Here is a 57,671-nt window from a genome sequence, read left to right as displayed (position 1 = left end):
AGGTTCAAACCTTCAAGCTGGATTTAATCGTTCTGGATTTGATGATTCCGGGCATGTCCGGGGAAGAACTGTGCAGGCAGATCCGTTCTATTTCTAATGTCCCTCTGATTATGCTGACTTCCAAGGCTCATGAAAGCGATACCATAAACGGGTTGAACCTGGGGGCTGATGATTACATTACGAAGCCGTTCCGGATGAAGGAAGTAATCGCCCGGATTAATGCGCTTCAACGCAGAATCAATTCGCTTTCCCCAACACCAAACCGCTTTATGAAATTTAATAACCGCCGTCTGATCGTAAATTTTGAAGCCAAGGATGTCTATGTGGAAGGCAGGCCAGCCAATTTGACATGTACGGAATTTAAAATTTTTAATCTGTTGGTTAAGAATCCGGGGAAAATATACAGCCGCCATGATTTGTCTTATGAAGTGCACGGCTACCGGTTTATCGGGGACGGCAGGACCATGGACGCCCATATCAAGAACATTCGCCGCAAAATAGAGCCGGATCCCAAAAATCCCCAATACATAGTTACGAAGATCGGATCGGGCTATAAGTTCAATTATCAACCGGATGAAGATGTTGGATGAAGGGGAGGGGCCGGTTTATTCGAACCCGATGGGCGGCATTCGCGGCAGTATGGCTGACCTCGGCATTCGTTCTTGCAGGATTGTATGCTGTTCTGTCCCAACAAGGGAAATCCCTCTTGGAACGATATAAGGAGCAGTATTACTCTGAACAAGCCTACAGAATGGCTTCCGTCGTCCGGACCTACTTAACCGAGGCCCCAACACCGGCTTCAATCCGGGAGAAGCTGGAGAGCACCTCCAGGTTGTTTTCAACCGCAGTTCGCTGCTACGGGCCCGATCAGGAAACGATTCTCTACGAATACAGCGGGAATCTCTCGGATTTCTCCATTCCGTCCGAAAGGTTGTATGAGGTACAGATTCCAGTGATAGTTAATGGCGGGGTGCAGGGATATATAAATGCTTATTTCGATAAGGCCGATGAATATCAGATCGCCTCACTTGCCAATTGGAAGCAGGATTCCGAGAGGAAGATGCAGCTTGCCTTCGCCGTTGCCCTGCTTGCCTCACTGCTGTTGAGCATCGTGATTTCCGGCAGACTGTCTGCTCCGTTACGCAATGGAAGCAGGCAGGTACAGCCGATTCTCAAAGGGGATCGGGACAAGAGGTTGATTCCGGAAGGAACAAGCGAGCTCAGGGAACTGTATCGGACGATCAATGTTCTTATGGAGGATGTCAATCAACAGGAAATTTGGCGCAAGCGAATGCTGGTTGATTTGACACATGAGCTGAGGACGCCGCTGACTTCGGTTTTATCGCGGCTTGAAGCCATTCTGGACGGGGTATATCCGAAGACGGAGGAACACCTGCAGAGCATGTACGACGAAATTGACAGGCTGTCCCGGCTGGTTGACAATATGGAAAAATTGTCCGAAGCGGAAACCGCCAGGTTCAAGCTGAACATTCAACGGGTGCAAATGACGAAGATCGTAAAAGGAATTCATGATGCTTACTTATTCCTCGCCAAGGAAAAAAATATGAAATTTTTGTTTCATCATCCCAATACGCCTTGTATCGCGGAGGTGGACCCGGACCGGATCATTCAAATCCTGTCCAATATTATCTCTAACGCCATCAAATACACTCCTGACGGAGGCACCGTTGAGGTTGGCCTGTCCTCCAACGAATCGGAAACGCTGATTTATTGCTCCGACAATGGAATTGGAATTTCCGAAGAGGATTTGCCGCATATTTTCAAAAGGTTTTTCCGCGCGGATCCGTCCCGCTCCCGGGATATCGGGGGCTTGGGAGTAGGCCTCAGCATCGTTAAGGCATTGGTGGAAGCTCATGGGGGAACCATTGAGGTCAAAAGTCAAGTAGGCAGAGGATCGACGTTTCTGGTCCGTATCCCCCATGTCATACAGCGAATGCCATAATCATTTTACCGAATAACGGCATCCGAACGGAGGGTATACATGATTTTTGTAAGGGCTTTCGACACATTGCGCCGTAATCCGTCGTTGCTGCTTTATCCTGCGTTAATGGATTCGGCCGGGCTTGCCGCCGGCTGGCTCGCCGTTGGATTTATCGGCACCTCCCAAATATCGGTCAAGCTCATTCTCGATATGGGTCTTCCTTCGCTTGGCCATCTGATCAATGTTCCTATAATTATGAACTCGCCTGATTTTCTTAGTCGTCATGGCGGGGGGCCGGTTATAGGACTCGTCACTCTGTTGTTTCTCTTATTGACGGCACTGATGCAGGGAGGCTACATTGCATCTCTTGATAAAGCGCTGCGGGGTGAGCGGAGGAGTTTCCGGCAATTTCTCAAAGACGGGAGAAGGGCCTGGGTCCGCTTTATTTTGTTTTATATCATCGTAGCTCTGGCGAAGACCGCTGCAACGACTTTGCTCGTTCTTATTTTCGGAGCGGTCGGTTTGTTTGCGTCCCTCGTTTTATTTCTCGCCCTGCGCATCCGGTACATTTATTTGGAGCTGGCAATGGTGGTTGATCATTTGAATATCGATACAGGCATGAGAAGAAGCCGTTTCTATTGGAAGGAAGCGCCTGCGGCTACGGCTGCGGTCGTCGGCATTTATTATGCTGTATCTGCACTGTTCAGCTTACTGCTGCATGCTTTTTGGCACCCCCTTGTTTTATGGGCAGGTGTTTGGCTGTATGCTTTCGTTATGACGGCTGTTCAATTATCCTTCATGCTGATTATTCACCGCGTCCGGGAGGATGAGTGAAGGAAGTCGCCGGTTGTAGGTCACGTTTGACACTTCGCATCCTTTTTTGGCTTCCCTTTCGAAGCGGTATGACTTTTGGAACCTCGCTGCCCATGGATTATGGGGGGTGAGGTTTTTTTGGCGCCAATAGATAATAAATCAAACTCCCTCAAACGTATGCTAGCCAGCCCCTTGATATTACTTCCTCCAGTGGTGTTCCTACTCAAACATTTATCCCTTCGTCACGCGGCTTTGGACTATTATCCCCTTGACTCAGACGAGTCCTATGACCCGGTTTCCCCTCGGTAGGACCCCACCAACATCGCAGCAGTCAGGTCGACATAAACCGGGTCTCCTGAAACTCTTCCGGGAGTCCTCCGCCAACCGGCCGCAGACCGGGCAAAGCCTTCGGGAAAAAAATAGTGAATGATGCGGATCAAGCTTTTCTAGGTACTGAGCGGAAGGGATAACAGTCAGAAGGGACGGAGAAGGAGATATCGGCATCATTATGAAGGAACGGCCAGGTATGAAGGAACTGAGCAGAAGGGATAACAGTCAGAAAGAGGCTGTATATTAATGAGGTACAACCAAGATCATGTGAGAAACTACGAAATAGGGTCACCCAGGTCCGTTACGTTTTTGCTGTTGGACTTCACTAGTGCAACATCCTGTTGAGCGCCTTTTCCACAATGAATCGACAGCTTCAGAAAGGATGCCGGTGTCATTCCAAAATCATGCACTGTTTAAGGAGTTTTCTCTGTCCATTCGGACCTCTCTTCCCAAGAAACGAGGGGGGTCAAGCCGATGGAAATTCACACCGTCTTCACACCATTTTGGATAAAATCTATTTACATCCTTTTTGCCCTGCTATTTTGTAGATAATCGAGCATTAAGACCGTGGAACGGAAAGAAAGCTAAACTTGATTGCTTTAGCTAATGGAGTGGGCTTGATCATCCTTATTAACCATCATGGAATGATGAATTTAAGGAGGACGTCAATGAACAGAGTTCGAAAATCAGGCGGATTTCCTGCTTTGCTGGCCGTTGGTTTGTTGTCGGTTATCGTTTCTGGCTGCACTGCCAATACAGGGATGGAGGGATCTGCCGATGAATCGGATATCTCAACCCCTCCCGCAAACATGGGGACATCCGATGAAGGTCCCCAGGAGGAAGTTACGATCCGGGTTCTGTACCCTTGGGGCCAAGGGGCTTTCGATGAACGATTTAAGGACATTGACGAGAAACTGCCCGATATTAGACTGGAGCTCATTGATTCCCGGGCCGAGCTGGAGCCGCTGCAGGAACTGAACGCCAAAAAAATAGTACCGGATCTCATTTTTGCCAATTGGGGCATCGAGCCGCTCATGGAGCTCGAAATGATTGAGCCGTTGGACGCTCTGGCGGAACAATACGAATTCGATCTGGATAGGCTTGATCCGTCGATTATTGCGTTGTACCGGGCCTGGGATAAGGAAGGAAGGCTGATCGGAATGCCGACGTCGGCGGATAATTATGCTTTATTTTACAACAAGGAAGTATTCGACCTCTTCGGGGTTTCCTATCCGACAGATGATATGACATGGAACGATGTACTCGATCTGGCCAAACGGCTGACAGCGGTGAAGGACGGAATCCAATACCGGGGGCTGGAAATGGGACCGGGCTTTACAGGCACGGAAGCGCTTGTCCCGCTTATGCAGTTGACGGTAAACTTGACGGATCCCGAGACGGGAGAGGTGCTCATATCGCAAGAGCCTGCCGTTCATAAATATATGGAATTAATGAAAGCGTTTTATAATATTCCGGGCCTGTATAACAGTGATCCGGAAGCCCGCAAGGATTATGAATTCACCAAGAACACGGTGGCCATGATTGTTTCCTGGCCGGGATATTTGCGCTGGGGAATCGGAGATCCGGACAAAGCCCGGTCGATCGATATTGCTCCGCTCCCGGTATGGCCGGAGCTCCCGGACATTGCGCCGACTCATTTTTCCCACCCCCTTATCCTTAATAAATATAGCGAAAACAAGGAGGCTGCCTTCCAGGTGCTGATGGAAGTCGTATCTGCGGATCATCAGACGGTGCTGGCTGAAATCGCGGATGGGTTGACGGTGCTTAATCAGCCGGAAATCAATGAGCGTTATGGGGCCAATTATGAAATCTTCGACGGCAAAAATTTAAGCGCCTTCGTGGCCCGTACACCAGCGCTTCCCCCATCCAGAGTCAGTCCGTGGGATAAATACGTCGATATCGTCGGCCATCTGGCGGAGTTTGCCGAATCCGACATGAACATCCCCGAATTCCTGCGGGTAGTCCAGGAGAAGGCCGAAATGAGGATAGCCGAAGAAAAGTCCAGAAGAGAATGACCCTGCACGAAGCAGAAAGACATATGAAATCGGCAAGGTGAGAAACGAAACCGAGGTACAGGGAGGTTTACCATTGGCCAGAATTTTGTTTAACCACGTTTACAAACGGTATGGAAAATACAAAGAAGTCGCTGTGAAGGACTTTAATCTGGAAGTGGAGGATCAGGAATTTCTTGTGTTCGTCGGCCCTTCCGGCTGCGGGAAATCGACGACGCTGAGAATGCTTGCCGGTCTGGAGGATATCTCCGAAGGGGAGATCTACATCGGGGACACCATCGTCAATAACTATCCGCCCAAAGATCGCGACATCTCCATGGTTTTCCAAAATTACGCCCTCTATCCGAATATGAGTGTCTATGAAAATATCGCTTTCGGTCTCAGGCTGCGCAAACAGCCGAAGCACGAAATCGATCTGGCGGTCAAACGGGCGGCCCGTGTGCTGGAGATCGAAAACTATCTGGATCGCAAACCCCGGGAGCTATCGGGGGGACAAAGGCAGCGGGTCGCCCTGGGCCGTGCCATCGTCCGGACCCCTCAGGCTTTCCTGATGGATGAGCCGCTGTCCAATCTCGACGCACGGCTCAGGGTGCAGATGCGTTCGGAAATCATAAGTCTGCACCGCAAAATCGGAGTCACGATGATTTATGTCACTCACGATCAGGTAGAAGCGATGACGATGGGGGACCGGGTGGTGGTGATGAACCGGGGGGTCATTCAGCAGGTCGATACCCCCGAGCAGGTCTATAACAAGCCGGTCAATATGTTTGTGGCCAATTTTATCGGCAATCCTCCCATGAATTTTATAGACGGGCGGATCAGGGAGGAAGCGGGAAAGCTTGATTTCCATACGAACCGGTTCAAGTTGCGGCTTACAGAGAAGCAGGCGTATCACCTACGCAAGGAAAATTTGGTGGATATGACCGTTGTCCTTGGAATTCGTGCGGAGAACATAAGCTTTGACGAGATCGTCATGGAAGCCTTCCCTGATTCCGTACTTACGGGTATTCTGCAGTTCAACGAATTTTTGGGCTCCGACCGCTATTACCATATGGATATTGGTACTGAGCAAACGCTGGTCGTACGGGCGCATCCGAGACATCATTACGATGACGGAACGAAGGTGACCGTGGCGCTGGACATGAATAAAGCTTTGTTTTTTCATAAAACGACCGGGGTGCTGTTAACAGATTGACCTTGGAGGTCTGGTGAAAGAAGGTACGATGCGAATCATTTTATCACCCCATTATAGCGCGGAAGGAGGATACCGATGGCTTACACAAATAAAGGGAACAGATCCCGGTTTACCGCTGTGATGCTGATCGGCGCCATGCTGACCGGTTTATTCGCTGCGCCGCACAGCGGTCTGGCGGCATCGGCGCCGTCCGCCGCCAAGTCAGCTGTCATTTCCGGTGACGAATCCTCCTTGGAATCCGGCCCCTTCTATTACGAGATTCGCCAGGAATGGCAGGAGCAGGGCTGGGCGGAAGGGAAGGAGGGGGCTTATGTTCCGGCGAACCGGCTTGCGGCAAGCTCCGAGCAAGCAGAGGTGCGGATAGGGGCTTATAAGGGCGAGAACGATGTTCTTGTATGGAAGAATGTCAAGGGCTGGATCGAATATGAGGTCGAGGCAGAGCAGGACGGGCTGTATGAGCTCGCTTTGGATTATTATCCGCTGCCGGAGGAGGACGGGGGCAACCGGCAAGCCGTTATCTTGTCCGTGCGGATTAACGGGGAGCACCCTTTCAGGGAAGCAAGGTCGATTCAGTTCGAGAGACAATTCCGCGATCTGGAGCCGAAATTTGACAAAGAAGACAACCAGCTCCGATCACTGGTCGAAGAGCTGGGGGAATGGAGGAACCAGCCGTTCCGCGATTCGGAAGGCGCTTATTCACAGCCTCTTCTGTGGCCGCTGAAGAAAGGAACAAACCGAATTCGTCTGGAAGCCGTCAGACAGCCGCTGGCCATTAAGGCGCTGCACGTAAACCCGCCCCAATCGATTCGGGATTATGCCGAGGTCAGATCGGAATATCCGGAGGAGTCTTCTGAGGAAGCCCGGCTGATCGAGGTCGAAGCGGAGCATTTTTATTCTAAAAATTCTACGTCCATTCAGGTCCAGTATGATCGCGATCCGCTCACGACCCCATATTCCATCTATAAAGTAAGGTTCAATACAATCGGCGGGGGGAGCTGGTATCGCAGCAGACAGGCCGTTACCTGGGAGCTGGACGTGCCGGAGGACGGAAGATACAAGCTCGCCATGCGCGTTAAGCAAAATTTTCATAAAAATCTGTCCGTATTCCGCAGCATTTCTATTGACGGGGAAATTCCATTTCAGGAAATGAAGCATTACGGGTTTCCCTATGCGACCTCCTGGCAGGGCGTTACGCTGGCGGATAAGGAAGGGGAGCCTTACGAATTTTATTTGACGAAAGGGACTCACACACTTTCAATGGAAGTCAATTACGAGCCGTTCATCCCTCTGTTGGTCGTTATTGACGGCATGGCGAGCGAATGGAGAGACATTTCGCTCGATCTGAGAACCGCTACCGGCAACCGGGTAGACGAATTCCGGGTTTGGGACGTGGAGAAGGAGCTTCCCGGCTTGGTGGACCGTTTGAAGAAGCTGCATGAGCAGTACAATTGGCTTGCGGAACAAATGATCGCAATTAACGGGATGACCGATACCGTCTCCCAGTCCTTCGAATCGAGCGCCAAGGACATCGAAGATTTATTGAAGAATCCGAATGAAATTCCATATCGCCAGATTAATATCGGAACGATGCAGGAGAAGCTGGAAACGCAGCGCACGGCTTTATTAGAGGCTCCGCTGCAGGTGGATAGAATTTATGCCGCCTCCGTGCAGGCGGAATTCCCGAAATTGACGGCCGGCTTCTTCCAGAAGCTGTGGGGGGCTATAGTCTCCTTGTTCGCTTCCTTTACCGACAGCAACAAGCTGAATGAGCAGAAGGACGAGGAGCTGAACGTCTGGATGCTGTGGGGTCGGGATTATGTTGACGAGCTTCAGCAGTTGGCGGACGAGCGATTTACGCCTGAGCATGGGATCAAGGTCAACGTCAATCTGATCCAGTCGAAGGATCTGCTCATTTTGGCCAAGGCGGGAGGGATTCTGCCGGACATTGCCCTCGGTATTCCCGGAGATATGCCCTTCGAGATGGCGCTGCGCAACGCTGCGCTCGATCTGTCGGAATTGCCCGGCGCCGGGCCGTTTCTCGACAAGTTCCATCCGGGTGCGATGCTTCCGTATTACTACAACGGCGGATATTACGGTGTCCCGGAAACGATTAATTTCAAGGTGATGTTCTACCGGAAGGATATTTTGGAGCGCTTGAAGCTGAAGGTGCCGGATACGTGGGAGGAAGTATATGATATGGTGCCTACCTTGCTGCAGAATCAAGCGAATTTCTACGTCGATCCGAATGATTTTTCCTATATTTTCTATCAGAACGGGGTCGAGATGTATACTCCGGATGGTTTGAATACCGGGCTGGATACGCCGGAGGCCTTCGATTCCTTCAAGCAGTGGACCGATTTATTTAACGTCCATGGAATGGAACGTCAGGTGCAGAGCTTCTATAACCAGTTCCGGAAAGGCTTCATGCCGATCGGGATAGCTGATTTCAATCAATACATGCAGCTTCTTGTCGCCGCTCCCGAGCTTCTCAATGTATGGGGAATCGCTCCGGTGCCCGGCACGAAACAGCCGGACGGGTCCATCGTACGCTGGTCCGGGGGCACTAGCCTGCAGACGACAAGTGCCATGCTGTTCCGGGATACGCCCAAGGAAAAGCAGGAACTCGCTTGGAAATTCCTGCAGTGGTATATGTCGGATGACATACAGACGGAATACGGCCTGAATCTCGAGCAGTATCGCGGGGAGGCGTTCCGCTGGAATTCGGCCAACATTAACGCGTTCGTTCATATGCCTTGGCGGCCGGAGGATTTGCAGGTCATTCTGGAGCAGTGGCGATGGCTGAAGGATATTCCGAATGTACCCGGGGGTTACATGACGACAAGAGAGCTGAGCTTCGCCTGGAATCGGGCCACAATAGACGATGAGAACCCGCGGATATCGCTGGAGAAGGCCGTCAAGCAGATCAAGAGGGAATTGATCCGCAAGCAGCAGGAATTCCGCTTGGTTGATGAGCAGGAGAATGTGCTCAGAACGCTGGAGCTTCCGCAAGTGACGGAACCGTGGAAAGGGGTGGATCCGTTTGTCGAGTAACCTTCATGCCCCGGTCCGGCAGCACAGGCTTCAGGCTGGACAGAAGAGGAGCCAGCAAACCTTGTCCGGCAAATTTAAGCATCTTCTCTCGGAAATGTACAAATACAGGCTGTCCTATTTGTTCATTGCGCCATTCGTTCTGGCTTTTACCATATTCATTCTTATTCCGGTTATTGCAGGAGTGCTGTTAAGCTTTACCTATTTCAACGCGATTGAGTTTCCAAGCTGGGTTGGGTGGAACAACTATCAAAACATTTTCTCCCAAGATATCGTTTTTCTGCAGCATGTATTGCCCAATTCGTTCAAATTCGCATTGTTCGTAGGGCCCATAGGCTATGTTTTGTCCTTCATTCTGGCCTGGCTCATCTCGCAGCTCCCGAACGCCGTCCGCATCTGGTACGCCCTGGCTATGTATGCGCCGTCGCTAACGGCCGGGGTAGCCATGGCGGTCGTCTGGCAGGTGATGTTTACTGGTGACCGGACCGGATATATCAACAGTTTTTTGCTGCGCTGGGGTTTCATTGACGAACCGATTTATTTCGTTCTGGATGCGGATTACCTGCTGAATATTATGATTATCGTCTCCATTTGGTCCAGTATGGGGATCGGTTTCCTGGCCCAACTGGCCGGAATTCTCAACGTAGACCGCACCCTGTACGAGGCCGGACGCATTGACGGCATATCCAGCCGCCTGCAGGAAATCTGGTATATCACGATTCCGATGATGAAGCCGCAGATGCTCTTCGCCGCGGTTATGGCCATTGTCCATACGTTAAATTCCGGCGGAATAGGAACCGATCTGTCCGGCAGCAACCCAACCCCGAATTATGCGGGACAATTGATGGCGAATCATATTCAGGACTACGGATTTATCCGTTTCGAGCTGGGTTATGCAAGCGCTATATCGATCATTCTTCTGTTGATGATGTTTATTCTGAGCCGGTTCTTCTGGTACTTGTTCGGCACGGAGGAAGGAGGAGAGAAGGAATGAGGCAAAAATGGAAGGCCGTAATCCGCGTGCTGCGGCGGATTGACCGTACGCAATATTTTCTGTTCGTCCTGTTGACTCTGCTATCCGCGTTCATGCTGCTGCCGTTGGTCTATATTTTTAATCATGCCTTCAAGCCGCTTCACGAGCTGTTTCTGTTTCCGCCGACATTCATCGTCAGGGAGCCGACGACACAGAATTTCATCGAGCTGCTCAATTTGACGCAGAGCACGTTCGTTCCGGTTTCCCGCTATATCTTCAACAGCGTGGTCGTAACGATCCTGGCCACGATCGGCATGGTAGTGGTAGGCGCACTGTGCGCTTATCCATTGGCAAAGCATAAATTCCCGGGCTCCAAGCTCGTCTTCGGCACGATTATCGTCTCACTGCTGTTCGTTACGGATACGATCGCGATTCCCCGTTATGTCGTCGTTCAGAGCCTGGGCATCATGAACACATACTGGGGTCACGTTCTGCCGATGCTTGCGCTGCCCGTAGGGGTTTTCCTGCTCAAGCAGTTTATGGAACAGCTGCCGGACGAATTGCTGGATGCGGCCAAAATCGATGGAGCGTCCGAATGGGGAATCTTCACCCGTATCGTCCTCCCGGTCGTCAGTCCGGCCATCGCGACGATTACGATTCTGGCATTCCAATCGGCGTGGGGGAATGCCGAAACCTCCATCTTCTTCATGCAGGAGGAGTCCATGAAGACCTTGCCGTTCTATATGTCCACCCTAACGGCAAACCTGGCGAATACAGTGGCCAGGCAAGGGGCGGCCGCTGCCGGAGTGCTGATCATGTTCCTGCCGTCCCTGATCATCTTTCTAATTGCCCAACGCAAGGTCATCACTACGATGGCTCACTCGGGGATCAAGTAAAGGAGGGGGTAAGATGGAGGCATCCAAACCGCGTAAACGGCTGGCAGGGATATTGATCTTGGTGCTCCTGCTTGCAGTGATATGGCCGATTGCCGCCCATGCGGAAGTTCCCTTCTCCACCTTCACAAGAGACAGCTTCGGGAGGGTCGTCTACACTCAGCCTGCGTACGCCCCGATAGGGACTATCGGACAGGATATTTATATTGAGGATGACAACGGCAATAAGGTGTATTCTCCGCTCAAAGCGCCAAAGGATTTATTCGTGGACCGGAATGACCATATCTATGTGGCGGACACCGATAACAACCGGATCGTTCATTTCGACGAACATGGTGAGGTGGTTCGTGTCCTGACGGTTCCCGAGAGTCCTTTGAACAAACCCCAAGGCTTGTTCATTAACGAGGCCGGAGATATTTATGTAGCAGATAGCGGAAACCAGCGTGTGGCCAGGCTGAATCGGGAAGGGGAATTCGTTCAGGAATTCAAACGCCCCAAGTCGCGGTTTATCAATGATTCGTTCGTCTATGAGCCGATCAACATGGTGGTCGATAAACGGGGATTCGTCTATGTCATCTCGCAGGGAAGCTATCAGGGGATTGTGCAGTTCGACCCGGAGGGAGAATTCTTCGGCTTCTTCGGGACGAATTCAACGGAAGTATCCGTTATGGACCGGATCCGCAGAATGTTCTACACGAAGGAGCAGCTCAGCCGCCAGGTCAGACTTCTCCCTACGACGATCCGCAATATTGACATTGATGAGCAGGGATTCATCTATTCCGTATCCGGCTCGAAAACCGAGCAGGTCAAAAAACTGAATATACGGGGAGATAACCTGTGGAAGGAGCTGAGCTTCACCGAGCGCTCCCGCTATTTCCGCAAAGGGGATAGCTACCCCGAGGCACAGCTTGCCGACGTCGCCGTGGATGCCAACGGAAATCTGACGGTGATCGATAAGGCCATGAATATCGTCGCCCAGTACGATCCGAGCGGCAAGCTGCTGTTTTACTGGTCGGGACCGGTAGCGGCGGGAATTCCGCTGGTCGGTATCAATCAGAGCCCCGTGGCGGTCGATACCAACTCGAGCAATGAGATGTTCATTCTGGACGATTCCCTCAACTTGATTCAGGTGTTCAAACCGACGGAATTCGGAGCGGCCGTCCATACCGCTTACAAGCTGACCCAGGAAGGCAAATATGCGGAAAGCGAAGCCTACTGGAATCAAGTGGTGCGCCTTAACGCTTTGTTCACTCCCGCTTATGAAGGGCTGGCTCTTTCAGCCTTCCACAAGGAGGATTACAAGACCGCATTGGAGATGTATCGTTTGGCCGGTAATGCGGAGGGTTATTCCGATGCTTTCTGGCAGCTTAGGCTGCAGTGGTTTCAGCATAACTTTTCTATTCTCGCCAATTCAGTGCTGGCTGTCGGCGTTGCCGGCGTCGCCGGGGGCCGGCTGAAGAAGAAATTCGGCTGGCGTTTACTGCCAAGGACCAGGCCGAGATGGATGGAGCACATCTGGCTGAAGCAGTTAGGTCACGCCTTCTATATTTTGCGGCATCCGCTGGACGGCTTCAGCGATCTCCGATATTTGAACAGGGGCGGCTATATAAGCGCTATTGCACTGCTGGCACTGGTCATTATGATGCTGCTGGCCAAAGTAAATTTGACGAGCTTCAGCTTTAATCCGGTTCCGGCCAATGAGCTCAGGGGAGCGCCCATCATTGTTACGTTTGCCGTCCTGCTGCTGACCTGGATGATCTGCCACTACTTGATAGGCTCGATCTCCCAGGGGGAGGCCCGCTTTAAAGACGTGTTCGTAGGGAGCGCTTATGCCCTGTTCCCCATCGTGCTGCTGGGGGTGCCGCTGGCGCTCATATCCAATATCATGACGCTGAGCGAAAATTCCATATACAGCTTTTTCGAATGGCTGATGATTGGCTGGAGCGGGCTGCTTTTCTTCTGGAAGATCCAGTCTCTGCAAAATTACAGCGTGGGCGAGACGATCGTAAATATTCTGTTAACCATTGTGGCGATGATCGCTCTCTGGGTTCTTATTTTCATCATTCTCGGTCTATCCTCGGAATTTGTGGACTTCATCTATACGCTGTACCAGGAGGTGTCGATGTGATCCGGTTTATGAAAGCGAAACGAAATCTGACTGCCCTGGCCGTGGCCATCGTCCTCTCCTGTATGCCCGTCCTTATGGTCTTTGCCGGTCAAGCACCGGTTCAGGCCAAGGAAGACAAAGCAGCGGAGAATGGGAGCCAGGAGGCGTCCAATGAGGGTCAGAAGCCGGCTCCCGGCAAGGAGGAGGAAGCCAAGCCGGCCGCAGCTAATCCTAACGTGAAGGAGCCGGATTTCCCTAAGGAATCGGCTATGCAAATCGTGGCGGACAATGGGCGGTATCAATTGAAGGCAGATCCTAAATCGGGCCATTTCATCGTCTTCAGCAAACAATCGGAACAGGTCTGGAGATCATATCCCGATCCGCAATACTGGAGCAGTCAGGAAAACTCCAAAGCCTGGAGAGTGCATCTGAAATCCCCCTTCATGTTCCGCTTCGTCGAGTTTAAGGTACGGAGGGATTTGTTGAAGGAATCCAACTATTACGAGCAATCCGGTAAAATTTCCTCCTTCGAACGAATAAACGATGGATTTAAAATCACCTATGAGATGCCGAATCTCGGCTTCGTCATCCCGGTACAGGTCCGGCTTAAAGACGATTATGTGGAAACAACCGTCCTGGAGGAAGGGCTTAAGGATGTGAAGGAGGCACAGAAGGAGGAGGCTAAGCCCAATACTAAGGCAAATGCCAAGTCGAACGCCAAGAAAGACCCCGAAGCGAGATTGGTTTCGCTGCGCCTGTTTCCATTTTTCGGCGCTCAAGCATCGGATGGGGAGAACGGTTTCCTGTTAATTCCAGATGGCTCCGGAGCGCTGATTGATTTCAAGAAGGACCGCGCGAATACAACCAGCTTTTATAACGAAAGAATTTATGGCGAGGATTGGGCTTATAGCAGCGGAACCACCTTCTCCAACCGTCTTCCCGTGCGAATGCCCGTATTCGGGATCAAAGACGGGGACAAAGGATTTGTCGCCGTGGCCCATCAGGGAGCGGAGTATGCAAGCGTGCTGGCGGCTCCATCCAAATCCTTCAGCCAGTACAATTGGACGACGGTAGAGCAAATTTATCGGTTTAAACATTTTCAACCGTCCAATACAAGAAGAACCGCCGGCTTCTATACCTATAGCAAGGAATTGACGGCAGGAGACCGCTCGGTCCGCTACTATCTTCTCGAGGAGCAGCCGGATTATGCGCGAATGGCCGGCCGGTATCGTCAATACCTGATGGAAGAGGTCGGCTATGAGCGGCTCCCTGCGTCGGAGGAAGGTGTCCGGCTGCAGCTTCACCTGCTTGGAGGCGATACAGCCAAAGGATTCCTCTGGGATTCCTATCTCCCTTTGACAACAACGGACGAAGCGGAGGAGATCGTACGGCAGCTTCATTATTTGGGAGTGGAGGATATGTCCGTCGTCTATCTCGGGTGGCAAAAGGGAGGATACAGCAAAGCCGGAGGGCATTTCCCGGTCGACCGGAGATTGGGCGGAAACGGCGGGATGAAGCGGCTGGCTGATTTTGTCCGCTCCAAAGGCTTCTCCCTCTTTCTGGATGCCCGTTCCTACACCTTCAATAATACGGGCAGGGATGGCTTCCGCGGCAGCCGGGACGGTCTGCGCGATCAGGGATCGTCCGTTATCCGCTTCCGTTCGTGGAACCGGGAGGACGAGACGACCTTCGTCAGCCCCCGCTTCATGGAGGAGGTGGTCCTCCGGGATATGCAGAAGGTGAAAGAACTGGGTGTGGATGGCCTACTATTCGGAGACGGCATCGGTGATATCCTTAATACCGATTACAACGATAGATATTCCCTGACCCGGACCGAGTCGCTGGAATTGCAGAGGCGTCTGCTGCAGACAGCGCAAGAGGAGCTGGGACGTATCCAGCTAGCGGAAGGCAACGTATACGCAGGCAAATTTGCAGAGCATTGGGACGGTCTGTCCAATGACTATTCTTATGATTTGTTCGTCGACCGGACGGTGCCTTTCGCACAGATCGCCCTGCATGGACTGGTCAGCTATTCATTCGAATATGCCAATCTGAGCGGCAACTATACGGAAAACTATCTTCGCGGAATCGAGTATGGGGCGGAGCCGTCCTTCGTCGTCACTTCCTCCCCTTCCCAGGAGCTGTTGAAATCGAAGTCGCTAAACCGGTATTACAGCACCTACTACAAAGATTGGCTGGAGCAGATAGTTACCCAATATCAGCTATACAATGATGCTTTGAGCGAGGTTAGAACCGAGTTCATTACGGATCATCGGGCCTTGGCCAAAGGGGTGATGGAAACGACGTACGCGAACGGACATCGGGTGGTCGTCAATTACAATGCTTATCCTTACTCAAACGAAGGCCTGGTCGTTCAGGCGAATGATTTTGCCGTGATTCGGGGAGGGCAGTAATATGGGGAAAAAGAAGAGATTGAACGCCCGTTTCATGCGGAATCTGGAAGGCACCTTGTTTATCGCCCCATGGCTGATCGGATTCATCGTGTTCTTGGGGTTTCCGCTTGTATTTTCTTTATATATGAGTTTTCACAGCGTCAAAATTTTGCCGACCCGGATGAGCTACGAGTTCGTCGGATTAAAGTACTACCGGGAAATTTTGTTCGGCAGCTCGGCCTTCTACGACGAATTGATTCCGTTTTTCCAGGAAGTGGTCATCATGATCCCGGTTATTCTAATCTTCTCGCTTCTCATTGCCATCTTGTTAAATCAGAAGCTGAGAGGCCGCTTCCTGTTCCGGGGCATATTTTTCCTGCCGGTGATCTTTACGACCGGTTATGTGCTGACGGAGTTCGTCAACCAGGGGGAAGGAAGCCTCGGTTTCCTGGAACGGTTCGCTCTCGGAAGTTATCTCGATGCTTTCCTGGGAGACAGCTCCTGGGCCAAACCGGTTAAGGAAGTGTTGAACCGCTTTGTGCTCGTCCTCTGGTATTCCGGGGTGCAGATTCTAATCTTCCTGGCCGGTCGTCAGACCATCTCGGCATCTGCCTACGAATCCGCGAGAATCGATGGGGCTTCCCCGTGGGAAGTGTTCTGGAAAATTACAATCCCGGCGATGTCACCGTTCATTCTGCTCAATCTGATCTACACCGTCGTCGATATGTTTACCTTTCCGTTCAATCCGATTATCTCGTTAATCGGCAAGGGAAATTACGGATACAACAGCAGCCTGGCCTGGATTTATTTTCTTGTGATCATCATCTTTCTCTCGCTGGTGCTGTGGATTTACAGCAGGCTAAACCGGAACCAAAGAGCGTCGCGGGCATAAGGAGGGGTGCGAAATGAATACGATCCTGATGAAGCTGAAGAGGAGGATCACCTTCAAGGACCCGGTCCGTCAGTTGAAGTATATGACGCTCGGACGGGAAATTAACGAAGGGCTTGTTTTCAAGCTGTTTCTATATACCATTTTCATTTGCACATCTTATATTTACCTACATCCCATTATGAAGATGGTTGTCAAAATGGTCATGGACGCCAAGGACTTGATCGATCCGACGGTGACATGGATTCCGTCATCGCTCTATTGGGGGCATCTGCAGACGGCGTGGAAGGTGCTCAAATACGGCAATTCCTTCACAATCAGCCTCGTCGTGGCACTTGTGGCCTCGGTGTTTCACTGCATTTCATGCGGCTTTGCCGGCTACGCCTTGGCAAGGCTTGAATTTCCGTTCAAAAAATTGGTGTTCTTCCTGCTGCTGCTCGCTTTCATCATACCTCCTCAAGTCGTGGTGCTGCCTACGATTATTGCCTACTCGCAGCTGGGGCTGGACGGCTCGCTGGCGGCGCTGGTCATCCCGGCGCTGTTCGGCTTTGGCGTCAAAGGCGCTCTGTTCGTCATCATTTACCGGCAGTTTTTTATGACGCAGCCCAAGGAGCTGGAGGAAGCGGCCAAGATTGACGGGGCGAGCGCGTTCAAATTTTATGTCCGGGTCATGTTTCCGCTGGCGAAACCGGCCATTCTGGTCGTGTTTCTGTTCTCCTTCGTATGGACATGGAACGACACCTACATGCCGAGAATGTTCCTGAGCGAAGCGAAGAATGTGCCGCTCGCCGTGCAGATGTCCCGTCTGGATGTAGGTATAAACCAGTTCATGCAGGCGGCGGATATGCCGTTGTACATGTCGGAGGCGATCAAGATGGCGGCCAGCTTCCTGACCATTCTGCCGCCGCTTCTTATCTACTTCTTGGCTCAGCGCTATTTCGTGGAGAGTGTGGAAAGAACGGGGCTGGTGGAGTAAGCCCGGCCCTAAGTTTTCCAATTTAACGGTTCTGAACGACCTCCTGCAGTACCTGGATAAAAGCTTCCGCTGCCTTGGATAAGTAGCGCCCGTGCCGATAGGCGATGACCAGCGTTCTTGTAGGCCGGCCGTCCAGAGGGAGATAGACGGGGGCATGCGGCTCCCCTTGTACCCTCGCTACCATCTTGGGAACGAAGGCGACCCCCATACCGGCGGCGACCAGTGATTGGACGGTATCGATATTGGTGCTTTCGAACACGATCCGCGGCTCGAAACCGGCCGCTCCGCACAAATCCATTGTGATTTGGCGGAAGCCCTGGCCTTTTTTCAAAATAATAAAGGGCTCCTCCCGAAGGGTATCGATCCGCACGGCATCATCCCCGGACGCTGACTGGGCAAGCGGGTGATGGGGAGGGACGCAGAGGCGAATTTCCTCCTCGATCAGCGGCAGGTAAGAAAGGGAGCGCTCCGCCAGAGGCAGGGAGAGCAGACTGATATCTGTCTGGCCGCTTGCCGCCAGCCGCTCCAGGTTCGCCGAGGTCTCTTCAACAAGTTGAATTTCAATTTCCGGATACTGCTGCTGGAAGACGGGGAGGACGAGTGGTAAAATATGGGACCCGGTAATGGGCAAGCTGCCGACAATCAGCTTGCCTTTTCGCATTTGCGAAATGTCCTCCATTTCTTTTTTGAGCTGGGAAACCTTATCCAGAATAATCTGCGCCTTCTCGACAAAGACCGTGCCGGCGTAGGTCATTTCCACGGAATTGGTATTGCGCTGAAACAGGAGAACCCCGATCTCCTTTTCCAGTTTGGAAAGCTGTTGGCTTAAGGAAGGCTGGGCAATGTGCAGCTTTTCCGCCGCCCTCGAGAAGTTTTTTTCGGCTGCTATCTGGACTGCATACTGCAGTTGTCTTAATTCCATAGAAAGGATCTCCTTTATTGGTTATTCCCATCACATTAAAGATTTTTTTCTATAGCGTCGGCAATAAACCTTCCCACCAACCCCACCGCAAGCTTTTCCCTCAAGTGGTAAGGGGAATCTGACAAGGTTTGCAGCTTCGGGAGATGTGGAGAACTGCAGATCTGAACGCTTTTATTGCCGTATACAAATTTGGCTTTATTTATCATTGCTCTTCTCATGATATTATACATCCGCAGCGTTATAAGGACAAAGTTGCGGCGTCAAGTAGGAGACATAGGCATCCTGTTCGAGTTTATAAGCGCGGTCGTGCTTTGGAGTGGATAGCCTGCCAGAATTTTGTATTTTGCTTCTATGCTATGTGCTTTTGACTGTTATCCCCTTCGTTCAGGAAAAGTATTTTCAAAGGACAGCGATGTTCTATAGACTGGGGATGCTTCCGGAAAATTAGAGGACAAGAAGTGGCAGAAATTGCTTTCGGGATTATGACTGAAGGATGTGTATGGAAAATTTCTAAATGTACTGAGTGAAAGGGATAACGGTCAAAAGGGCGCAAAAAGGTGGAGTTGGCCGGTAAAGGTACTGAGAGAAAGGGATACTGGTCAAATGGGGCGGAGAAGTGACATGAATCGCGCCTAAGAGGTTGCAGGTCCGCTAGTATTGTACGATAGAAAAAAACGGATTAAGGAGACTGGACAGAAAGGAAACGTCCTCACGAAGATCGTTGATCCGGGCTTTTGACTGTTATCCCCTTATATCAGAAAGGCTGCTTAAATCGCCTGTTCGTCCTTTTCTATGCTTCTGCATTATGTTCAATCCCTTCCGGGTCCGGATCCAAGCCCTGGGAGCCGAACAGGTGCATCATTTCCTTGGAGAGCCTGAGCTTACGGGATAATTGTTCAATGGAGCCATGCTACTGAGCGAAAGGGATAATGGTCAAAGAGACGGAAAAAAGGTGGAGTTGGCCGGTAAAGGTACTGAGTGAAAGGGATACTGGTCAAAGAGTCGGAAAAAGAGGTATTGCCCGGCGAGCGATGTGCTGAGCGGAAGGGATAACGATCAAAAGGGGCGGAAAAAAGGTGGAGATGGGCCGGTAAGGACACTGAGTGAAAGGGATAATGGTCAAAAGGGGCGAAAAGGCATGAATCGCGCCTAAGAGGCTGCAGATCCGCTATTATTGCACGATAGCAAGGAAGACATACCATTTAGACCCCCATGCCTCTGACCGCGGCACCTTGCTTCAATAGTGTGAAATTTGAAAACTAAATGGATTTCATACAGTTAGATTTCTATATTCGGGTCTAACTGGAAAACCTACAGCTAGTTTGCGCCAAAACAGCCGTTTCGCCCAAAGTTGCCCATTTTAACTGTAGTTTATCCAGTTAGTTTGATCATTTTCGCCCATTCGCTTGAATCTACCTGTACAAAATACAGTTAGACGTGCCGCTCCGCTTGCAACGATGCCTGCAGACGGTAAAATAGACGGATTTTCAAGGTAGATTAGAGGGAGACAGTTATATGCTTACGGCGAGTCTCATGAGAACCATGTTTGGCGGAATGTCGATGTCTTTTCTTGTCGGATGATTGAGCACTTTCTTGTCGGAGTGCAGTGGGCGCAAAAAGCGGCTTGAACGATCGATTAGAGATCAAGCGCCCCCCGCTTATAGGCGGAATACGGAATAAAGAGAGTCTTTATATTAATTTCCTATAAAACTTATAGATATTATATCTTGGAACAATCAAGAGAGAGATGTTACTATAGGTATTAATCGAATATGGATGATCTTTATCGATGGAGAATTTTCGTAGAGGTGAAAAAGATGTCGAAAAAAACGATGTACGAAAAAATTTGGGACCAACACATCATTCATCAGGAAGAAGGAAAGCCTGGCATCATTTATATTGATCTGCACCTGGTGCATGAAGTGACGTCGCCGCAAGCTTTCGAAGGGCTTCGTTTGGCCGGGCGCAAGGTGCGCCGTCCGGATCTAACCTTTGCGACGATGGACCATAACGTTCCTACCAAGGACCGTTTCAATATCGCCGACCCGATTTCCAAGCAGCAAATCGACACTCTGTCCAAGAACTGTGCCGACTTCGGTGTGAAGCTGTTTGATTTGGAAAGCACGGATCAAGGGGTTGTCCATGTCATGGGGCCTGAGCTCGGATTGACGCACCCCGGGAAGACCATTGTATGCGGAGACAGCCATACCTCCACGCACGGAGCCTTCGGTGCGCTTGCCTTCGGGATTGGAACGAGTGAAGTTGAGCATGTGCTTGCTACTCAGTGCCTGCAGCAATCCAAGTCGAAGACGATGGAGGTTCGCGTTAACGGCAAGCTGAGCCCCGGCGTAACGGCTAAAGACTTGATTCTGGGTATCATTGCCAAGTACGGCACGGATTTCGCTACCGGATATGTTATCGAGTATACCGGGGAAGCGATTCGTTCCTTATCCATGGAAGAGCGGATGACCGTCTGCAATATGTCGATTGAGGCAGGCGCTCGCGCGGGTCTGATCGCTCCGGATGAAACGACGTTCGAATACTTGCGCGGTCGCGAATACGTGCCCCAAGGTGAAGCATTCGACAAGGCCGTTCAAGAATGGAAGAGTCTCGTAACGGATGAAGGGGCCGTATATGACCGTGTGGTTGAGTTTGATGCCGACTCCCTTATTCCTCAAGTGACCTGGGGTACTAGCCCGGGAATGGGAACAAGCATCGACTCCTCGGTGCCAAATCCGCAAGATTTTGCTACGGAGAATGAAAGAAAAGCAGCGGAAAAAGCCCTTGAATATATGGGACTTACTCCCGGAACCCCGATGACGGAGTTGAAAGTGGACCGGGTCTTCATCGGCTCCTGTACGAATGGAAGAATCGAAGACTTGCGTGCGGCGGCTTCGGTAGCCAAAGGCTACAAAGTATCTCCTAATGTGAATGCGATCGTCGTTCCCGGTTCGGGACGTGTCAAGATCCAAGCGGAGAAGGAAGGCTTGGACAAAATCTTCATTGAGGCCGGATTCGAATGGCGCGATGCGGGCTGCAGCATGTGTCTGGCGATGAACCCGGATGTCCTGAGCCCTGGCGAGAGATGCGCCTCGACCTCCAACCGGAACTTTGAAGGCCGTCAAGGACGCGGAGGACGGACACATCTTGTTTCGCCGGCAATGGCGGCTGCGGCTGCTATCGAAGGACGTTTCGTCGATGTGCGCAATTGGCAATTTAACTAAAAGAATAAGAGGAGTTGCTAGATATGGAACCTTTTAAAAAGCATACCGGAGTGGTAGCTCCCGTGGACCGTGTGAATGTGGATACGGACGCGATCATCCCGAAACAATTTCTCAAAAGAATAGAAAGAACCGGCTTCGGACAATTTCTGTTCTACGAATGGCGTTTTGATGAAAGCGGGCAAGTCAATTCGAATTTCGAATTAAACAAGCCCCGTTATGACGGAGCATCCATTCTGATCTCCCGGGCCAACTTCGGATGCGGCTCTTCCCGTGAGCACGCGCCTTGGGCCATTCTGGACTATGGCTTTAAAGTTATCATCGCTCCGTCTTTTGCGGATATTTTCTATAACAACTGCTTTAAAAACGGAATTCTGCCTATCAAGCTTTCGGAAGAAGAAGTTCAGAAGCTGTTTGAGCTCACTGCTGCCAATGAAGGCTACCAGCTGACTATCGATCTGGAGAATAAGAGCATTACCGATAACCAAGGGCTTAATCTTTCGTTTGATCTGGATGAGCATCGGCGTCAGTTCCTGCTGCTTGGACTGGACGATATCGGCCTGACTCTGCAGCATAGCGACAAAATCGCCGCTTATGAGGAGAAGCATCAAGCCAGATTATCGTAAATCTTATTGCTAGATAATAACGGGAGCCTATAGGGAATTACCAGGCTAAATAATCATTCTACCCAAAAAGCTCCCTGTCGAAACAGAAAAATCTGTCGACAGGGAGCTTTTTTCGCAACTTTTTGGAAAATATTACGTCTAATTATACGTCGTATGGCATAATCTACTAAACTCAGAGGTGAATGATGAAAAAGCTGGTAGTCTCCCTGTTGTCCTTGTTTGCATTTATCTTTTTGCTTCCCCAGTTCACATATGCGGAGGATTCGATTCCGCTATATCTGAACGGGAAGAAGCTAAACCCTGAGGTAGCTTCCCGCATCATGAATGATACGACAATGGTTCCTATTCGCATTGTGTCCGAGGAGTTGGGCGCGAAGGTCAGTTGGACCCAGGAAGAGCAGAAGGTGACGATTCAGAAATCGAATTCCGAGATGCTGCTATGGATCGATAAATCTTATGCTTCCATCGACGGGAAAGGCTATCCTCTGGAAGTTTCTCCGGTGAATATCGAGGGAAACACACTTGTTCCTGTCCGGTTTGTCGCGGAAAATCTAGGGCTTCAAGTTAAGTGGGACAATGAAACGCGTTCCGTACATATGATCAACGAACCGATCATAGAGCAGCCAGAGGAAAGCACAGATGAAACCGATCCTTCGGATCCAACCCCTGGTCCTGATCTTAACCAGACACCTGGCCCCCAGCCTACTCCGAATCCCAATACGGATCAGAATGGCCAGAAGCCCAGTACAGGGCCTACCGTAAAACCGACACCGGATCCCTCCCTTCCCGCTATTGAATCCATCGTCATGAATGGCGAACAGTTACTCATTCAAGGGTCGAAGGAAATGAAGCCGAGCCATTTTTCCTTGCTTAGCCCGAGCCGACTTGTCATTGATATTCCCAATTACAGACTTGGACAAGCCCTTGTGCCCCAAACAGGAGTAAATAGCGGAACGATCGAGGTTGCGGATCACCCTATGGTGTCGCAAATTCGTTATGCCTTATATTCGGACGACCCGTATACCGTTCGAATTGTCGTTGATTTAAAATCGAAGGCATCCTATAAGCTGCTGGAAGATCCGACAACCAATCAGATAACGGTTAACTTCCAACCGCTCGTTTACAAAGTGGTGATTGATGCCGGCCATGGAGGTCAGGATCCCGGAGCTTCGTCTCTAACGGGAAGAAAAGAGAAAGAGTTTACGCTGAGTACAACTCTTAAGGTCAAAGAGCTATTGGATAAGGAGCCTCTAATTCAACCGCTGTTAACCCGATCGGATGACACATACCCTGAATTGGACGAGCGTGCCGCTTTTGCCAACAGCCAGGAGTCCGACTTGTTTATTTCCATTCATGGGAATAAGTTCAATCCGGAAATCAGAGGCACAGAAACTTATTACTGGCATGACCGAAGCCTGGAATTTGCTAAAATCATGCACCGCCATATTCTGGATGCGACTGGCTTCCCGGACCGCAAAGTCCGCAAGAATAATTTCCGGGTCATTACGGCAACCAAGATGCCGTCCATTCTGCTGGAAATCGGATATCTGTCCAACGTAGAGGACGAAACTTTGATGTACCAGGAAGAATTTCAGTACAAGGTTGCAGAAGGAATTGTGGCAGGCATTAGAGAATATTTGCATATAGAATAAGCATAACTCAAGCTGGAATTGAAGGCTGAAAGGGGAAGAGGAATGAAATCGGGTAAGAAGAAGACAGAAAAAATGATAGTTTCTTTAGTAGTATCTGCCATGGTGGTAGGCAGCCAGGCAGGCGGGGCGTATGCCGCTGAATGGAAACCGGCCGGCGGGGCGTATGCCGCTGAATGGAAACCGGCCGGCGGAATGGTACAGGCGGCCGCAGCTTTAAACTATAAGTTTGATGATGTGCCGACATCTCACTGGGCTCATCAGTTTGTGACGAAGCTGGCTCTACAGGGGATTGTTCAAGGAAGGGACGAAGGGAAATATGTTCCCGATGATAAAGTATCCCAAGAGGAAGTCATTGTACTGGCAATCCGTTTAATGGGGCTGGAGCAGGAAGCCCTGAAGTTAAAGACGGAGAACTACGTGCTGCCTTTCTCGGTGAGTGACTATGCCCGCGGATATGTTATTACCGCCATTGAAAAAGGCCTGATCAGCATCGGGGAAGAAGGTTCAAATACCTCTTCGGGCAGCAAGTCCTGGGGGACAAAAAGCGCCTCCAGAGAATGGGTGGCTAAGATCGTCATTCGTTCGGTGAACAAGCAGCAGGAAGCCAATCAGAAGAAATCCCAATCGACCGGATTTTCGGACAATAATAAAATATCCGACGAAAATATCGGGTTCATAAATGAAGCCTTGTCGTTAAAAATTGTAGACGGCTTCGAAGACAACACATTCCGTCCCCAGGAGTCGGTCACAAGAGCTCAGATGGCCACCTTCATCAGCCGTGCCCAACAGTATTCCTCTTATCAATCCGATAAAGTGATAACGGGAACGGTTCAGGCAATAACCGGAAATTCTGTGCAATTGATCGATAGCCGCGGGCAATCCCGCACTCTGTCTATTAATTCCAGCTCGGTTATTTATGGAAAAGGCAGTACCGGTAAAATATCCTGGAGTGATATCAAACCCGGATACACCGTTTATACGATAGCTCAAGACAATACGGCTTATTATATAGAAGTGACGGATCAGGTTTCTTACCAATCGACCGAAGGTACAGTGGAAAATATCGATTTGTCCGTCATGAAGCTGACTTTAAAAGTTGGAGATAGGTCTGAAGTATACGATTTGATGTCCGGCACCTCGGTCACCGACAAAGACGGTTTGGGCCAAAGTCTCTCGTCCGTTGTGAAAGGAAGCAAAATCGAAATTCGCCGCACCGCCGACCAGAAAGTGGCTCATATTATTATCAAAGAGGCGCCGGTCAATAAAACAGCTGTCGGAACCTTCGTCTCTGTGAATAAAGACAGTAAGAAACTGACCGTGAACGAAACGGACGGCGGCAAGCAAGAGTATGCTTATGCGGATAACCTTCCTGTCATTTACAAGGAAGGAATGAGGTCTCTGGATCATATCTTTGAAGGAGATACCGTTCGCATCCGCGTGGAAAATAACATCGTTGTGGAATTGGAAGTCGTAACGACCAAAGTAGAGATGATCAAGGAAGGCAAGCTGGATTATATTAAATTGGATAACCGGGCGCCTTACTTGACTATTCAGTTTGCGGATAACCAATTCGGAACTTATTCGTTTGATACCAATACCGTTGAAGTGATCATGCCCTGGAAGCTGAGCTCCTCGATTGCCGAGCTTCAGGAAGGGGACGATATTACGGTTTACCTTGGTTCCGATGATAAAGTGAAGAAGGTGTTTGTCGGGGAACGGAAGCAAAAGGTCAACTACATGGCAACAATTCATAGTTATGACAGCAAGTCGAAGTATTTGACCGTTATCGTCGACGGCAAGCCCGAGATTTTCGAGTTGAACGATAAAGTCAGCCTTACCTATAATGGAACTTCAATTGCGATTGAGACTTTCGACAAGATGTTTCCTATCGGCCAGAAAGTGGATTTGACGTACAACAGTAAGGACGAGCTGATCAATATTTCGTACAGCTTCGGGTACGAAGGGGTCATATCCATGATCAACCCGACGACTAGAGAGCTCAAGCTGAAGATGCCTAACGGCCAGTATGTCGACCTTAAACTCAATACGTATGTGGCGGTAGAGGGATTGAACCAAGACAACCTTACGCTGGACCATCTGAAGGTCGGTGATTCGATCCGGGCTGGAATGAGCAACCAGCACGATTACGTTTTCCAGATCCAGAAGAAACAGACCATCAACTATGAGCTGACCGCCAAGAACGAGTCCAGCCGCCAGTTGACCGTGAAGGATCAGAATGGTTCCGCATTTTACTACACTTTGCCGCATGATGCGAAGATTTTGTCTGCCGCAGATACGGCAATAACCTTCGCCCAGCTATCGCCTGGAACGAAGATTGCCATTACATTCGTAGGCAAGAATATCCAGCAAGTGAAGCTGATAACCAGTAACTAGAGAAGCAAGAGCCGCCATCAGGCTTGTCCGAAATTCAGGACATAGAGCTTGCCGTCCGAATAAGGAACATCCTTATTCGGACGGTTTCCTTTTGAGCGCAATGTTTTAGAAATGTTCATTTTTTGCCTGGATATCCTCATTGAATATCTTAATCGGATTCGTTACACTGTAGGGGGTTCGGGCGCAAGGTTAGAGAAGGGGGACCGGGATGATGAATAAAACAAAGGTTCGGCACATTCTGGATGAAATCGGGAAGATGTTTCCGGATGCTCATTGCGAGTTGACCCATTCCAATCCGTTCGAGCTGACGATCGCGGTGCTGCTGTCCGCTCAATGTACAGACGAGACGGTCAACAAAGTAACGAAGTCGCTCTTTCGTAAATATACAACACCGGAAGATTATTTGGCCGTTCCGCTGGAGGAGCTGGAGCAGGATATCCGCAGCATCGGATTATACAGAAACAAGGCGAAAAACATTCAAAAGCTTTGTCAACTCATTATAGAAAAACACAACGGACAAATTCCGCAAGAGCATTCACAATTAGTAGAGCTGCCCGGCGTAGGCCGAAAAACGGCCAACGTTGTTATTTCCAATGCATTTGGAGTTCCGGCCATCGCAGTGGATACTCACGTGGAACGGGTATCCAAACGGCTGGGTCTGGCAAAAGCGGATGACTCGGTGCTGGAAGTCGAAAAGTCTTTAATGAAAAAAGTGCCGCTGGAAGAATGGACCCAAACTCACCATCGTCTTATCTTTTTCGGAAGATATCACTGTAAGGCGCAGAATCCCCAATGTGACATCTGTCCTTTGCTGGACGTGTGCCGCGAAGGAAAAAAAAGAATGAACGTTGCGAAGAATAGGAAAACGAAGGAAGTCAAGACTAGATAAGGAAGTCAACAGTAAAAGGATGGGATGACATGAAATGCATATCAGTCTATACCAAAAACTTCGCGGTGTTCTCCGACATCTATGAAGAAATAATGAAGACCCCGTTTGCCGAAAACGAGGAGAAAGAGATTGAAGGAATTGTCGTCAGCGAATCTGGAGAGGTGCCGGATAGCTACCTGGATCGCATGAGAACGAAGCCGGACGTTGTCGTGATGAAAGTTAAGGAACAGAACGTGACTATCCTTCAGCATGGGGATGTGTTCGAAATTATTCTCCCTGAGGAGGAAAATGTGATACACTAGTAACCGGAGAACACGGTTATAATGGCTTATAACGATTAGAAACGGCCGGGATGAGGGGCAAGATCGCGCCTCCACCGGAAAGGACATGGAGAGCGAGGCCCTTGAAAGGGCGTTGCCGCTGTACACCTTCAGGTTGCAGCGCCATTTCAACAGCCTCCGCCGGGAGCCTTCGACTACACCTGTCGAGGCCCCGGATCCGGAGTCCGTTTCTACCATAAACCGAAGCCTTTCGGTGAAGTGCAGTCTAAAGTCTATTGAGGAAATCTTCCTCAACACTCTAACCGAAATCCGTTTCGGTTTTTTTGTTTATTTAGGACAACAGAGGGTCAGGAGAATGCGTGATGAACGGTGTGGAAACGATTGCTAAGCTGGCTTCCGACATGCAGGCTGCGGGGGATTCTCGGCATGCCGACAAGATGATGCAGCTAGAATCCAAGCTTGCTTCCGGTCAGCTGTACTTTGCTTTTTGCGGGCATTTTTCCGCAGGAAAATCCAGTTTGATTAACCGGCTGTGCGGGGCGAAGCTGCTGCCGTCCAGCCCCATTCCAACGAGTGCCAATATTGTGTCTATCCGCAATGGAGAAGGGGAAGTATCCGTGTACCGGAACGGGCGGGAGCAACCGGACCGGATTGAGCCGGACCAATTATCCGAATACTGCAAGAATGGGGAGGATATCCGTTCCGTTGATATTCGTTACCCGATTCCTTTTCTGGGCGAGCGGGCGGTACTGTTGGATACACCGGGGATCGACTCTACGGACGATGCCCACCGGATGGCAACGGAATCGGCGCTGCATTTGGCCGATGTCGTTTTTTATGTGATGGATTACAACCATGTGCAATCAGAGACCAATTTTGCATTTACGAAGCAGCTTCAGGATTGGGGCAAGCCCGTATACCTGATCGTTAACCAGATTGACAAGCATAGGGAAGCGGAGCTTCCTTTTGAACAATATAAAGAAAGCGTGAGACAGTCCTTCGCCAACTGGAATATTACGCCTGACGGGATCCTGTATCTGTCGGTCAAGCATCCGGAGCATCCGCACCATGAATGGCCGAAGCTGATCTGGCTGCTTCGCAAGCTGATGCTAATGGCGGAGCCGCTGCGCAATCAGAGCGTTGCGGCTTCTTCGGAACAGCTGATTCGCGAGCATGCCGCTACTGTTGCGTCTGCCCGGGAAGAGGAGAAAGCCAGGCTTATGGCCGAGATCGAGCAGGCGGACGGAGGGGATGAAGCATTAGCGCGATATGAAGAGAAGCAGGAGCAGCTAAACCGGCTTAAGGAGCTTCCCCTTCAGCTTCAGGCGGAATGGAGGAAGGAGATCTCCTCGATCATTGATAACGCCAATCTGACTCCTGCGACAACCAGAGATCTGGCGCATCATTATTTGCAAAGCCGCAAGCCTGGGTTTAAGGTCGGATTTTTCTCAAGAGCGGCACAGACGGAGAAAGAAATCTCCAGCCGATTGGACGCTTTCTATTCTGATTTTGCGGAGAAGATCAAAGCGGGCTTAAGCTGGCACCTTCAGGATTTCATCAAGCAGCAGGCCGAGAAGCATGAATTGTTGAATGAATTGGAAGAGGATCGATTGAAGGAGCTGGAATTTAGTCTTCCGGCTTCCTGGATAGCGGAGCAGGTTCATACGGGAGCGGTCTTCTCCAACGAATATACCCTTAACTTCTCCAAGCAGTTGTCTTCGGAGGTCAAGACGATGTTCCGGCAAGCGGCCACCGGGCTTATCGAAGAGCTTATAAGCAAGCTATCCCTGCGAATGCAGAAGGAGCAGCAGCAGCTGGAAGCGGAGCTTATGGAGCTAGAGTCGGCCTTAGGGTCGCATCGCCGGCTGCAGCAAATCGAGCAGGAGGAGAGGGAAGAGCTGCAGCGGATGCTGAACCTGTCTCGCGGGGCACTTCCCCGTTCAGCGCTGCAGCTGCCCGCCCCCGGCGATTACAACGAAGAGGAATTCGCTGGGGAACGTTCTTCCGATCCAGTGGCCGCAGCCCCATCGGATTCCGCGATGAAGAAGCCCGAGGTGCTTCCGGCAGAGTCAGAGGCCGAAACCGAGAGCAGCAGTGCGAACCGGGTTCAGGATCAGCGGAACCGGCTGCGGCGGATGGCGGATACTCTTCGTCAGGCCGCCAACTTGACGAAGGATCTGGCCGCACTGCAGAACGTATCGCGCTCCATGCTGGACAAAGCCGAGCGGATGGAAAACAACCGGTTTACCGTCGCTTTGTTCGGCGCATTCAGTGCCGGCAAATCATCCTTCGCCAATGCGTTGATCGGAGAACGGATATTACCGGTCTCCCCGAATCCGACGACTGCGGCGATCAATACCATATTGCCGCCGACGGATGATTGCCCGCATGGAACGGTTAAAGTGGTCATGAAGACGGAGGAAGCGGTGCTTGAGGAAATCCGCTTCTCGCTGGATGTGCTGGGCAAGCCGGGAGGTAGCCGGGAAGAATGTCTGCGTACCATTGCCGGAATCCACCCTGAGCAGATAAGCGAGGGCGGGAAACCGCATTACGCCTTCCTCAAAGCTGTGGAGAAAGGCTGGGGTGCCGCTGCAGATAAGCTCGGCAAAGAACTGACCGCCGATCTTGAGCAGTTTGCAAGTTATGTGGCGGAGGAGGAGAAATCCTGCTTCGTCGAGTCGGTCCGGCTCTATTACAGCAATCCGCTGACGGAGCAGGGCATGGTCTTTGTGGATACACCGGGGGCCGATTCAATTAACGCACGACATACCGGAGTAGCCTTCAATTATATTAAAAACGCTGACGCCATTCTCTTCGTCACGTATTACAATCATGCCTTTTCGCAGGCAGACCGGGAATTTCTGCAGCAGCTTGGCCGGGTGAAGGACTCCTTCGAGCTGGATAAGATGTTCTTCATCGTCAATGCCGCCGACCTCGCCGCAGATGCGGAGGAGCTGGATGCGGTAGTGAAGCACGTGGAAGCCAATCTGACAAGCCATGGAGTCCGAAACCCGAGAATCTACCCCGTATCCAGCCAGCAGGCAGTAGAGGGCAAGCTGCAGAACGATCCGCTTCTGCTTCGCCAATCGGGCATTCTCGAGTTCGAACGCCAGTTTATCCGCTTCACTTACGAAGAACTGAGCGAGATGGCTATCCGTTCCGCCCGGTATGAATTGCAGCGCGCGGTTGGGACTATGAGGGAATGGATCCAAGGCGCGCAGCAAAGCGAGGGCGAAAGGAAGCGGAGGCTCCTAACTCTGGAGAATGCATATACAGAGGTAGCTGCAGCCCTTCAGGCTCCCGAGAGCGGGACGGGACACAACGAACTGGCGAAGGAGCTCCAAGAGCTTCTCTACTATGTGAAACAGCGAATGATGTTCCGTTTCGGGGAATTTTATAATCTCGCTTTCAATCCCGGTGCCCTTCATGAGGATGGAAGAGACATCCGGATGGCATTGAGGGCTGCTTATTTTGATTTGCTGCGGCTGATTTCCTACAATTTGTCTCAGGAAGTACTCGCGACGACACTTCGGTTGGAGCAATTTATGAATTCCTTCGCCCAGAAGAAGCTTGAGAAGCTGTGGAAAGACATCGAGCTGAAGTTTCCGGGCTACTCTCCGCATCGTTTTGAAGCCGAGTCCTTCGATACGCCGGAGGTGGACGAGTCGGTGACGGTGCCCGAACCGGATGTCAAGGGCTTGCAACGGGCCTTTAAGAACGGCAAGTCCTTCTTCGAAGGGGGCGGCAAGGAGAAGCTTAGACAACAATTGGAAGCGGAGCTGGGTACGGTTATTCAGCAATACTTGGACCTTCACGCGGAACGTCTGCAAACGGCCTACGGTCGTCAACTCGCAGACAGGCTGGAGCAATTGGGGCAGAAGGAGCTGCAAATGGTGAAGGATCACTACCAAGGCTTGAAAGATGCCATGGAAATGAAGATCGACGTAGGTCAGCTTATCGAGATTCGAGACCGATTGGCGGCCCTTGCCGAGTAACCTGTTCAATTCCCGTTATGATTGACTAAAAAGTACCAAACAGGCTACCATTAACCGTTCGACAGAAGTCGGACGGTTTTTTTTCAAAATAAGAAAGTAAAAGTTCCACCTCATACCTGTTCTTATATTTCATCGTAACCGCGCCAGTCCAAAGGACGGCGATAGCCGTTATCCTTGTGGGAAAAAATACGCAAAGAAGGTTAACAGATTTATTAAATGAAAGCCCGGATGGAACCAAAAGGTAACAAATCGAGGTTATTAGCGGCCGGAGAAACATTGGAAAAAGAAAGTCGATGAAAACAGGAAACAATTGGGGGGATATGGATTATTTAAAAGGATTCGACGGATTGTATCTGCTTTTTATTAGCAAATGTTGAAATAGGAGGATTTTAGCGGTTTTCTACTTATTGCCCCCCTGTAAGGATGGTGTTAATATTGCTAATGATTCGAGCGGAAATACCGCTTAGATACAAGCCGGGAGAAAGAAATAACAAGGGACGGCACTAAGGAGCTGTCGCTGGTTTATACTGCCTCCGGCCAACCGAAAGCGGTTTATCGGGGAGAGAGACTTTACTGGCCGCCACTGGGTAGGATGAATATTTATTCACTCTATTCATTCGGACGGTTACGGCCATCAGGTCGCTTCATAAGCCGATTCCTATTTTCGCACGGTTCACAGTAAGGAGCGAATGCTTACGAGACAAGTTTTGCCAAAGGCAGAGCTTATAGGGGGCAGGAGGATGAATGTATTTAGGCAGTTGAAAGAGTATTATTGGAAGGAGAAGAGGCTATTTTTCATCTCGATCATTTGTCTGGCGTGCGCCACGGCCTTGGGACTCGTATATCCCAATCTGCTCCGCTTTTTGATCGATGATGTCATCATCGCAGGAAAGTATGAGATGGTTCCTTACTTGTCGTTACTCGTCATAGTGGTCATCTCGATTAAAGGAACGTTCCAGTTTCTTCACGGATTTACCGGGGGACGGCTTGGTAACCGGGTAGCGTATAATCTTCGGAACGCCTTATACAACAAACTGCAGTATCTGTCCTTCCAGTTTTATGACAAGGCAAGAACCGGCGATTTGATGTCGAGATTGACTGCCGACCTGGAGGCCATTCGCCACTTCATCGGCTTCGGTATGGCGCAAATATTTAACGTCGTGCTGATGCTTGGATTCGGGCTGGCCATGATGTTCAGCATCAATTGGAAGCTAAGCCTGATTACGATGGTCACTATGCCCTTCCTGGCGTTTACAGCCGTCCGTTTCGAAGGGAAAATTCATCCGGCCTTCCGCAGCATCCGCAAATCCATGAGTGATCTGACTACGGCCGTGCAGGAAAATATTACGGGAGTAAGAACGGTTAAATCCTTTGCCCGCGAGCCCTATGAAATTGAGAAGTTTGCGGCTAGAAGCGAAGACTACAAAGGGACAAACATATTTACTTCCAATATATGGGCCAGGTTCTTCCCGGTTATGGAGCTATTTGCGAACCTGAGCATCGTCATTCTGTTAGGGGTAGGAGGCCACTTCGTTATCACCGAACAGATGTCGGTAGGGGAATTGGTAGCGTTCAACAGCTTAATCTGGTATATTATCGGCCCGATGTGGAATATCGGGGTGCACATTAACAATTATACACAATCGAAAGCGTCCGGCGAAAGGATTCTTGAACTGCTTCATCATTACGTGCATGTCAAGAACGTGGATCAGGCCGTCAAGCTGAGCCCGGAGCAGGTAAAGGGACATGTTAAATACGAGAACGTTACCTTCGCCTATCCGGATAATTCTCCGGCGCTGTATAACATAAACCTGGATGCTCCCGCCGGAAGCGTCATCGGGCTGCTCGGCGGCACGGGATCCGGGAAATCCACCTTCATCCAATTGTTGATGAGAGCCTACAGCCTCAAGGATGGGGCCATTACATTGGATGGGAGAAATATTAACGAGCTGGATCTGGAATCTCTCCGCCGGCAAATTGCGGTCGTCTTCCAAGAAACCTTCCTGTTCTCGGCATCGATTCGCAATAATATCGCCTATGGCAACAGGGACGTGCCGATGGAGAAAATAATTAAAGCGGCGCAATTGGCGAAAGCCCATGACTTCATTATGGAGCTGCCTGAAGGCTACGATACGGTCGTTGGCGAGCGGGGTATGGGGCTGTCCGGAGGCCAGAAGCAGCGGATCGCCATCGCACGCGCCTTGTTGAAAGACCCTAAAATCTTAATACTGGACGATGCGACAAGCGCGGTCGATATGGAGACGGAGCATGAAATTCAAGCAGGCTTCAGCGAATTGATGAAGGGAAGAACCACATTTATTATAGCACATCGAATCTCTTCGCTTCGACATGCCGACGAAATTATTGTTTTGGATAAGGGAAGGATTGTGCAGAGAGGAACCCATGAGGAGCTTCTGGCCCAACCGGGACCTTATTTGGAAACCTATAAAATCCAGTACTCCGATCGGCCCGAAGAGGCCGGAGAGAGAATGCTAAAGCAGAGGTGGGCCAATTGAGTAACCGGCGAAAGGTCGAGAACGATGATTCGTTGAAACAGTCGGGGGGCAGCAAGCAGCAGCGCTTTGTCTACCAAGACGATGAAGTAATGGAGAAGCCGTTCGACTGGGGACAAATGCGCAGACTGGGTAAATATATGATGCCCTACCGCAAACAGATGCTGCCCATCATCATTATAACGATACTGCTGGTCACACTAACGAAGCTGGCCATCCCCTTGTTCATCACGTATGCTATTGACCATGCGCTAATGGAGAAGAACGGAAAGCTGCTGCTTATCATCATTGCCTCAATGGCTGCGGTATATATAATACAATGTCTGGCGAGCAATTACAGGATCCGGTATACATCCATGATCGGGCAGCGGGTGATCCATGATCTCAGGCATGATCTGTTCAGCCACATTCAGTCTCTGTCTTTTCGCTTTTTTGATAAGCGCCCGGCGGGATCGGTTCTTGTCCGTGTAACGAATGATATAAACTCTCTTCAAGATCTGTTCACTAACGGTGTAGTCAACGTACTCATCGACTGTATTCAATTGTTGGGAATAGTCATCATACTCTTGATGTTTAATGTCAAGCTCGGTTTGGCCATCATGATTACAGTTCCGTTAATGTTTCTGGTATCCACTTCCTTGCGTAAGAAGATCAGGCGGGGCTGGCAGGACGTTCGGATGAAGCAGTCGCGCATTAATTCTCATCTGAACGAGAGTATCCAAGGAATTAAGGTCACCCAGGCTTTTACCCAAGAGAAAGAGAACATGCAGTATTTCAACGAAATGAACGATGTGAACCGCAAATCATGGGACCGAGCTTCACGTCTTAATCAAACCTTCGGGCCCTTGATTGAAATTACTGGAGCGATCGGTTACTGTATTTTGTTCTGGTATGGGGCTACGCTCGTTGCCGCCGGGGATATTTCCATCGGGGTGTTGGTCGGTTTTGCCACATATATCGGGCATTTCTGGGAGCCTATTAATCGTTTGGGCCAAATGTATTCTCAACTGCTCATAGCTATGGCGTCATCGGAACGCATCTTTGAGTTTATGGATGAACAGCCGACCGTACAAGAAAAAAGAAAAGCGCGTACCTTGCCCCCAATCCAAGGGAATATCCGTCTGGAGAATATCGTATTTGAATACGAACCGAACCGTCCGGCACTTAAAGGGATAAGCCTGGAGGTTCAGTCGGGCCAATCCATAGCTTTGGTCGGACATACGGGATCGGGAAAAAGTACGATCATCAACTTGCTGTGCCGCTTCTATGATCCGGTAGAGGGAAGAGTGATGATCGATGGTCACGACATTCGGGATGTTACGGTCCAGAGCCTTCGGTCCCAGATTGGAATTGTTCTGCAGGACACGTTCATCTTCTCGGGAACGATTCGCGATAATATACGATTCGGGCGATTGGATGCGACAGACGAAGAGGTGGAACTGGCCGCCAAGGCGGTTCACGCTCACGACTTCATCATTAACCTGCCCAATGGCTATGATACGGAGGTGCAGGAGCGGGGAAGTATGCTGAGCATGGGGCAGAGACAGCTTCTTTCATTCGCAAGAGCTCTGCTCGCCGACCCCCGGATCTTGATTCTGGACGAGGCGACAGCCAGCATCGATACCGAGACGGAGCTGAAAATTCAGGAAGCGATGAAGACGCTGTTGGCAGGCAGAACCTCTTTCATTATCGCTCACCGCTTATCCACCATTCGTCATGCCGATAATATCGTCGTTCTGGATCATGGCAGAATCATGGAGACCGGGAATCATGATGAACTGATGAAAAAGCAGGGAATTTATCACGGGCTTATTCAAGCGCAGTATAAGTTTCTGAATGAAGCCGTCGGTTAAATTTAAGCTAATTGTATATTTTGAGAATCAGCGGTGCCCGGCGATTTCCTGACAGGAATTGCCGGGCAGTTGTTGGTGTTGTCCAGGCGGGTTGAACAGAATGGTATTAATTGTGATTCTCAATAAAAGGCGGCGGTATTCTATGAATACATCACTATTTGTCATTTCCATTCTTGTTGTGATTTCCCTTTTTACTACAACGTTCACAGTAACGAAAGTCGTCTTGGCGCATCGCTCCCATAAGGATAAGATGCGACTGACCAAGCAGATCATGGACAATGGAAAATCTGCAGAAGCGATAGTCAATTTCATTCGACAAACCCAGTCCAAGCTTGACGATCAGCCGGAGGTTATATTGGATCTTACCGTTACCAAGGATAACGGTGAAGTTTTTCATGCCGCGGTAAAAACCTTTATTCCTCTAATCCTTATCCCGCAATTTCAGAAAGGGAAAATTATCCAAGTGAAGTATATTGAACAGGAGGACGAAAGAAGGATAGCCGTCGAAGACGCTTATCTTCCATAATTCGTTTCAAAAGATTTTCTAAACACTCCACCACTGATATCCCCTAAAGTCAGGTGACTGGAACTATGCTCCCATCCCGAGTCTCTTTGACTGCTATCCCCCTAAATCAGGAGAATGAAACATAGCATCAATGTCCCGTCTTTTGACTGCTATCCCCCTAAATCAGGAGAATGAAACATAGCATCAATGTCCCGTCTTTTGACTGTTATCCCCGTGAGTCAGGGAATGAAACCTAGCATCTATGTCCCGTCTTTTGACCGTTATCCCGTGAGTCAGGAGAATGAAACATAGCATCTATGTCCCGTCTTTTGACTGTTATCCCCTTAAGTCAGGAAAATTGCATCCATTCCCTGGCCTTTTGATCGTTATCCCCAAGAGTCAGGAGAATGAGACACTGCTTCCTTAGTCTTCGTTGTTATGTCTTCGCGAACGCAAAGATCCGTAGTACAGCTTGTTAGGCGATACCTATGGAGCTTAAGGTTTTACCGCCAATGAACAGTCGGCTCTCTATAGGTTCTTATGGTGGTATATCGTTGAAAGATACTTTGGGAGTTCTTATTCTAGATAATTGCTTAATTTCTGAGTAAAAGGGATAACAAACCAAAGGAGCGGAAAGACGATATGGATTCGAATTAAAGGAAATGAAGAAAGACGATGAACTAAAAAGTCAGTAGTACGAGAAAGGAATTAAGAGGGCGGCGGTCGGAGAGTGTGAAAGAAGGAAGTAAGTGGGGGTTGCTTCAAAAAAGAAAGTCAGTGGTACGAAAAAGGAATTAGGAGGTGAGCAGTTGGAAGGAGCGAGGAGAAAGAAGTTAGTTAGTGAGAGCAGTTCCCAAAGGAAATGAAGAAAGACGATGAAAGGAAGAGGTCACTGGCACGAAAAGCACAAAAAATGCAGTAGAAGCCGGCAATCGCAGCGTAGCGAAAAGAATAGAGTTAGCGGAAGCAGTGAAAAGAAGTTGATGTCGATGTCGGATGCCGTCAAAGGAAATGCGAAGAAAATGATGAAGGTCATCTTCAAACATTGTAGCAGTCCGCTTCAATAGATCCTTATCCTATGGTAAGATTAAAGGGTGGCGAGAGGGGCTGTATTCCAAGCAACACCGTGAATTGCCGCATCTATGAATGGTTAAATACATAGGGAAAGCTATTCCAGGCTGGGGAGGAATTTTAACATGAAGCACAAGTTTGCAGCGCAACTATATACTTTGAGGGAGCAAGTAAAGGAAGATTTCCCGGGAGTACTCAGGCAATTGAAGGAAATGGGCTGGGCGGGGGTCCAAATTTCGGGACTGCACGGTTATACTGCCGAAGAAATAGCCGCCGTGCTGAAGGAAACCGGCTTGGGAACCGCAGGTATGCATGTGTCCCTGGACCGGCTGAAAAATGAGCTCGACGAAGTGCTGAATGAAGCCCGGATTTTAGGCACCAGAGACGTCGTATGCCCTTCACTGCCGGGCGAATTGAAGAACGAGGAAGGTTACCGGTCGGTTCGCCGCGAGCTGAACGAAATTGCGTCCAAGGTTGAAGCGGAAGGATTCCGGGTGAACTATCATAATCATGCATTTGAATTTGAAACGACTGTCGACGGAAAGTCAGCCCTGGAGTATTTGCTGGAGCCCTCTTCCGACAACCGGGTTCTGGCGGAGATTGACGTCTATTGGGTGAAGAAAGGCGGTCAAGATCCGGTGCAATTCATCCAACCCTATGCCAACCGTATGCCGATATTGCATCTGAAGGACATGTCGAAGGACGAGTCCGGGACGTTTGCTGAGGTGGGGACAGGCGTCATAGATTTTGCCCCTATTTTGCAGTGGGGAGAGAATAACGGGGTGGAGTGGTACGCGGTTGAACAAGACGTGTGCCCGGGGGACCCAATGGATAGCCTCCGACTGAGCCTCGCCAATTTGAATAAGCTGGCAGAACAAGCAAATTAAATAGATCGTGCGGCGACCTTCCTGATTGTTCGGGAGGGTCGTTATTTGTATCACGTGTTAATACAGGACGGGAGAATACTTGAAGAGAACTTGCTGCATCTTGGGCGGCAAGTTGCAAAATGTGAGAGGAACCTTTACTCTAATAAGGGAAATTAACTTTTTTAGAGCAGCCAATGAAATAGAGAGGTCAGGGGGAGAGCGTAGGCAATGAATTCATCGCGGCTTCTGTGGAGAACGACCGGTTTGGTGGCTGTCCTTTCCACGCTGTTGTTTCTGTTCGGGTTTGTATATGCGGTTAAATCCATTTGGTACCCGTCGGCCGGCGAGCCCGCAATCTCACGGGAGAAGCCGGTAGAAGCCAATCCGTTATTATCCTCGGACAAGATTCAAATCGTGGCGCTGGGCGATTCCCTGACCAAGGGGCAGGGAGATATTACGGGCGAAGGCTATGTTGGAAAAGTGAAGAAGCGGCTGGAAAGCGCAACAGGAAAAGATGTATATGTGTGGAATTATGCCGTTGGAGGTCTTCGGACGAGTCAATTGCTTGATTATATCTACAATGACAACGGCGAGATTCCGCAGTCGATCCAGAAGGCCAATCTAGTCTTCGTCACGATCGGCGGTAACGACCTGTTTCAATTTGGCTTTGGTTCGGCAGCCGCCACCAATTCCGATTCCTTGGAGATCGACTTTGACAGCGTGGCACAACAGATGCCGGATGCATTGGAGCGTCTGGAACGGATATTAAACCGGATAGCCGAGTTGAATCCGAAGGCTAGAATTATCTATGTCGGATTATACCACCCTTTTCTGGATTTCGATTCGGTTGGACAAGGCTCTCTCCTGCTTCACGAATGGAACCATCATGCGACGTCGCTTTCCACCAAGCTCCACAATTTAACCGTTGTTCCTACCTATGATTTGTTCGAAACCTATTTGACCAAGTATTTGGCCAATGATCACTTTCATCCGAACGAAGACGGCTATGAGCGCATGGCGGAGCGGGTCATGCAGGTGCTTGAATAACGGGCCAAGGGGGGATAAGGAATGCCAGCTGGCGAACAGGTTCTGAATGTGCGGAATTTAAAGAAAAAAATCCGGGGAAAATGGATCATTAAAGGAGTTTCCTTTGATATTAAGGCAGGGGAAGTGTTTGGTTTCCTAGGCCCGAACGGTTCAGGCAAAACGACGACGATCCGGATGCTCGTTCATTTGATCAAGCCGACGGAGGGGACAATCTCTGTCTGCGGCATTTCCTTACGCGATAAACCGACAGAGGCGTTGAGGAACATTGGCTGTATCGTGGAAAACCCCGAGTTATACGGTTATTTGACCGGGTGGGAAAATCTGGAGCATTTTGCCCGGATGCTGCCTGGGGTATCTGCCGAACGGATCGCCGAGGTCGTGGAGATCGTCGGAATGGATAAAAGGATTCATGATAAAGTTAAAACTTATTCGCTCGGAATGAGGCAGCGGCTCGGAATTGCCCAGGCACTGTTGGGTCGCCCCAAGCTGCTTATATTGGATGAACCTACTAATGGGCTCGACCCGCAGGGGATTAAAGAGATGAGGGAATTTATTCGCAAGCTCGCCTCAACCGGGTTGAGCGTATTCGTGTCCAGCCATTTACTGAGCGAAATTCAATTGATGTGCGACCGGGTAGCGATCATTACCCAAGGCTCGGTTATTGCGGTGGGGGAAGTGGACGAGCTGATCAGTCAAACTGATAATATCGTCGTCTGGAAAGTGAACCGGTACGAGGAGGCCGTCCGGTTCTTTAGTCAAAGCGGGATTGAGATCGTCAACGAATGGTCTCGCTTGCTTGGGCACGAAGAAGAGGGGCGAGGAACGGAAGCGGGAGCCGGAGCCGGCGAAATTGCAACGGTTCTTACGGAGGAAGAGGTGCCTGCTATAAATGCGAAACTGGTCGGATCAGGCATTGGGGTGTTGGCCATCGTTCATAAAATTCCGACGTTGGAAGATTTATTCTTGCGGCTGACGGAGGGTGAACGAATTGGTTAGTTTATATCCGCTCGTGCAGAACGAAATGATCAAAATGTTAAAGAAGCGCCGTTTCCTTGTCGTTGTTCTAATTCTCGCTATTCTGATCCCGATGTTTACCTATGCCCAGATGAAGGTGGCCGAAAACTACCGCAAGCAGTTCGGGACGGAAGACTGGCGGGTAACGACCCAGCAGCAAATCATTGACTATACCAACCGATTGAACAGCAACCGGGTGGCTGAGGAATGGAAGAAGATTCTGCGGGTCGAGGTGCAGAGACTGCAGTATGCGCTTGAGCAGAACGTCAACCCGCAGTGGCCTAGCGGGGTAACCTTCATGAGGGATTTTGTCCAGAATTCGGTCAGTTTGTTCATTCCGCTCTTGATTGCGGTCATGGCTTCCGATATCATTTCCTCGGAGCATTCGACGGGAACGATCAAGCTTTTGTTGACAAGGCCGGTGCAAAGATGGAAAATTTTGATGAGCAAATGGGTCACCCTCATTTTGTTTGTCGGGCTGATCCTCCTGTCTACCGCTATTTTGTCTTATCTCATCTCGGGTGCCGTCTTCGGCTATTCGGGATGGAATATGCCGGTGCTGATCGGATATCAGCTGATCGGGGACGAATTGAGCACGGCTAACGTCCATGCGATTCCGCAATGGCAGTTCATTCTAATGGAAATCGGCCTCGCCTGGTTCTCCGGCGTGATCGTCGCTACACTGTCGCTAATGGTATCCGTTCTGGTCCGCAGTACCGCAGCCAGTATGGGAATAATGCTCGCGACGCTCATCGCCGGAACAATACTGACCAATATGGTCTCCACCTGGGAGAGCGCTAAATATTTGTTTATGGTAAACTTGGAGACGATCAATTATTTAACGGGCTCTATTCCACCTGTGCCGGGAATGACATTGACCTTCTCCCTGGCGACTCTTGCGGTTTGGGGGTTGGCGGCACTCATTATCGCTTTTACTGTTTTTACTCGGAAGGATATAATGAACTAGTATGGATACAATCGATGCCATATTCTAGATGTCATAGCTTACTTTGATTAGGAGGCACATGAATGGCCGAGCAGTTGGATTTATTCACGCAAGACAATGCGCCTCGTACAGCGGAGTACGGGGCGGATGATATACAGATACTGGAAGGATTGACGGCTGTACGCAAGCGGCCGGGAATGTACATAGGGAGCACCGGAACGTCCGGATTGCACCATCTCGTATGGGAAATTGTCGATAATTCGGTGGACGAGCACCTGGCCAAATTCTGTTCGGAGATCGAAATCGTTATTCATAAAGATCAATCGATTACCGTCCGGGATAATGGCCGGGGGATTCCGACCGGAATACACAAGTCCGGCATCCCTACGCCGCAGGTGGTCTTCACCATGCTCCATGCCGGAGGTAAATTCGGCGGAGCCGGTTACAAAAAATCCGGGGGATTGCACGGGGTCGGGGCATCGGTCACGAATGCCCTGTCCGAATGGCTGGAGGTAGAAATTTACCGCGACGGTAAAATCCACAAGCAGCGATTCGAGTATTGGGTGGACGCCGACGGCAAAGAGCACGTCGGGGAAGCGGTGACCGGTCTGGAGGTCATCGGAAACACCAACCGGACAGGGACGAAGGTCTCTTTTCTCCCTGACAGAAGGGTGTTTGCCAACGGAATCAGCGTCAGCTACGACACACTTGCGGAGCGGCTGCAGGAAATCGCGTTCCTGAATTCCGGGCTGAAGGTGACGATCAAGGACGAGCGGTCGGAGAAGGTCGATCACTTCGAATACGATGGCGGAGCCAGCCAATTCGTTCAATTTTTGAATGAAGGGAAGTCGGTTCTGCACGATGTCATTCATTTCGCCGCGGAGAAGGATGAGATCGAAGTGGAGGTTGCGCTGCAATATAATGACGGCTATACGGAAACGTTAGCCTCTTTCGTTAACTCCATTCCGACCCGAGGCGGCGGAACGCATGAAACCGGGTTTAAGACGGCTTACACCCGCGTGATGAATGAATACGCCCGCAAGACGGGGATTTTGAAGGAAAAGGACAAAAATCTGGACGGCGCGGATTTGCGCGAAGGACTGATGGCCGTCATCAACATCAAAATGAGCGACGTCGAATTTGTCGGACAGACGAAAGATCAGTTGGGCAGCTCATCGGCGAGAAGCGCGGTGGATGCGGTCGTATCCGATAAAATGGCGATTTTCCTGGAGGAAAATCCGCAGGTTGCCCAGATGATGCTCAAGAAGGCGGTGCAATCGGCGAAGGCCCGGGAAGCGGCTCGTAAAGCCCGGGAAGAAGTCCGCTCAGGCAAGAAAGGGAGGAGCGAAAGCTCGAATCTGAACGGAAAGCTCACCCCTGCCCAGTCCAAGGACTATGCGAACAACGAGCTGTTCATCGTGGAGGGGGATTCGGCCGGAGGCTCGGCCAAGCAAGGAAGGGATTCGAAGCATCAGGCGATCCTCCCGCTCAAAGGAAAGCCTATGAATCCGGAGAAGGCCAAGCTTCTGGATATTTTGAAGAATGATGAGTATAAAGCGATCATTGCAGCCATCGGGGCGGGAGTCGGCAGCGAGTTCGACCAGGAAGAAAGCAATTACGGCAAAATCATTATTATGACCGACGCCGATACGGATGGAGCTCACATTCAGGTGCTGCTGCTGACTTTCTTCTACCGTTACATGAAGCCGCTTATTGATTCCGGACGGGTATATATCGCTCAGCCTCCACTGTACAAGCTGACCAAGAAGGCCGGCAAGAAATCGGAGGAACGCTATGTGTTCAGCGATGAAGAGCTGCAGCAAGCGATGAAGGAAATGGGCAAGAACGTAGAAATTCAGCGTTATAAAGGGCTCGGAGAGATGAATCCCGAGCAGCTGTGGGAGACGACGATGAATCCGGAAAGCCGGACCTTGTTCCAGGTCATGATTGAGGATGCGGCCAAGGCGGAACGCAGAGTGTCCACTTTGATGGGCGATAAGGTCGATCCCCGGAAGCGCTGGATTATTGAAAATGTGGACTTTACGGAATTTGAAGAATAGAGGGGACAGACGCCATGAGTACGCTGGAAAAATTTTTACCTGCCTTTTTAGAAGATGTCATGGGAGACCGGTTCGGCCGCTATTCCAAATACATCATTCAAGACCGGGCGATTCCGGACGTTCGTGACGGACTGAAGCCGGTACAGAGGCGCATCCTGTATTCCATGTATGAAGCCGGGAACACGCCGGACAAGCCCTACCGCAAATCGGCCAAGACGGTAGGGGATGTCATGGGGAACTACCATCCGCACGGAGATGCTTCCATTTACGACGGAATGGTCCGTATGGCCCAATCCTGGAAAATGGGGCATGCGCTGATTGACGGCCACGGCAACTGGGGGTCCCAGGACGATGATCCTCCGGCGGCGATGCGTTATACGGAAGCCCGGTTATCGTCCATCGCCATGGAAATGCTGCGCGATATCGAGAAGCGGACGGTAGTGTTCAAGGATAACTTCGATAATACGGCCAAGGAGCCGGTCGTTCTGCCTTCGCGCTTCCCCAATCTGCTGGTCAATGGGGTGAGCGGGATCTCCTCCGGTTTTGCCACGGAAATTCCGCCTCACAATTTACGCGAGGTGATCGACGCATGTATGGCGGTCATGGATGATCCGGACCTGACCCTGGAACAGTTGATGGAAATCGTGAAGGGACCGGATTTCCCGACCGGCGGAATCATTATGGGGGAAGACGGCATTCGCGAAGCCTATCGAACGGGCAAAGGGCGTATTCACCTGCGCGCCAAGACGGAGATTGAGGATTTGCGGGGCGGCAAGCAGCAGATCGTCATTACGGAAATTCCGTATCAGGTCGTGAAAGCCCGCCTGGTCACGGCCATGGAAAACATCCGGCTGGAGAAAAAGGTGGAAGGGATTGCGGAGGTACGGGACGAAAGCGGGCGCAACGGGCTTCGCATCGTTGTCGAGCTGCGGAAAGACGCGGACGCCCAAGGAATTCTGGCGTACTTGTTAAAGCGCACCGATCTCCAGGTGACCTATAACTTCAACATGGTGGCGATTGTCAACAAGACACCACAGCAGCTTGGCTTGAAGCAGATGCTTACTGCCTATATCGCTCACCAGAAGGAAGTCGTCACCTACCGGACGCAATATGATCTGGAGAAGGCGGAGGACCGCGCTCACGTAGTCGAAGGGCTGGTCAAAGCCCTGAATATTCTGGATGATGTCATTGCGACGATTAAAGCTTCCAAAAACCGCCAGGATGCCCAGAATAATTTAGTCGAGCAGTACGGCTTTACGGAAAGACAAGCGGATGCGATACTCACGTTGCAGCTGTACAGGCTGACTAATCTCGAAATTACGTCCCTGGAAAAAGAACTGAAGGAAGTCCGCAAGACGATCGACTATTTACAATCGATTCTGTCCAGCGAACGGAAGCTCTTTAAGGTTATCAAGGATGAGCTGACGGAAATCCGCGATCGCTACGGTATCGACAGACGCTCCGAAATCCAGGGCGAAATGGAAGAGATCAAGGTCAACCTGGAGGTCATGGTCCCGGCAGAGGATGTCTTCGTGGCGTTGTCCAATGAAGGCTACGTGAAACGGACCAGCAAGCTATCCTTTACCCGGTCCGGCGGCGATGTGGACAGCATAGGACTTAAGGAAGGGGATTTCCTCCGCTTCCTGCTCGATGTGAATACGATAGACAACTTGCTCATTTTTACCTCGAAGGGCCAGTATTACCTGCTCCCCGTCCATCAGGTCCCCGAGTACAAATGGAAGGAGAACGGGACGGCGATTGTCAACGTGATACCGATCGCCAAGGAGGACCGCATCGTTTCGGTCATTCCGGTCAAAGATTTCGAAGATCCGGAGCTGTCCGTCGTCTTCGTCACCCGTAAAGGCCAGGTTAAACGAACGGCACTGAAGGAATATTTCACGAACCGATCCAATGCGATTATCGCCTGCAAGGTTTCCGAGCAGGATGAGATCATTGCAGTCCAATTATCGGATAACCGCAAGGATTTACTTCTGGTTACGAAGAATGGAATGAGCATCCGCTTCATGGAGGATGAAATCAACAGCATGGGCCGGGCCGCTGGGGGCGTCCGGGGCATTCAACTGAAGGATGACGATGAAGTCGTTGCCGCCGAATGGGTCAAAGGGGAAGAAGGAGAAGTGCTGGTCGTAACCGATCTGGGGTACGGCAAGCGTTCCCTCCTATTGGATTATCCGTTGCAGGGCCGCGGCGGCCGCGGGGTATTCACCTTCGAATTCAAGGACGGCAAACGGGTCCGTTCCAACGGCTCCGTAATCGTGGGAGCCTTCGCGGTTAAAGAAGAATACGAACTAACCGTTATTCTCGATGACGGCGGGCGACACAGTTTCTCAACGGAGAAAGCTCCTATTGAGGAGCGCAAGTCAACGGGCAAGCTGCTTGTTCCGGCCTCCAAAGCCAATAAGCTGGAGTACATCGGGAAAAAAGCGACGATCGAGGAGACTCCGAAATAAAGGTTAGGGCTTCGCTAGGCGGTCTGTCCGGTACTTAAAACGACTTAAAACGCCTATCGCGGCAATTTATCGCTGAATGCAGGCCTTTCCGGACATCAAGGGTTGATCGGCCGACGGATTAATCATATCCGATGGATGGCGGATCGATTTTGTCAAGCAGATTCAGTGCAATTTCCAAAATGGCCCAAGCCGGCATCGGTTCATCGAACCGTTCCTGCCAGCTTGGGTCGTTGATTATTCCTTCCTTCAATGCGCGAATGATGATTTCCCGCTTTATTTGACTATCCATGTCGACTCCCCCTTTCTAATCCTTCAAATCCAGGGTGCGATTCTACAAAATCTGATCCTCGGGTCATCTGCCTATTTTATGTGTATGTTGAAGAGCGTCAAAAGGTACATTTTCACATCGATTAATGTCATAAAGTATTAAGCGGATTAAACTTTAAATCGACATTCGGTCAGTGCTATAATGAGGACAAACCAAGGAAACCGGAGGGAAGAATCGCATGTATACGAACGATTTCGCCAGACTGTGGTTTAAACTTTCCAAAGATCTTAAGAATCATATGGAAACCGGCTTGGCCCCAACGTTGACCGAAGGACAATTGAATGTACTGGAACTGCTGGAGGCTCACGAGAGAATGAAGCCCTCGGACTTCATTGCCTATCTGGAGACGACTCCGGCTGCTATAACGACATTGCTGGACAGAATGGAAAAGGGCGGCCTGATCGTCCGCGAACGGGATGATCATGACCGCCGAATCGTCTGGGTGAAGACAACGGACAGGGGAAGAGAGGAATGCGCGAGGGGAGTGCAAATCCGGGAGCAGTTCCTGCAATCGCATCTGGACCGGATCTCCGCCCATAATCAGCAGCTGCTGGTCTACTTGCTGGGCAAGGTCGCCAACGCTTCCTGAGCCTACTTCAGCTCCAGCTCCTCCCTCCACTCGGTCCATGGGTAAACCGTCGGTGGGCTGCAGGAGAACGTCATCCACTCCCGCTTGACCGGATGTTCGAAGGAAAGACTGGAGGACCACAGGGCAATTTGCTGTCCGGGCCGGTTCCGGCCGTGCCCGTAACGCTGATCGCCATATAAAGGGTGGCCTTCCGTCGACATTTGTACCCGAATCTGGTGGGAGCGTCCCGTGAGCAGATGAATCTCGACGAGACTCAGCAGCTCGGAAGGGCCTATAACCTTGTAGTCAAGAATGGCTTCCTTGGCCCCGGCTTTGGCTTTGGGTACGGAGGAGACGGTGTTCGTGCTGCTATCCTTAAGCAGGTAATGAACGAGCCGGCCCGCAGTCGGCTTGGGGGTTCCGTGGACAACGGCCAGATAGGTCTTGTCCAGCTTCCGGGTACGGACGGCATCGGCCAAGCGGGAAGCTGCCTTGGAGGTTTTGGCGAACACCATGACTCCGCCTACGGGACGGTCCAGACGGTGGACCAGACCGAGATAGACATTCCCTGGCTTTTGATAGCGGACTTTCAAATCTTCCTTAAGAACGGACAGCAGGTCCGGATCGTTCGATTCGTCCTGTTGAGACGGCATATTCACCGGCTTCACCACCACCAGGATGTGATTGTCCTCATACAGGACAGGAACCTCCATAGGAGGAAGACCGGCCTTCGTCATCGTCATAATTCCCATCGCCCCAATATTCCACAGGGCAGCACCAGCCCGCTTGCCGTAATCGGCAATCCGATTTCTCCGGTAGCAATCGTCCCCCCGTGCTTTCTCTGCAAGGCGAGCGTTAGTATATTGGCAAGCACCGAAGCGGAAATTCCTGTCGTATACGAATTGATCAGGAAGAACAGCGGCCGGTCGGACAGAATGCCGGTACACGATTCCACGAACGGATACAGGTCCTTCTCCAGCTTCCACATCTCCCCGTTCGGTCCCCTGCCGTAAGAGGGAGGGTCCATGATGATGGCGTCGTAACGGTTGCCGCGGCGGTGCTCGCGCTGGACAAACTTGAAGACATCATCGGTTATGTAACGGATAGGACGGTCCGCAAGGTTGGACAAGGCGGCGTTCTCCTTCGCCCACTGAACCATTCCTTTGGCCGCATCGACATGTACGACCTCCGCGCCGGCCGAAGCGCAAGCCAGGGTGGCGCCACCGGTATAGGCGAACAAATTCAGCACTTTGATCGGCCTTCCGGCTTGCCGGATCTTGTCCATCATCCAATCCCAGTTGGCGGCTTGTTCCGGAAACAGGCCGGTATGCTTAAAGCCGGTGGGCTTGATATAAAACTTCAAGCGGCCGTAGGAAATGCTCCAGCGCTCCGGGAGCTTGACCCGTTCCTTCCATTCACCGCCACCGCTCGAGCTGCGGTAATAACGGGCGCTAGCCTCTTTCCAAAGCCCGCTGTTGCTGTCCTCCGCCGGCCAAATGATCTGCGGGTCGGGGCGTCTCAGGACATAGCCTCCCCAGCGTTCCAGCTTCTCCCCGTCTCCGGTATCGATTAATTCAAATTGTTCCCATCGATCTGCAACGTACATTCGTTATGCCTCTTTTCAACTAAACTGGATTCAAGTGAATTTCCTTTCTATTCTACAACACCCGGGCCCGCATTATCCAGTTGGGACGGAGTTCCATCAAGCCGCTCTCCTGAAACGCGGGACGAATCGCTCTTATCACACCATACTCGTCCTTAGGATTAATGAAGCTGTCCGCCTTCGACAGGGATTACCTCCTGCCCGCAGGCGATGCTGGTCTGAACGGCTATTTCCAATGCCCGCACGATAACTTCCAGACTCATGCTCGGCCTGTCCGGGAATGCCGCAGCCTGTTTCGGGAGGTAAGGGATATGGATAAAGCCGCCGCGAGTGCCCGGATAACGGGTCGCCAGCAGGTGAGACAGCCCATAGAACAAATGGTTGCATACGAAAGTGCCTGCCGTTTGGGAAACGGAGGCCGGGATGCCTGCTTGCCGCAGGCGGCTTACGATGGTTTTGACGGGCAAAGTGGACCAATAGGCCGCCGGACCTCCAGCAATAATCGGGGTATCTATCGGACGGTTGCCTTCATTGTCCGGAATCGGCGCGTCATCGATGTTGATCGCTATCCGTTCGACGGTAATTCCGCTGCGCCCGCCGGCTTGACCTACGGCAATGACAATATCAGGCTGAAGGGCATCGATGGCCTTCTCGAGCACGTTCAGGCATTTGCCAAAGACGGTCGGCATTTCCAGAGCCTCCAGCCTGGCTCCTTCGACCGCTGCTCCCTGCAGCCGTTTGACGGCCTCCAGTGACGGGTTGACCGTTTCGCCGCCGAAAGGCTGGAAGCCTGTAAGCAGTACGGATTTCATGCTTGATCTCCTCCTGTCCCTGAAAGTATGGAAAGGGTGTAAACAGTGATTCGATTCTGTTGGGCAAAGAAGGTGCGGGATAGCCTTAAGCTTATAAACCGCCTTCCTGCTGCCGCTGTGGTGCGCGAATGGCAATTCCCGCGGCCAGCAGCGCTTCGCGGATGAGGCGGGAGGAGGCCAACGCTTCTTCGCCGTCTCCGTGAATGCAGACGGTCTGGACCTCCAGGCTGACCTCCTGCCCGTCCAACGAGCGGACCTTCCCCTCGATGGTCATCCGGACAGCCTGGTCCGCCGCTTGCTGCGGGTCGGTGAGGAGGGCGTGCGGGTGGGAGCGCGGAGTCAGCGTTCCGTCCGCCTGATAGGTCCGGTCGGCGAAAGCTTCGCTGACGGTCGCAAGCCCAAGCTTGCGGCCGGCGCGGATCAATTCCGATCCGGACAAGCCGAACAACAGCAGGGACGGATCTACCCGCCGCACGGCCTCCGCCACGGCTTCCGCAAGCGGAGCGCTCTGGGCCGCCATGTTATAGAGGGCGCCATGTGGCTTGACATGCTGCATGGTACCGCCCTCCGCATGCACGAAGGCCTGCAGGGCCCCGACCTGGTACACGGTCAGGTCGTAAGCTTCCTGGGGCGTGATCTCCATCCGCCGGCGTCCGAAGCCGGCCCGGTCCGGAAGCCCCGGATGGGCCCCGATGGCCGTCCCTGCCTCCAGCGCCAGACGGACGGTCTTGCGCATCGTGGACGGATCTCCGGCATGAAAGCCGCAGGCGATGTTCACGGAGGTGGCCAGCGGAATGAGGGCTTCGTCATTGCCGATCCGGTAGGCTCCGAAGCCTTCGCCCAAATCGCAGTTCAAGTCGATAGTATACAAGAATGAACCTCTCCTTCATTTTGCTTCAATTCAATGGACAGCGCGAGCTTCCGCCATTCCGCTTCCCTCTGCAGCAGGAGCGTCTCGGCCTCCGCGCGGGAGATTTGCCGGAAGGCGAGTGTGTCCCCCGGCTTCGCCTGCGCCAACACCGGAAGGTCGACCTCGGCAATCTGAGCCAGCTTCGGATAGCCGCCGGTGGTCTGCCTGTCGGCCATCAGAATGATCGGGCGGCCGTCCGGGGGAACTTGCACGGTGCCCGCCGTCACCGGCTCCGAGATGCTTTCCGCCGGCACGCTAAGTGCCAGCAGCGGCCCGTCCAAGCGGTAGCCCATCCGGTCGGAGCGGGAGGTGACGAGGAAGCGCGAGCAGCCGAACCGGGTTCGGCTGTCGGCGCTGAAGGCGTCATATTCCCGCCCGGGGACGTACCGCAGGACGGGGTCCTCGCGGTAGGGCGGCAGCGCCTCCCGGCGGATGAACCAGCCGGTAGCGGCGAAGGGCCGCCTGCCGCAAGCGGCGGCGAGGCGGGCGGCCAGCCTCCGTGCGCGGTCCCCGGCGGAGCCGAGCGGCAGCGTATCGCCGCGCTGCAGGGACCGGCCGTGCAGTCCGCCGATGCCGGCGCGCAGGTACAGGCCGCGGCCGCCAAGCACGCGGGAAGCCGCGATGCCGCCCGCCACGGCGAGGTACGCGCGGCAGCCGCTCCGGCAGCCGCCGAAGCGGAGCGTGCCGCCGCGTTTGACGTAGACGGGCCGCCAGGCCGGCACGGCATCGCCGTCGATGGAGGGGGACAAGTCCCCTCCGCAGATGGCGATGAGCGCATCGGTGTCGAACCGGAGGGCCGGGCCCGTCAACGTCATTTCCAGGGCGGCAGCGTCCTCCGCGTTGCCGACCAGCGCGTTGGCCGTCCGCAAGGCGAAGGCGTCCATGGCGCCGCCGACCGGAACGCCGTATTTCTGGAAGCCGGCCCGGCCTTTGTCCTGGACGGTCGTGAAAAGTCCGGGTTGCAGAACGTGCAAGCTCATGATCGACGTCTCTCCCATTGTTTGTATTCTGAGGCCGTAATCGGCTGAAAGCGGACCGTATCCCCGGCTTGAAGCCGCGTGGGCGGGGATTCCTCCGGGTTAAACAGGACAAGCGGAGAACGGCCGATCAGCCGCCAGCCGCCCGGAGTGGGGAGCGGATATATCCCCGTTTGAGTGCCGGCGATGCCTACCGAGCCCGCCGGGATCGCAGATCGAGGGGCAGACAAACGGGGAGCCGCAATTCGCTCCGACATTCCGCCCAAGTAAGGGAACCCGGGAGCAAAGCCGATCATATAGACACGGTAATCTCTGCCGGAGTGAATAGCGATTACATCCTCGGGAGTGAGCCCGTTCAGAATCGCAACGTATTCGAGATCGGGGCCGTACTCTTCCCCGTAGCAGACGGGAATGGTCACTACCCTGCGGTGAACCAGAGGTTCAGCTTCATGGCTCTCCGTTCGGGCAGCCGCTTCCCGGACCCATTCGCATACCGCCAAATACGGTGAAAGGACGTTTTGACCCGCGGATTGAACCGCTTGCTCAGGACAGGACACAGTATACGGGTCATAATAAACCGCGAGCGTGTTGAAAGCCGGGACGACCTCAATCAAGCCGGGAAAAGACCGGGCTTCCAGCTCCGCCGCCAAAGACAGGACCTGATGATGGATATCCGGGTCAATGCGGTCCCCCAGCTCCACGAGAACGGCGGATTCGCCAAGCGGGAAGATCCGGGGATAGGGGGATGGGAATAATTCGGGAGTCAATACGGTCCCTCCTTGCGTATATAATCCTAATATCTACCCTCTACGATACAACCTAACGGATCGTCCCGGCAACCCGTAATTCATGCGGGCTGGAAGGTAGGGGAGTGGTCATGGCGATGTTCGGGTTGCACCCCCCGTCGGACCCTCCGTTGTTTGTCACGTATGTTCTCGGATGGGGAAAAAAGACAAGCCTTCGTTTTTTCTATATGATTCGAACCTTTCTCTAGGCATTGGCATAGAATGCAAGGGAAAGTGACAAAGATCGGAGGCTGTAAATGATGAATGTGGATAGCCGGCAAACTGTTTACCAGGCGGATGCGGAACGCGTGGAAACGATCAAATCCATCCGCAGCAAGGTTCGGATGATCTGTGGGCAATGCATGCAAAGACCGGTTCGTGTCGAAATGATCGACGGGCATGTTTATGAAGGGACAATTGTCCATATGGACAACGGACATCTTTATTTAAGCGTCCCCCAATATCCTTCCATGCAGCGGTCATTCTGGAATCCGTATTACAACGCTTACGCATATAATAATGTCATCCTTCCGTTAGTCCTTTACGAATTGCTGGTCATTACCTTGTTGTCGTAATAATGGGAAATTGATTTGGGGAGCATGCGGGGAAAAATCGAAATTAAAGATACGGAGTATAGAAATAAAGCATTGTTCAATTTGAATGGCAAAAGAATTGTGATCTTCTATGCAACGGTGATTACGAAAAAAAACATTTTATTCCGGGTGGAGGGAGCCTATGAGAGGCTTCCATCTATCCGGTTTTTTGTTTTTTGCCCATTTGGTTTGCACGCGAGATATACAAAGAAGAATAAAAATCAATAAAAAAATCGCTCCTTTCATAAAAAGAAGCGACTTCGCTGCTCCAAAGAGCGATTGGATAACCCGAAGATTTTTAAGTGCCGGGCAGCCGTTGATTAAATACGAATGTCCAATTTATGGCCCAAATCCGGATGGATGCTTGTGGTTTCCATCATCTGTGAGATCGTTTGGCCCTGCTGCTCGGCCTGATCTTTGGACATGCTCAGCAGACGAATCCCGACGGATTGAGACAATGATGCCTGGCTGAGTACTATAGATAGGGCTGCTATATCCATGTAAACCCTCCTCGTTTTGGATTTCATAACTAATATCGGTCTTTTGGCGTTAAAAGTGAAATCACGGGGAAAAAAGAATCGAATGCTTTTGACTCAGGCCCAGTTATGTCGGGGCTCCGATTTTAATTGAGAGCATTCATGAAGGCTGGCGGACAAGAATAGATGAATTTACACAAAAAAACGTAATAAAAAATGATTAAATTTATATATTGCGTCATATAAATGATTAATGTATTATAATACTACAAATATGACGTCATATATTAAATTATAGTACTCATAATTAAGCTCTATCTGACAAATAGGTTTAGAGCGACAAAATGCTGGGAAGGGGAATGTGTGTGGAACATAATATGGGTTTAACGGAAAAGACGGCTGGCGTATTTCCTTTGGAACTCGGTACTATTTTATGTCGAAGCTGCGGCAGAATTATAGGAACGGTGCCTACAGAGGGTGTCCGAATGTTCTACACGGAATGCAATGAAGGAAATTGCAATCGGGTTGGAGGAGTCGAAGCGGATGAATAACAATAAATGGGTCTATCGTTTTCAGGAAGGCAGCAAGACAATGAAGGAACTGCTTGGCGGCAAAGGAGCTAATTTGGCGGAGATGACAGGCATCGGTCTTCCGGTGCCTCCCGGATTTACCATAACTACGGAGGCATGTCGTGCTTTTTATTTGGGGGGGGGTGCTCTTCCGGCAGACTTGATGGAGCAGGTCGTTTCTGCACTCCAAGCTGTGGAAACCGAAACCGGCCAACGATTTGGCGATCTTGAGAATCCGCTCCTGGTATCCGTCCGTTCAGGTTCGGTCGACTCGATGCCTGGAATGATGGATACGATTTTGAATCTCGGGCTTAACGATGATACGGTGAGAGGCTTGGCCGAGTCTACGGGGGATGAACGTTTCGCATACGATTGTTATCGCCGCCTTATCCAAATGTACGGAAATGTTGTGCTTGGAATACCTTTAGTTCATTTCGAAGAACGGTTGGATTTCATGAAAAGAGAGATGGGCTGTACCGAGGAAGGAGAAGTAACGGCAGAAGGCTGGCGAAGATTAATCGAAAATTACAAAACCCTCATTCAACAAGAAACTTCGGGGGCGTTCCCGCAGAACGTCATGGAACAGCTTGAGAAAGCGATTGAAGCGGTGTTCAGGTCGTGGAACAACTCCAGAGCGATTATTTACCGTAAAGCCCATCGGATACCGGATGAAGTAGGGACTGCGGTTAGTATCCAATCGATGGTTTTTGGGAATAAGGGGGATGATTGCGGAACCGGAGTCGTGTTCACCCGAAACCCGGCTACAGGGGATAAAATGCTTTTTGGCGAATATTTAACCAATGCACAAGGAGAGGATGTAGTTGCCGGAATCCGAACCCCGCTTCCTATACGCCGTATGGAACAACAAATGCCTGATTTATATCGTCAGCTTACAGAGCTGGCCGATAAATTGGAGCGACATTACAAAGATATGCAGGATATCGAATTTACGGTGGACAAGCAGAGGCTTTACATATTGCAGACCAGGGGAGGCAAAAGAACGCCGCAAGCCGCTATGAGAATTGCGGTACAAATGGTTGAGGAAAAGATCATCACTAAAGAAGAAGCATTGCTGCGAATTGACGAAACCCATCTTAACCAACTACTCCATCGGTCTTTCGATTCTTCCGCTGAATTAGATGTGATTGCTACAGGCCTTCCTGCTTCTCCAGGCGCCGCGTGTGGGCAAGTTGTCTTTGATCCAGACACCGCCGAGCAGTGGAAGAAGGAAGGCAAGTCCGTCATCCTTGTCCGCACGGAGACGACCCCGGAGGATATTCACGGGGTGATTGCGGCCGAAGGAGTGTTGACGAGCCGTGGAGGAATGACCAGCCATGCGGCGGTCGTGGCCCGCGGCATGGGGAAACCATGCGTATGCGGCTGCGAAGAGTTGAGCGTTGAGGACCGGGCGTTCAGAGCGGGTCAGCGTCTGATTCTTGAAGGAGATTGGATTTCGATCGACGGGGCGACCGGACAGGTCATTGCAGGGGCTATTCAGGTGAAGGAAGCGAAGCTTTCCTCCGAGCTTGAACAGATTTTACATTGGGCGGACGAGGTGCGCAAGCTTCGTATAATGGCGAATGCGGATAATCCGGACGATGCCCGCAAAGCCGGAATGTTTGGTGCAGAAGGCATCGGGCTGTGCCGGACTGAGCATATGTTCTTCGGGGCAGACCGCCTTCCGGTTGTCCGCAGAATGATTCTGGCAGAGAGCAGGGAAGAACGGATGAAGTGGCTTGCCCAATTGCTGCCAATGCAGGAGGAGGACTTCGCGGGTCTCTTTCGCGCGATGGGCGGTAAGCCTGTAACCATCCGTCTACTCGATCCGCCGATGCATGAATTTCTTCCTAATTTGGAAGAACTGCAGCAGCAATATTACAGGGCATTAGAACATGCCGATCAAGCGAATCTGGTTGAATTAGAGCAGTTGATCCGCAAAGTACGTTCGCTTCATGAAACAAACCCGATGCTGGGTCAGCGCGGCTGTCGCCTCGGAATCGTGTTCCCGGAAATTTACGAGATGCAGGTTGAAGCGATATTCCGTGCCTCGGCAGCATGTTTGTCGGAAGGGATTAAAGTCGCTCCCGAAATTATGATCCCACTTGTTGGCCATCCCCAGGAAATAAGGCATATGCGTCAGGTAGTGGACCTTGTGGCGGAACGGGTCCTTGGCAGGGAACAGAACGCCATACATTATAAAGTCGGAACGATGATCGAGGTTCCTCGCGCTGCATTAACTGCTGACCAGATCGCCGAGCATGCAGACTTTTTCTCCTTTGGGACAAACGATTTAACTCAAATGACGTTTGGATATAGTCGTGATGATGCCGAAGGAAAGTTTTTAAACCATTATCTTGAGCAAAAGCTGCTTCCGCATAATCCGTTTCAAGTTCTTGATCGGGAAGGTGTCGGGCAACTGATCGAATGGGCACTGGCAAAAGGCAAAACGGCAAACCCCCTATTAAAAACAGGAGCTTGTGGGGAGCACGCCGGTGATCGCTCTTCAATTATGTTTTTCCATGCCGCCGGCCTGGATTATATCAGTTGCTCACCGTATCGTGTTCCGTTAGCTCGGATAGCTGCAGCCCAAGCGCAGTTGCTGATAGAGAACGTGCGGTAAAAATATAAATATATTCAAATCGAAGGGGCTGTCCCAAAAAAGCTTCCTCGCTACTCTGGGTGGGGTAAATAGACAGCGATTTTATATGGAGAGGCGGGCATGATAAGCTGGTTAGCAACGCGAATTCCTTACCCTTCGCGGCTTTCGCGAGTACTCATGCCCGCAGAGGCTCCATGTCAAATCGCTCTATTATGCCTCTCAAACGTAGTTTTTCCCATGTAGTATAGCGAAGAGCCAAAAATGTTCGCATAAAACGGGAAAATCCCAAAAATGAAGGCAAAAAGGACCTCAAATCCCACTCTGAGTGGGAACGGGGTCCTTTTTATCAGAGAATTTAACTCTAGGTGGGGCTTGAAAAATCATAGATCGACTTATAAGAGAACCCCTTCTTTGGCTGTTATCCCAATAACTCAGGATTGGTTTACCTACTCCGATGCCTAAACGTATTTTGTTCCTAATGAAACCCTGGTTATTTATTTAAACTGTTAAAAGAACTATTTTCCCTGGACAATGAACCTGCGATGTTCCATATAAATAATCCGCGCGATCTTTTGCCCGGCCATATCCTGTGGTTTTGCCGATATTTCTAAGACAATATCTCTATTCTTAGCCCCTTTGACTGTTATCCCTTTCGCTCAGAAGAAAATATACGGCGCGACGTTCTGTTAGATAGTAACCATCAACCAACCCAACGACCCCAACGACCCCAACTAACCAAACTAACCAAACTAACCCAACTAACCAAACTAACCCAACTAACCAAACTAACCCAACTAACCCAACTAACCAAACTAACCCAACTAACCAAACTAACCAAACTAACCAAACTAACCCAACTAACCAAACTAACCAAACTAACCAAACTAACCCAACCATTGCAACTTTGGCATTTCGTCAGAAATATCCCAAGATCAAATGTGCAACATTAATAAAAGAATAAATTTACATACTTATGAAAACTAACTATATCCCCCTGACCACACATAAAAGCTCTGAATGCACATCAACCCCTGACTACACATAAAAGCTCTGAGCGCACATAAAAACCTGATCACACATAAAACTCTGAATGCACATAAACCAATCCCACCCCTGTGATCAAACCGAGTTATGGGGGATAGGATACTCTCTTTTCGATGTTTATGGCCTTTCCATCGATGTCCTTAAACAAGCACGGGCGAGATGATCAAAAATTGGGACTTTCTGCAATTGTAAATTCAGACGAAAACAGAATTCATCTAGGTAATGCTGTAAATATTTCGGTCCGATCCCGTTAAATACTCGATTGGTCCACGCTCTCGCTTTTCGCAAATAATTCCGCAGGGAAGGAACGCGTTGATAATGGTAGCGTCTCGTCTCGATATCCACATCGAGTGCATCCGGGCTGACATGCTCCTTGATGAAGTGCTCGCCCGCAGACCGATAGATTCTGCCATCCTCCATATCTTCCGGACGAACGGTTTTGATTTTGACCTGCTGAGGTACAGCTCCTTTGTCCAAGGAAGCAACGAC

General features: G+C 51.0%; 41 protein-coding genes and 1 pseudogene (1 of these 42 running past the window's edge). 32 read left to right on the top strand and 10 right to left on the bottom strand.

The genetic code is table 11. From position 1 onward, the window contains the following. The 12 genes from ACTHRH_RS04005 to ACTHRH_RS03950 form a co-directional block, all read left to right on the top strand. Window positions 1-590: the 3' portion of a response regulator transcription factor gene (locus tag ACTHRH_RS04005; protein WP_144933270.1), read on the top strand. It extends 115 nt beyond the left edge of the window; only the last 590 of its 705 coding nucleotides appear in the window; its start codon lies beyond the left edge, outside the window; it ends in the stop codon at window positions 588-590. Further along, complete coding sequence (locus tag ACTHRH_RS04000) at window positions 587-1,963, top strand: sensor histidine kinase (protein ID WP_379285621.1); 1,377 nt, start codon at window positions 587-589, stop codon at window positions 1,961-1,963. Before ACTHRH_RS04005 ends, ACTHRH_RS04000 begins: the two co-directional genes overlap by 4 nt. Window positions 1,964-2,002: 39 nt before the next feature. Beyond that, window positions 2,003-2,776, top strand: coding sequence for a hypothetical protein (locus ACTHRH_RS03995; protein ID WP_144933268.1), 774 nt, complete (start codon window positions 2,003-2,005; stop codon window positions 2,774-2,776). Between the two features lie 977 nt (window positions 2,777-3,753). Then, the gene (locus ACTHRH_RS03990; protein ID WP_440414243.1) at window positions 3,754-5,121 is read left to right on the top strand and encodes an ABC transporter substrate-binding protein; all 1,368 of its coding nucleotides are present in this window, start codon (window positions 3,754-3,756) and stop codon (window positions 5,119-5,121) included. A gap of 73 nt (window positions 5,122-5,194) precedes the next feature. Continuing rightward, complete coding sequence (locus ACTHRH_RS03985) at window positions 5,195-6,313, top strand: ABC transporter ATP-binding protein (RefSeq protein ID WP_144933267.1); 1,119 nt, start codon at window positions 5,195-5,197, stop codon at window positions 6,311-6,313. Window positions 6,314-6,388: 75 nt separating this feature from the next. Continuing rightward, window positions 6,389-9,364 carry an extracellular solute-binding protein gene (locus tag ACTHRH_RS03980; protein WP_440414241.1) on the top strand — a complete coding sequence of 992 codons (2,976 nt, stop codon included), beginning with the start codon at window positions 6,389-6,391 and terminating at the stop codon, window positions 9,362-9,364. 94 nt (window positions 9,365-9,458) lie between these two features. Continuing rightward, window positions 9,459-10,355: a carbohydrate ABC transporter permease gene (locus ACTHRH_RS03975; RefSeq protein ID WP_144933388.1), complete on the top strand. Its 897-nt coding sequence runs from the start codon at window positions 9,459-9,461 to the stop codon at window positions 10,353-10,355. Continuing rightward, a complete protein-coding gene (locus ACTHRH_RS03970; RefSeq protein WP_144933265.1) occupies window positions 10,352-11,230 on the top strand; it encodes a carbohydrate ABC transporter permease in 879 nt (292 codons plus the stop codon). Before ACTHRH_RS03975 ends, ACTHRH_RS03970 begins: the two co-directional genes overlap by 4 nt. Before the next feature lie 13 nt (window positions 11,231-11,243). After that, window positions 11,244-13,355 carry a YIP1 family protein gene (locus ACTHRH_RS03965; protein WP_144933264.1) on the top strand — a complete coding sequence of 704 codons (2,112 nt, stop codon included), beginning with the start codon at window positions 11,244-11,246 and terminating at the stop codon, window positions 13,353-13,355. Then, window positions 13,352-15,748 (top strand): DUF5696 domain-containing protein, encoded by a 2,397-nt coding sequence (locus tag ACTHRH_RS03960; protein ID WP_440414238.1) that lies wholly within the window; start codon window positions 13,352-13,354, stop codon window positions 15,746-15,748. Before ACTHRH_RS03965 ends, ACTHRH_RS03960 begins: the two co-directional genes overlap by 4 nt. 1 nt (window position 15,749) lies before the next feature. Further along, window positions 15,750-16,619, top strand: coding sequence for a carbohydrate ABC transporter permease (locus ACTHRH_RS03955; protein WP_379285631.1), 870 nt, complete (start codon window positions 15,750-15,752; stop codon window positions 16,617-16,619). 13 nt (window positions 16,620-16,632) lie between these two features. Further along, complete coding sequence (locus tag ACTHRH_RS03950) at window positions 16,633-17,592, top strand: carbohydrate ABC transporter permease (RefSeq protein ID WP_379285633.1); 960 nt, start codon at window positions 16,633-16,635, stop codon at window positions 17,590-17,592. A 22-nt stretch (window positions 17,593-17,614) separates the two neighbouring features. Here the strand turns inward: ACTHRH_RS03950 and ACTHRH_RS03945 are convergent, their stop codons facing one another. Further along, a complete protein-coding gene (locus ACTHRH_RS03945) occupies window positions 17,615-18,514 on the bottom strand; it encodes a LysR family transcriptional regulator (protein ID WP_144933261.1) in 900 nt (299 codons plus the stop codon). A 1,817-nt stretch (window positions 18,515-20,331) separates the two neighbouring features. Here ACTHRH_RS03945 and leuC point away from each other — a divergent pair. The 16 genes from leuC to gyrA all read left to right on the top strand — a co-directional run bounded on the left by leuC (window position 20,332) and on the right by gyrA (window position 45,918). Then, entirely contained in the window at window positions 20,332-21,738 is a 1,407-nt protein-coding gene (leuC, locus tag ACTHRH_RS03940; RefSeq protein WP_150959839.1) for a 3-isopropylmalate dehydratase large subunit, read from the top strand. Between the two features lie 23 nt (window positions 21,739-21,761). Further along, window positions 21,762-22,361, top strand: coding sequence for a 3-isopropylmalate dehydratase small subunit (gene leuD / locus ACTHRH_RS03935; RefSeq protein WP_150959840.1), 600 nt, complete (start codon window positions 21,762-21,764; stop codon window positions 22,359-22,361). Between the two features lie 185 nt (window positions 22,362-22,546). Next, window positions 22,547-24,013, top strand: coding sequence for an N-acetylmuramoyl-L-alanine amidase family protein (locus ACTHRH_RS03930; protein WP_186328521.1), 1,467 nt, complete (start codon window positions 22,547-22,549; stop codon window positions 24,011-24,013). A gap of 42 nt (window positions 24,014-24,055) precedes the next feature. Then, complete coding sequence (locus tag ACTHRH_RS03925; RefSeq protein ID WP_440414233.1) at window positions 24,056-26,407, top strand: S-layer homology domain-containing protein; 2,352 nt, start codon at window positions 24,056-24,058, stop codon at window positions 26,405-26,407. A 211-nt stretch (window positions 26,408-26,618) separates the two neighbouring features. Next, window positions 26,619-27,296, top strand: coding sequence for an endonuclease III (gene nth, locus ACTHRH_RS03920; protein ID WP_144941661.1), 678 nt, complete (start codon window positions 26,619-26,621; stop codon window positions 27,294-27,296). A 29-nt stretch (window positions 27,297-27,325) separates the two neighbouring features. After that, on the top strand, window positions 27,326-27,598 hold the full coding sequence (locus ACTHRH_RS03915) for an NAD/NADP transhydrogenase alpha subunit (protein ID WP_144941653.1): 273 nt from the start codon (window positions 27,326-27,328) through the stop codon (window positions 27,596-27,598). 341 nt (window positions 27,599-27,939) lie between these two features. After that, a complete protein-coding gene (locus ACTHRH_RS03910; RefSeq protein ID WP_144941651.1) occupies window positions 27,940-31,572 on the top strand; it encodes a dynamin family protein in 3,633 nt (1,210 codons plus the stop codon). Between the two features lie 740 nt (window positions 31,573-32,312). After that, window positions 32,313-34,088 (top strand): ABC transporter ATP-binding protein, encoded by a 1,776-nt coding sequence (locus ACTHRH_RS03905; protein WP_144940860.1) that lies wholly within the window; start codon window positions 32,313-32,315, stop codon window positions 34,086-34,088. Then, complete coding sequence (locus ACTHRH_RS03900; RefSeq protein ID WP_144940857.1) at window positions 34,085-35,938, top strand: ABC transporter ATP-binding protein; 1,854 nt, start codon at window positions 34,085-34,087, stop codon at window positions 35,936-35,938. The genes ACTHRH_RS03905 and ACTHRH_RS03900 overlap by 4 nt, the downstream gene beginning before the upstream one ends. A 142-nt stretch (window positions 35,939-36,080) precedes the next feature. Continuing rightward, a complete protein-coding gene (locus tag ACTHRH_RS03895) occupies window positions 36,081-36,464 on the top strand; it encodes a hypothetical protein (protein WP_379285641.1) in 384 nt (127 codons plus the stop codon). A gap of 1,175 nt (window positions 36,465-37,639) precedes the next feature. Then, window positions 37,640-38,401, top strand: coding sequence for a sugar phosphate isomerase/epimerase family protein (locus ACTHRH_RS03890; RefSeq protein ID WP_144940853.1), 762 nt, complete (start codon window positions 37,640-37,642; stop codon window positions 38,399-38,401). Window positions 38,402-38,608: 207 nt separating this feature from the next. Further along, the gene (locus tag ACTHRH_RS03885; protein WP_144940850.1) at window positions 38,609-39,427 is read left to right on the top strand and encodes a GDSL-type esterase/lipase family protein; all 819 of its coding nucleotides are present in this window, start codon (window positions 38,609-38,611) and stop codon (window positions 39,425-39,427) included. 21 nt (window positions 39,428-39,448) lie between these two features. Beyond that, complete coding sequence (locus ACTHRH_RS03880; protein WP_144940847.1) at window positions 39,449-40,423, top strand: ABC transporter ATP-binding protein; 975 nt, start codon at window positions 39,449-39,451, stop codon at window positions 40,421-40,423. Next, window positions 40,416-41,408 (top strand): ABC transporter permease, encoded by a 993-nt coding sequence (locus ACTHRH_RS03875; RefSeq protein WP_379285645.1) that lies wholly within the window; start codon window positions 40,416-40,418, stop codon window positions 41,406-41,408. Before ACTHRH_RS03880 ends, ACTHRH_RS03875 begins: the two co-directional genes overlap by 8 nt. 62 nt (window positions 41,409-41,470) lie before the next feature. Then, window positions 41,471-43,447 (top strand): DNA topoisomerase IV subunit B, encoded by a 1,977-nt coding sequence (gene parE / locus ACTHRH_RS03870; protein ID WP_379285647.1) that lies wholly within the window; start codon window positions 41,471-41,473, stop codon window positions 43,445-43,447. A 14-nt stretch (window positions 43,448-43,461) separates the two neighbouring features. Beyond that, window positions 43,462-45,918, top strand: coding sequence for a DNA gyrase subunit A (gene gyrA / locus ACTHRH_RS03865; RefSeq protein ID WP_379285649.1), 2,457 nt, complete (start codon window positions 43,462-43,464; stop codon window positions 45,916-45,918). A gap of 118 nt (window positions 45,919-46,036) precedes the next feature. Here gyrA and ACTHRH_RS03860 read toward each other — a convergent pair whose 3' ends face one another. After that, a complete protein-coding gene (locus tag ACTHRH_RS03860; RefSeq protein WP_186328478.1) occupies window positions 46,037-46,207 on the bottom strand; it encodes a hypothetical protein in 171 nt (56 codons plus the stop codon). Window positions 46,208-46,424: 217 nt separating this feature from the next. Between ACTHRH_RS03860 and ACTHRH_RS03855 the strand changes: the two genes are divergently transcribed. Beyond that, entirely contained in the window at window positions 46,425-46,835 is a 411-nt protein-coding gene (locus ACTHRH_RS03855) for a MarR family winged helix-turn-helix transcriptional regulator (protein ID WP_144940835.1), read from the top strand. A 2-nt stretch (window positions 46,836-46,837) separates the two neighbouring features. Here the strand turns inward: ACTHRH_RS03855 and ACTHRH_RS03850 are convergent, their stop codons facing one another. The 6 genes from ACTHRH_RS03850 to pxpB all read right to left on the bottom strand — a co-directional run bounded on the left by ACTHRH_RS03850 (window position 46,838) and on the right by pxpB (window position 51,883). Then, complete coding sequence (locus tag ACTHRH_RS03850) at window positions 46,838-47,557, bottom strand: RluA family pseudouridine synthase (protein WP_379285652.1); 720 nt, start codon at window positions 47,555-47,557, stop codon at window positions 46,838-46,840. Continuing rightward, window positions 47,554-48,420: a class I SAM-dependent methyltransferase gene (locus tag ACTHRH_RS03845; RefSeq protein ID WP_144940832.1), complete on the bottom strand. Its 867-nt coding sequence runs from the start codon at window positions 48,418-48,420 to the stop codon at window positions 47,554-47,556. The genes ACTHRH_RS03850 and ACTHRH_RS03845 overlap by 4 nt, the downstream gene beginning before the upstream one ends. 158 nt (window positions 48,421-48,578) lie before the next feature. After that, on the bottom strand, window positions 48,579-49,229 hold the full coding sequence (gene pcp, locus ACTHRH_RS03840) for a pyroglutamyl-peptidase I (RefSeq protein ID WP_144940829.1): 651 nt from the start codon (window positions 49,227-49,229) through the stop codon (window positions 48,579-48,581). 91 nt (window positions 49,230-49,320) lie between these two features. Continuing rightward, complete coding sequence (locus ACTHRH_RS03835) at window positions 49,321-50,100, bottom strand: LamB/YcsF family protein (protein ID WP_440414224.1); 780 nt, start codon at window positions 50,098-50,100, stop codon at window positions 49,321-49,323. Next, the gene (locus ACTHRH_RS03830) at window positions 50,082-51,119 is read right to left on the bottom strand and encodes a biotin-dependent carboxyltransferase family protein (protein WP_440414222.1); all 1,038 of its coding nucleotides are present in this window, start codon (window positions 51,117-51,119) and stop codon (window positions 50,082-50,084) included. Before ACTHRH_RS03830 ends, ACTHRH_RS03835 begins: the two co-directional genes overlap by 19 nt. Beyond that, on the bottom strand, window positions 51,116-51,883 hold the full coding sequence (pxpB, locus tag ACTHRH_RS03825) for a 5-oxoprolinase subunit PxpB (RefSeq protein WP_440414220.1): 768 nt from the start codon (window positions 51,881-51,883) through the stop codon (window positions 51,116-51,118). Before pxpB ends, ACTHRH_RS03830 begins: the two co-directional genes overlap by 4 nt. Before the next feature lie 275 nt (window positions 51,884-52,158). Here pxpB and ACTHRH_RS03820 point away from each other — a divergent pair, with 275 nt between their 5' ends. After that, window positions 52,159-52,476, top strand: a complete 318-nt coding sequence (locus ACTHRH_RS03820) for a hypothetical protein (protein WP_440414218.1) — start codon at window positions 52,159-52,161, stop codon at window positions 52,474-52,476. 338 nt (window positions 52,477-52,814) lie between these two features. On the opposite strand, the gene ACTHRH_RS03815 is transcribed toward ACTHRH_RS03820, so the two are convergent. Further along, window positions 52,815-52,994, bottom strand: a complete 180-nt coding sequence (locus ACTHRH_RS03815; RefSeq protein ID WP_379289484.1) for a YjfB family protein — start codon at window positions 52,992-52,994, stop codon at window positions 52,815-52,817. Window positions 52,995-53,314: 320 nt separating this feature from the next. Here ACTHRH_RS03815 and ACTHRH_RS03810 point away from each other — a divergent pair, with 320 nt between their 5' ends. Continuing rightward, window positions 53,315-53,521 carry a GapA-binding peptide SR1P gene (locus ACTHRH_RS03810; protein ID WP_379289482.1) on the top strand — a complete coding sequence of 69 codons (207 nt, stop codon included), beginning with the start codon at window positions 53,315-53,317 and terminating at the stop codon, window positions 53,519-53,521. Next, window positions 53,514-56,159, top strand: coding sequence for a pyruvate, phosphate dikinase (gene ppdK / locus ACTHRH_RS03805; protein ID WP_440414216.1), 2,646 nt, complete (start codon window positions 53,514-53,516; stop codon window positions 56,157-56,159). The genes ACTHRH_RS03810 and ppdK overlap by 8 nt, the downstream gene beginning before the upstream one ends. A 1,140-nt stretch (window positions 56,160-57,299) precedes the next feature. Here the strand turns inward: ppdK and ACTHRH_RS03800 are convergent. Further along, a pseudogene (locus ACTHRH_RS03800) lies at window positions 57,300-57,671 on the bottom strand (hypothetical protein); the annotation flags it as partial.

It is taken from the genome of Paenibacillus sp. SAFN-117 (assembly GCF_051966115.1).
GTDB classification, from domain to species: domain Bacteria; phylum Bacillota; class Bacilli; order Paenibacillales; family NBRC-103111; genus Paenibacillus_L; species Paenibacillus_L residui.
The sequence above is the reverse complement of the archived record's forward strand: the minus strand, read 5'-3'. Positions and strand labels throughout refer to the sequence as shown.

Coding starts and splice junctions, on each gene's coding strand:
- ACTHRH_RS04000 (WP_379285621.1), top strand. CDS start 587: ATGAAGGGGAGGGGCCGGTTTATTCGAACCCGATGGGCGGCATTCGCG.
- ACTHRH_RS03995 (WP_144933268.1), top strand. CDS start 2,003: ATGATTTTTGTAAGGGCTTTCGACACATTGCGCCGTAATCCGTCGTTG.
- ACTHRH_RS03990 (WP_440414243.1), top strand. CDS start 3,754: ATGAACAGAGTTCGAAAATCAGGCGGATTTCCTGCTTTGCTGGCCGTT.
- ACTHRH_RS03980 (WP_440414241.1), top strand. CDS start 6,389: ATGGCTTACACAAATAAAGGGAACAGATCCCGGTTTACCGCTGTGATG.
- ACTHRH_RS03975 (WP_144933388.1), top strand. CDS start 9,459: ATGTACAAATACAGGCTGTCCTATTTGTTCATTGCGCCATTCGTTCTG.
- ACTHRH_RS03970 (WP_144933265.1), top strand. CDS start 10,352: ATGAGGCAAAAATGGAAGGCCGTAATCCGCGTGCTGCGGCGGATTGAC.
- ACTHRH_RS03965 (WP_144933264.1), top strand. CDS start 11,244: ATGGAGGCATCCAAACCGCGTAAACGGCTGGCAGGGATATTGATCTTG.
- ACTHRH_RS03955 (WP_379285631.1), top strand. CDS start 15,750: ATGGGGAAAAAGAAGAGATTGAACGCCCGTTTCATGCGGAATCTGGAA.
- ACTHRH_RS03950 (WP_379285633.1), top strand. CDS start 16,633: ATGAATACGATCCTGATGAAGCTGAAGAGGAGGATCACCTTCAAGGAC.
- ACTHRH_RS03945 (WP_144933261.1), bottom strand. CDS start 18,514: ATGGAATTAAGACAACTGCAGTATGCAGTCCAGATAGCAGCCGAAAAA.
- leuC (WP_150959839.1), top strand. CDS start 20,332: ATGTCGAAAAAAACGATGTACGAAAAAATTTGGGACCAACACATCATT.
- leuD (WP_150959840.1), top strand. CDS start 21,762: ATGGAACCTTTTAAAAAGCATACCGGAGTGGTAGCTCCCGTGGACCGT.
- ACTHRH_RS03930 (WP_186328521.1), top strand. CDS start 22,547: ATGAAAAAGCTGGTAGTCTCCCTGTTGTCCTTGTTTGCATTTATCTTT.
- ACTHRH_RS03925 (WP_440414233.1), top strand. CDS start 24,056: ATGAAATCGGGTAAGAAGAAGACAGAAAAAATGATAGTTTCTTTAGTA.
- nth (WP_144941661.1), top strand. CDS start 26,619: ATGAATAAAACAAAGGTTCGGCACATTCTGGATGAAATCGGGAAGATG.
- ACTHRH_RS03915 (WP_144941653.1), top strand. CDS start 27,326: ATGAAATGCATATCAGTCTATACCAAAAACTTCGCGGTGTTCTCCGAC.
- ACTHRH_RS03910 (WP_144941651.1), top strand. CDS start 27,940: ATGAACGGTGTGGAAACGATTGCTAAGCTGGCTTCCGACATGCAGGCT.
- ACTHRH_RS03905 (WP_144940860.1), top strand. CDS start 32,313: ATGAATGTATTTAGGCAGTTGAAAGAGTATTATTGGAAGGAGAAGAGG.
- ACTHRH_RS03895 (WP_379285641.1), top strand. CDS start 36,081: ATGAATACATCACTATTTGTCATTTCCATTCTTGTTGTGATTTCCCTT.
- ACTHRH_RS03890 (WP_144940853.1), top strand. CDS start 37,640: ATGAAGCACAAGTTTGCAGCGCAACTATATACTTTGAGGGAGCAAGTA.
- ACTHRH_RS03885 (WP_144940850.1), top strand. CDS start 38,609: ATGAATTCATCGCGGCTTCTGTGGAGAACGACCGGTTTGGTGGCTGTC.
- ACTHRH_RS03880 (WP_144940847.1), top strand. CDS start 39,449: ATGCCAGCTGGCGAACAGGTTCTGAATGTGCGGAATTTAAAGAAAAAA.
- parE (WP_379285647.1), top strand. CDS start 41,471: ATGGCCGAGCAGTTGGATTTATTCACGCAAGACAATGCGCCTCGTACA.
- gyrA (WP_379285649.1), top strand. CDS start 43,462: ATGAGTACGCTGGAAAAATTTTTACCTGCCTTTTTAGAAGATGTCATG.
- ACTHRH_RS03860 (WP_186328478.1), bottom strand. CDS start 46,207: ATGGATAGTCAAATAAAGCGGGAAATCATCATTCGCGCATTGAAGGAA.
- ACTHRH_RS03855 (WP_144940835.1), top strand. CDS start 46,425: ATGTATACGAACGATTTCGCCAGACTGTGGTTTAAACTTTCCAAAGAT.
- ACTHRH_RS03850 (WP_379285652.1), bottom strand. CDS start 47,557: ATGACGATGACGAAGGCCGGTCTTCCTCCTATGGAGGTTCCTGTCCTG.
- ACTHRH_RS03845 (WP_144940832.1), bottom strand. CDS start 48,420: ATGTACGTTGCAGATCGATGGGAACAATTTGAATTAATCGATACCGGA.
- pcp (WP_144940829.1), bottom strand. CDS start 49,229: ATGAAATCCGTACTGCTTACAGGCTTCCAGCCTTTCGGCGGCGAAACG.
- ACTHRH_RS03830 (WP_440414222.1), bottom strand. CDS start 51,119: ATGAGCTTGCACGTTCTGCAACCCGGACTTTTCACGACCGTCCAGGAC.
- ACTHRH_RS03820 (WP_440414218.1), top strand. CDS start 52,159: ATGATGAATGTGGATAGCCGGCAAACTGTTTACCAGGCGGATGCGGAA.
- ACTHRH_RS03815 (WP_379289484.1), bottom strand. CDS start 52,994: ATGGATATAGCAGCCCTATCTATAGTACTCAGCCAGGCATCATTGTCT.
- ACTHRH_RS03810 (WP_379289482.1), top strand. CDS start 53,315: ATGCTGGGAAGGGGAATGTGTGTGGAACATAATATGGGTTTAACGGAA.
- ppdK (WP_440414216.1), top strand. CDS start 53,514: ATGAATAACAATAAATGGGTCTATCGTTTTCAGGAAGGCAGCAAGACA.